60 protein-coding genes (1 of these 60 running past the window's edge) are annotated in these 57,671 nt (G+C 40.3%); 28 read left to right on the top strand and 32 right to left on the bottom strand.

The window, feature by feature from the left end:
* Nucleotides 1-964 carry the 3' portion of a sucrose synthase gene (locus tag V7K31_RS09110; protein WP_335093911.1) on the top strand. It extends 1,457 nt beyond the left edge of the window, so only the last 964 of its 2,421 coding nucleotides appear in the window; its start codon lies beyond the left edge, outside the window; the stop codon is at nt 962-964.
* A gap of 319 nt (nt 965-1,283) precedes the next feature.
* On the opposite strand, the gene V7K31_RS09105 is transcribed toward V7K31_RS09110, so the two are convergent.
* From V7K31_RS09105 to V7K31_RS09095, 3 genes are all read right to left on the bottom strand, one after another.
* Nucleotides 1,284-1,838: a peptidoglycan-binding domain-containing protein gene (locus V7K31_RS09105; RefSeq protein WP_335093910.1), complete on the bottom strand. Its 555-nt coding sequence runs from the start codon at nt 1,836-1,838 to the stop codon at nt 1,284-1,286.
* Between the two features lie 82 nt (nt 1,839-1,920).
* Nucleotides 1,921-2,637 carry an ROK family protein gene (locus V7K31_RS09100; RefSeq protein ID WP_335093909.1) on the bottom strand — a complete coding sequence of 239 codons (717 nt, stop codon included), beginning with the start codon at nt 2,635-2,637 and terminating at the stop codon, nt 1,921-1,923.
* 119 nt (nt 2,638-2,756) lie between these two features.
* Nucleotides 2,757-4,007, bottom strand: coding sequence for an RNA-guided endonuclease InsQ/TnpB family protein (locus V7K31_RS09095; RefSeq protein WP_335093908.1), 1,251 nt, complete (start codon nt 4,005-4,007; stop codon nt 2,757-2,759).
* A gap of 340 nt (nt 4,008-4,347) precedes the next feature.
* Between V7K31_RS09095 and V7K31_RS09090 the strand changes: the two genes are divergently transcribed.
* The gene (locus tag V7K31_RS09090; protein ID WP_335093907.1) at nt 4,348-4,851 is read left to right on the top strand and encodes a 2TM domain-containing protein; all 504 of its coding nucleotides are present in this window, start codon (nt 4,348-4,350) and stop codon (nt 4,849-4,851) included.
* Nucleotides 4,852-5,009: 158 nt separating this feature from the next.
* On the opposite strand, the gene V7K31_RS09085 is transcribed toward V7K31_RS09090, so the two are convergent.
* The 10 genes from V7K31_RS09085 to V7K31_RS09040 form a co-directional block, all read right to left on the bottom strand.
* Entirely contained in the window at nt 5,010-5,480 is a 471-nt protein-coding gene (locus V7K31_RS09085; RefSeq protein ID WP_335093906.1) for a cupin domain-containing protein, read from the bottom strand.
* Nucleotides 5,481-5,648: 168 nt separating this feature from the next.
* Complete coding sequence (locus tag V7K31_RS09080) at nt 5,649-6,707, bottom strand: 3-deoxy-7-phosphoheptulonate synthase (protein ID WP_335093905.1); 1,059 nt, start codon at nt 6,705-6,707, stop codon at nt 5,649-5,651.
* A gap of 199 nt (nt 6,708-6,906) precedes the next feature.
* On the bottom strand, nt 6,907-8,565 hold the full coding sequence (locus V7K31_RS09075; protein ID WP_335093904.1) for an alpha-amylase family glycosyl hydrolase: 1,659 nt from the start codon (nt 8,563-8,565) through the stop codon (nt 6,907-6,909).
* 488 nt (nt 8,566-9,053) lie between these two features.
* Nucleotides 9,054-9,431, bottom strand: a complete 378-nt coding sequence (locus tag V7K31_RS09070) for a DUF1823 family protein (protein ID WP_335093903.1) — start codon at nt 9,429-9,431, stop codon at nt 9,054-9,056.
* 379 nt (nt 9,432-9,810) lie between these two features.
* The gene (locus tag V7K31_RS09065) at nt 9,811-10,032 is read right to left on the bottom strand and encodes a type II toxin-antitoxin system HicA family toxin (protein ID WP_335093902.1); all 222 of its coding nucleotides are present in this window, start codon (nt 10,030-10,032) and stop codon (nt 9,811-9,813) included.
* Nucleotides 10,029-10,235: a type II toxin-antitoxin system HicB family antitoxin gene (locus V7K31_RS09060; RefSeq protein ID WP_335093901.1), complete on the bottom strand. Its 207-nt coding sequence runs from the start codon at nt 10,233-10,235 to the stop codon at nt 10,029-10,031. Before V7K31_RS09060 ends, V7K31_RS09065 begins: the two co-directional genes overlap by 4 nt.
* A gap of 139 nt (nt 10,236-10,374) precedes the next feature.
* Nucleotides 10,375-10,956: a Uma2 family endonuclease gene (locus V7K31_RS09055; protein ID WP_335093900.1), complete on the bottom strand. Its 582-nt coding sequence runs from the start codon at nt 10,954-10,956 to the stop codon at nt 10,375-10,377.
* Between the two features lie 57 nt (nt 10,957-11,013).
* A complete protein-coding gene (locus V7K31_RS09050) occupies nt 11,014-11,115 on the bottom strand; it encodes a hypothetical protein (protein WP_335093899.1) in 102 nt (33 codons plus the stop codon).
* Nucleotides 11,109-11,264, bottom strand: a complete 156-nt coding sequence (locus tag V7K31_RS09045) for a DUF2281 domain-containing protein (protein WP_335093898.1) — start codon at nt 11,262-11,264, stop codon at nt 11,109-11,111. Before V7K31_RS09045 ends, V7K31_RS09050 begins: the two co-directional genes overlap by 7 nt.
* A 282-nt stretch (nt 11,265-11,546) precedes the next feature.
* A complete protein-coding gene (locus V7K31_RS09040; RefSeq protein ID WP_335093896.1) occupies nt 11,547-12,020 on the bottom strand; it encodes a hypothetical protein in 474 nt (157 codons plus the stop codon).
* Nucleotides 12,021-12,175: 155 nt separating this feature from the next.
* Between V7K31_RS09040 and V7K31_RS09035 the strand changes: the two genes are divergently transcribed.
* On the top strand, nt 12,176-12,424 hold the full coding sequence (locus V7K31_RS09035) for a DUF2281 domain-containing protein (RefSeq protein ID WP_335093895.1): 249 nt from the start codon (nt 12,176-12,178) through the stop codon (nt 12,422-12,424).
* Complete coding sequence (locus tag V7K31_RS09030) at nt 12,425-12,817, top strand: type II toxin-antitoxin system VapC family toxin (RefSeq protein ID WP_335093894.1); 393 nt, start codon at nt 12,425-12,427, stop codon at nt 12,815-12,817. It begins immediately after the preceding gene.
* 120 nt (nt 12,818-12,937) lie between these two features.
* On the opposite strand, the gene V7K31_RS09025 is transcribed toward V7K31_RS09030, so the two are convergent.
* From V7K31_RS09025 to uvrB, 3 genes are all read right to left on the bottom strand, one after another.
* The gene (locus V7K31_RS09025; protein WP_335093893.1) at nt 12,938-13,126 is read right to left on the bottom strand and encodes a hypothetical protein; all 189 of its coding nucleotides are present in this window, start codon (nt 13,124-13,126) and stop codon (nt 12,938-12,940) included.
* Between the two features lie 55 nt (nt 13,127-13,181).
* Nucleotides 13,182-13,742 (bottom strand): Uma2 family endonuclease, encoded by a 561-nt coding sequence (locus tag V7K31_RS09020; RefSeq protein WP_335093892.1) that lies wholly within the window; start codon nt 13,740-13,742, stop codon nt 13,182-13,184.
* Between the two features lie 114 nt (nt 13,743-13,856).
* Nucleotides 13,857-15,854, bottom strand: coding sequence for an excinuclease ABC subunit UvrB (uvrB, locus tag V7K31_RS09015; protein WP_335093891.1), 1,998 nt, complete (start codon nt 15,852-15,854; stop codon nt 13,857-13,859).
* 252 nt (nt 15,855-16,106) lie between these two features.
* Here uvrB and V7K31_RS09010 point away from each other — a divergent pair, with 252 nt between their 5' ends.
* The 3 genes from V7K31_RS09010 (at nt 16,107) to V7K31_RS09000 (ending at nt 18,262) form a co-directional block, all read left to right on the top strand.
* On the top strand, nt 16,107-16,571 hold the full coding sequence (locus V7K31_RS09010; protein WP_335093890.1) for a hypothetical protein: 465 nt from the start codon (nt 16,107-16,109) through the stop codon (nt 16,569-16,571).
* Nucleotides 16,572-16,917: 346 nt separating this feature from the next.
* The gene (locus tag V7K31_RS09005; protein WP_334826028.1) at nt 16,918-17,100 is read left to right on the top strand and encodes a CsbD family protein; all 183 of its coding nucleotides are present in this window, start codon (nt 16,918-16,920) and stop codon (nt 17,098-17,100) included.
* Between the two features lie 523 nt (nt 17,101-17,623).
* Nucleotides 17,624-18,262, top strand: a complete 639-nt coding sequence (locus V7K31_RS09000) for a histidine phosphatase family protein (RefSeq protein ID WP_335093889.1) — start codon at nt 17,624-17,626, stop codon at nt 18,260-18,262.
* Between the two features lie 84 nt (nt 18,263-18,346).
* On the opposite strand, the gene trxA is transcribed toward V7K31_RS09000, so the two are convergent.
* Complete coding sequence (gene trxA, locus V7K31_RS08995) at nt 18,347-18,685, bottom strand: thioredoxin (RefSeq protein WP_335093888.1); 339 nt, start codon at nt 18,683-18,685, stop codon at nt 18,347-18,349.
* A gap of 480 nt (nt 18,686-19,165) precedes the next feature.
* Between trxA and V7K31_RS08990 the strand changes: the two genes are divergently transcribed.
* The gene (locus tag V7K31_RS08990) at nt 19,166-20,296 is read left to right on the top strand and encodes a hypothetical protein (protein WP_335093887.1); all 1,131 of its coding nucleotides are present in this window, start codon (nt 19,166-19,168) and stop codon (nt 20,294-20,296) included.
* Nucleotides 20,297-20,375: 79 nt separating this feature from the next.
* Here the strand turns inward: V7K31_RS08990 and V7K31_RS08985 are convergent, their stop codons facing one another.
* Complete coding sequence (locus V7K31_RS08985; RefSeq protein ID WP_335093886.1) at nt 20,376-20,687, bottom strand: hypothetical protein; 312 nt, start codon at nt 20,685-20,687, stop codon at nt 20,376-20,378.
* Nucleotides 20,688-21,154: 467 nt separating this feature from the next.
* Between V7K31_RS08985 and V7K31_RS08980 the strand changes: the two genes are divergently transcribed.
* Nucleotides 21,155-21,364 (top strand): hypothetical protein, encoded by a 210-nt coding sequence (locus V7K31_RS08980; protein ID WP_335093884.1) that lies wholly within the window; start codon nt 21,155-21,157, stop codon nt 21,362-21,364.
* 184 nt (nt 21,365-21,548) lie between these two features.
* Here the strand turns inward: V7K31_RS08980 and V7K31_RS08975 are convergent, their stop codons facing one another.
* Nucleotides 21,549-21,857: a hypothetical protein gene (locus tag V7K31_RS08975; RefSeq protein ID WP_335093883.1), complete on the bottom strand. Its 309-nt coding sequence runs from the start codon at nt 21,855-21,857 to the stop codon at nt 21,549-21,551.
* A 436-nt stretch (nt 21,858-22,293) separates the two neighbouring features.
* Nucleotides 22,294-24,534 carry a recombinase family protein gene (locus tag V7K31_RS08970; RefSeq protein ID WP_335093882.1) on the bottom strand — a complete coding sequence of 747 codons (2,241 nt, stop codon included), beginning with the start codon at nt 24,532-24,534 and terminating at the stop codon, nt 22,294-22,296.
* A 78-nt stretch (nt 24,535-24,612) separates the two neighbouring features.
* Here V7K31_RS08970 and V7K31_RS08965 point away from each other — a divergent pair, with 78 nt between their 5' ends.
* Both V7K31_RS08965 and mltA read left to right on the top strand, forming a co-directional pair.
* Nucleotides 24,613-25,968 carry a proton extrusion protein PcxA gene (locus tag V7K31_RS08965; protein ID WP_335093880.1) on the top strand — a complete coding sequence of 452 codons (1,356 nt, stop codon included), beginning with the start codon at nt 24,613-24,615 and terminating at the stop codon, nt 25,966-25,968.
* Between the two features lie 130 nt (nt 25,969-26,098).
* Complete coding sequence (gene mltA / locus V7K31_RS08960; RefSeq protein WP_335093878.1) at nt 26,099-27,391, top strand: murein transglycosylase A; 1,293 nt, start codon at nt 26,099-26,101, stop codon at nt 27,389-27,391.
* Between the two features lie 178 nt (nt 27,392-27,569).
* Here the strand turns inward: mltA and V7K31_RS08955 are convergent, their stop codons facing one another.
* The 3 genes from V7K31_RS08955 to V7K31_RS08945 form a co-directional block, all read right to left on the bottom strand.
* The gene (locus tag V7K31_RS08955; RefSeq protein WP_334826017.1) at nt 27,570-27,803 is read right to left on the bottom strand and encodes a DUF3134 domain-containing protein; all 234 of its coding nucleotides are present in this window, start codon (nt 27,801-27,803) and stop codon (nt 27,570-27,572) included.
* Nucleotides 27,804-28,210: 407 nt separating this feature from the next.
* Nucleotides 28,211-28,639, bottom strand: a complete 429-nt coding sequence (locus tag V7K31_RS08950; protein WP_335093876.1) for a hypothetical protein — start codon at nt 28,637-28,639, stop codon at nt 28,211-28,213.
* A gap of 1,399 nt (nt 28,640-30,038) precedes the next feature.
* Complete coding sequence (locus V7K31_RS08945; RefSeq protein WP_335093875.1) at nt 30,039-31,079, bottom strand: substrate-binding domain-containing protein; 1,041 nt, start codon at nt 31,077-31,079, stop codon at nt 30,039-30,041.
* Between the two features lie 1,579 nt (nt 31,080-32,658).
* Between V7K31_RS08945 and V7K31_RS08940 the strand changes: the two genes are divergently transcribed.
* The 4 genes from V7K31_RS08940 to V7K31_RS08925 all read left to right on the top strand — a co-directional run bounded on the left by V7K31_RS08940 (nt 32,659) and on the right by V7K31_RS08925 (nt 37,319).
* Nucleotides 32,659-33,279, top strand: a complete 621-nt coding sequence (locus V7K31_RS08940; protein WP_335093874.1) for a hypothetical protein — start codon at nt 32,659-32,661, stop codon at nt 33,277-33,279.
* Nucleotides 33,280-33,293: 14 nt separating this feature from the next.
* The gene (locus V7K31_RS08935) at nt 33,294-33,665 is read left to right on the top strand and encodes a hypothetical protein (RefSeq protein ID WP_335093872.1); all 372 of its coding nucleotides are present in this window, start codon (nt 33,294-33,296) and stop codon (nt 33,663-33,665) included.
* Nucleotides 33,619-36,366, top strand: coding sequence for a hypothetical protein (locus V7K31_RS08930; RefSeq protein ID WP_335093871.1), 2,748 nt, complete (start codon nt 33,619-33,621; stop codon nt 36,364-36,366). The genes V7K31_RS08935 and V7K31_RS08930 overlap by 47 nt, the downstream gene beginning before the upstream one ends.
* Before the next feature lie 110 nt (nt 36,367-36,476).
* A complete protein-coding gene (locus V7K31_RS08925; RefSeq protein ID WP_335093870.1) occupies nt 36,477-37,319 on the top strand; it encodes a hypothetical protein in 843 nt (280 codons plus the stop codon).
* A 165-nt stretch (nt 37,320-37,484) separates the two neighbouring features.
* On the opposite strand, the gene V7K31_RS08920 is transcribed toward V7K31_RS08925, so the two are convergent.
* A complete protein-coding gene (locus tag V7K31_RS08920; protein WP_335093868.1) occupies nt 37,485-37,652 on the bottom strand; it encodes a hypothetical protein in 168 nt (55 codons plus the stop codon).
* A gap of 189 nt (nt 37,653-37,841) precedes the next feature.
* Here V7K31_RS08920 and V7K31_RS08915 point away from each other — a divergent pair, with 189 nt between their 5' ends.
* The 7 genes from V7K31_RS08915 (at nt 37,842) to V7K31_RS08885 (ending at nt 44,053) form a co-directional block, all read left to right on the top strand.
* Nucleotides 37,842-38,891, top strand: coding sequence for a hypothetical protein (locus V7K31_RS08915; protein ID WP_335093867.1), 1,050 nt, complete (start codon nt 37,842-37,844; stop codon nt 38,889-38,891).
* 114 nt (nt 38,892-39,005) lie between these two features.
* Nucleotides 39,006-39,830, top strand: a complete 825-nt coding sequence (locus tag V7K31_RS08910) for a hypothetical protein (protein WP_335093866.1) — start codon at nt 39,006-39,008, stop codon at nt 39,828-39,830.
* Nucleotides 39,831-39,880: 50 nt separating this feature from the next.
* On the top strand, nt 39,881-40,585 hold the full coding sequence (locus V7K31_RS08905; protein ID WP_335093865.1) for a hypothetical protein: 705 nt from the start codon (nt 39,881-39,883) through the stop codon (nt 40,583-40,585).
* Nucleotides 40,582-42,210, top strand: a complete 1,629-nt coding sequence (locus tag V7K31_RS08900; RefSeq protein ID WP_335093864.1) for a hypothetical protein — start codon at nt 40,582-40,584, stop codon at nt 42,208-42,210. Before V7K31_RS08905 ends, V7K31_RS08900 begins: the two co-directional genes overlap by 4 nt.
* Before the next feature lie 119 nt (nt 42,211-42,329).
* Nucleotides 42,330-42,902, top strand: coding sequence for a hypothetical protein (locus V7K31_RS08895; protein ID WP_335093862.1), 573 nt, complete (start codon nt 42,330-42,332; stop codon nt 42,900-42,902).
* A gap of 590 nt (nt 42,903-43,492) precedes the next feature.
* Nucleotides 43,493-43,732: a hypothetical protein gene (locus tag V7K31_RS08890; protein WP_335093861.1), complete on the top strand. Its 240-nt coding sequence runs from the start codon at nt 43,493-43,495 to the stop codon at nt 43,730-43,732.
* A gap of 60 nt (nt 43,733-43,792) precedes the next feature.
* Nucleotides 43,793-44,053 (top strand): hypothetical protein, encoded by a 261-nt coding sequence (locus tag V7K31_RS08885; RefSeq protein ID WP_335093936.1) that lies wholly within the window; start codon nt 43,793-43,795, stop codon nt 44,051-44,053.
* A gap of 119 nt (nt 44,054-44,172) precedes the next feature.
* Here V7K31_RS08885 and plsY read toward each other — a convergent pair whose 3' ends face one another.
* From plsY to V7K31_RS08865, 4 genes are all read right to left on the bottom strand, one after another.
* Nucleotides 44,173-44,853 carry a glycerol-3-phosphate 1-O-acyltransferase PlsY gene (gene plsY / locus V7K31_RS08880; RefSeq protein ID WP_335093859.1) on the bottom strand — a complete coding sequence of 227 codons (681 nt, stop codon included), beginning with the start codon at nt 44,851-44,853 and terminating at the stop codon, nt 44,173-44,175.
* A 63-nt stretch (nt 44,854-44,916) separates the two neighbouring features.
* Nucleotides 44,917-46,182: a DUF3086 domain-containing protein gene (locus tag V7K31_RS08875; protein WP_335093858.1), complete on the bottom strand. Its 1,266-nt coding sequence runs from the start codon at nt 46,180-46,182 to the stop codon at nt 44,917-44,919.
* A gap of 137 nt (nt 46,183-46,319) precedes the next feature.
* Nucleotides 46,320-46,706 (bottom strand): DUF3119 family protein, encoded by a 387-nt coding sequence (locus tag V7K31_RS08870; protein WP_335093855.1) that lies wholly within the window; start codon nt 46,704-46,706, stop codon nt 46,320-46,322.
* 117 nt (nt 46,707-46,823) lie between these two features.
* Nucleotides 46,824-47,618, bottom strand: a complete 795-nt coding sequence (locus tag V7K31_RS08865; RefSeq protein ID WP_335093853.1) for an MlaE family lipid ABC transporter permease subunit — start codon at nt 47,616-47,618, stop codon at nt 46,824-46,826.
* Between the two features lie 475 nt (nt 47,619-48,093).
* Between V7K31_RS08865 and V7K31_RS08860 the strand changes: the two genes are divergently transcribed.
* The 3 genes from V7K31_RS08860 to aroH all read left to right on the top strand — a co-directional run bounded on the left by V7K31_RS08860 (nt 48,094) and on the right by aroH (nt 50,531).
* Nucleotides 48,094-48,390: a hypothetical protein gene (locus V7K31_RS08860; protein ID WP_335093851.1), complete on the top strand. Its 297-nt coding sequence runs from the start codon at nt 48,094-48,096 to the stop codon at nt 48,388-48,390.
* A gap of 760 nt (nt 48,391-49,150) precedes the next feature.
* Nucleotides 49,151-49,972 carry a signal peptide peptidase SppA gene (gene sppA / locus V7K31_RS08855; RefSeq protein WP_335093849.1) on the top strand — a complete coding sequence of 274 codons (822 nt, stop codon included), beginning with the start codon at nt 49,151-49,153 and terminating at the stop codon, nt 49,970-49,972.
* A gap of 130 nt (nt 49,973-50,102) precedes the next feature.
* Nucleotides 50,103-50,531: a chorismate mutase gene (gene aroH / locus V7K31_RS08850; protein WP_335093848.1), complete on the top strand. Its 429-nt coding sequence runs from the start codon at nt 50,103-50,105 to the stop codon at nt 50,529-50,531.
* A gap of 706 nt (nt 50,532-51,237) precedes the next feature.
* Here the strand turns inward: aroH and V7K31_RS08845 are convergent.
* Complete coding sequence (locus tag V7K31_RS08845; protein ID WP_335093847.1) at nt 51,238-52,056, bottom strand: DUF1194 domain-containing protein; 819 nt, start codon at nt 52,054-52,056, stop codon at nt 51,238-51,240.
* A gap of 30 nt (nt 52,057-52,086) precedes the next feature.
* On the opposite strand from V7K31_RS08845, the gene V7K31_RS08840 reads away from it, so the two are divergent.
* A complete protein-coding gene (locus V7K31_RS08840) occupies nt 52,087-52,209 on the top strand; it encodes a hypothetical protein (RefSeq protein WP_335093846.1) in 123 nt (40 codons plus the stop codon).
* Nucleotides 52,210-52,844: 635 nt separating this feature from the next.
* The gene (locus V7K31_RS08835; RefSeq protein ID WP_335093844.1) at nt 52,845-53,669 is read left to right on the top strand and encodes a SirB1 family protein; all 825 of its coding nucleotides are present in this window, start codon (nt 52,845-52,847) and stop codon (nt 53,667-53,669) included.
* 77 nt (nt 53,670-53,746) lie between these two features.
* On the opposite strand, the gene V7K31_RS08830 is transcribed toward V7K31_RS08835, so the two are convergent.
* The gene (locus V7K31_RS08830) at nt 53,747-54,361 is read right to left on the bottom strand and encodes a DVUA0089 family protein (protein WP_335093843.1); all 615 of its coding nucleotides are present in this window, start codon (nt 54,359-54,361) and stop codon (nt 53,747-53,749) included.
* Between the two features lie 420 nt (nt 54,362-54,781).
* Nucleotides 54,782-55,225 carry an SRPBCC family protein gene (locus V7K31_RS08825; protein ID WP_335093842.1) on the bottom strand — a complete coding sequence of 148 codons (444 nt, stop codon included), beginning with the start codon at nt 55,223-55,225 and terminating at the stop codon, nt 54,782-54,784.
* Between the two features lie 199 nt (nt 55,226-55,424).
* Between V7K31_RS08825 and V7K31_RS08820 the strand changes: the two genes are divergently transcribed.
* Nucleotides 55,425-57,077, top strand: coding sequence for a mechanosensitive ion channel (locus V7K31_RS08820; protein WP_335093841.1), 1,653 nt, complete (start codon nt 55,425-55,427; stop codon nt 57,075-57,077).
* A 157-nt stretch (nt 57,078-57,234) separates the two neighbouring features.
* Here the strand turns inward: V7K31_RS08820 and V7K31_RS08815 are convergent, their stop codons facing one another.
* Nucleotides 57,235-57,399, bottom strand: a complete 165-nt coding sequence (locus V7K31_RS08815; protein ID WP_335093839.1) for a hypothetical protein — start codon at nt 57,397-57,399, stop codon at nt 57,235-57,237.
* Nucleotides 57,400-57,671 lie beyond the last annotated feature (272 nt).

Below are 57,671 nucleotides of genomic sequence, written 5' to 3'. Positions count from 1 at the left end.
GGATAGTGTGGGACAGTATGAGTCTTATAAATGCTTCACCATGCCGGAGTTGTATCACGTAACGAATGGGATTGAATTATTTAGTCCCAAATTTAATGTCGTACCGCCGGGAGTAAACGAAAATTACTATTTCCCCTACTCCCAGACTCAAGACCGAGTGGAGAGCGATCGCCAACGCCTTGCAGAAACACTCTTTACTCTGGAAGATCCCGCGCAAATCTTTGGCAAACTCGACGAGCCTAACAAACGTCCTCTCTTCTCAATGGCGCGTCTCGACCACATTAAAAACCTCACAGGTTTAGCTGAATGCTTTGGTAAAAGTAAAGAATTGCAGGAGCATTGCAACCTAATTTTGGTGGCGGGTAAGTTACGTGTAGAAGAATCAGGCGACAACGAAGAACGTGACGAAATTATCAAACTCTACCAAATAATCGACAAGTACAATCTCCACGGGAAGATTCGTTGGTTAGGTGTGCGCCTGTCTAAAACTGATTCTGGTGAAATTTACCGAGTGATTGCCGATCATCAGGGAATTTTTGTGCAACCAGCTTTATTTGAAGCTTTTGGTTTGACAATTTTAGAGGCAATGGTTTCAGGATTACCGACTTTTGCCACACAGTTTGGTGGTCCACTGGAGATTATTCAAGATAAGGTTAATGGCTTTTATATTAACCCAACAAATTTAGACGAGACAGCCACAAAAATTGTGGACTTTATCACTAAATGCGAACATAACCCTAACTCTTGGAATGAGATCTCGCAGCGAGGAATTGAGCGAGTTTACACCTCCTATACTTGGAAAATTCACACTACTAAGCTGTTATCATTAGCACGGATTTATGGCTTCTGGAACTTTACCTCCAAGGAAAATCGGGAAGATTTGTTGCGCTATATTGAAGCTTTGTTCTATTTAATTTACAAGCCAAGAGCGCAACAGCTATTAGAGCAGCATAAGTACCGATAATAAGTTAGAAGGGATAAGCCGTTCCATATTTAACTGAATCAACTTGGTTTAAGGATTTTTGGTATGTAGAGACGTTGCATAGCAAGGTCTCTACAAAGGATTTCGAGCTTAACCTAAGTGTATAGTAAGGGGATGTAAATTAATCTGGACAAAAAACTTTATTTATGTATTAACACAATAATAAGGATTTACCTTTTGATTAGTGTTCCCAATCTGAAAGCCATATCTACGATGGGCTACGCCCTACATATAAGATATTTTTAACAAGCAAGATATAATGCGAATAAATCAGAAATTATTGATAACTCCCAACTCCTAACTAAATTGTCAACGCCTGCCAGGTTCGTTCACCAACTATTGCATCCACACCTAAATTCTGCTGATTTTGAAAGGCTTTGACAGCAGTCTCTGTCAGTGCGCCAAAAATCCCATCCACTCTAATGGCATAACCGTTAGACACTAGCAGCCGTTGTAAGACTCTGACAGCAACACCAGAGCTACCGAAATAAACAGTCGGCAAAGGTTGGCTACTAAACTTCTGGAACCGCCCCGTAACCTTTACACGGACTTTACCTCCAGACTGAGAGTAGTTCTTAGACTTAACTAAGTTAGACAAAGCTGGGAACTGGTTATTTTTGCTGATTTTCCTAAGTATATGTTCTTTCTCGACTGCGATCGCACAGGGAGAAGTCTGGGAAATCCCATCTGTCTGCATGAATTCAGGTGGTGTGACTTGAGCAGTTATCTCTAACTGACTCTGTTTTGACTGGTTTACGTCATTTTCCAACTGAAATAATTGCTGCTGTGGCAAATTGTCCCCGGATGCTTGTCTTATTGTTAACACGCCCGTGATCATCAGTCCAATTTCAGTCATTGTGGTTCATTTTACTTCAACCAATATTTCTTTTAACGAACAACATTGCTGCTGTCCAGGATATAGCATACTGAAAAAATTTTTACTTTTTCTCATCTCGCCACAAAGCAATACCGCCTAATAACCCAGTGATATTGGGGATGAGTTTGACATTTAACGGTAGCTGGAAATTCACTCTCACCGCTTCACCACCGCCAATGTAAAGGTAATCATAATTGAATAGATGTTCCAAGGATGCGATCGCTTTTTCTAAACGCCTATTCCATCTTTTATCACCAATTTTTTCTAACTCTGCACGCCCCAACTGCTGCTCGAAAGTCTGTCCTTTGCGAAATAGATGATGCCCCATTTCCATATTCGGCACCAGCTTACCATCCAGAAATAAAGCTGAACCAAACCCTGTACCCAGAGTAATCACCAATTCTACACCTTTAAGAGCGATCGCACCAAATCCCTGCATATCTGCATCATTAATCACCCGTACAGGCTTGTTTAAGTGTTTTAATAATGCTGTTTCCAAATCAAATCCGATCCAATCTGGATGTAAGTTTACTGCTGTTTCCGTGACTCCAGACCGCACCACACCAGGAAAACCGACCGAAACGCGATGAAATTCACCAAGAGATGCTGCTAACACAACAATTGCATTAATTACAACCTCTGGTGTAGCAGGTTGGGGTGTATCTAAACGCGCCCTTTCGGTTACAGGATTCCCCGTAATATCCAAAACCATAGCTTTAACGCCACTACCGCCAATATCAACCGATAAGGTACGAATCGATCCATTTTCTTCAATCATTGAGTTAGATCCTTAGATTAGAAGATTAGAGTTCTCGTTTGACAACTAAGATTATGAATGAGTCCATAGTATTAATTTGTGACATTACCCCGACCACTAGGATACGGGGCTTCCAAGAATTACTTCAAAGATTTCCTAGTTGCTCCCTTACGGGTTTTCGACTTTGACCTAGACTGAGATATCTCAACCCCTGGTAAACCGTCTGCATAGGCGTTTTGGATTCCGACGTGTCCCGCCGTACTAATTAGTTCTATTCCTCTATTTCTAATTACTTGTCCACTAGCAACATCGCGGTCTGTTAGGTATCCACAGTTTTGACAATGATGCACTCTAATACTCAAGTCTTTTTTAACTTCTGCACCACACTCAGGACACTCTTGAGAAGTCCCCCTAGCGCTAACTTCCCCAAAGAACTTACCACGCTGACAACACACATACTTGGTGATAGTTCGGAATTGCCCAAAACCAGCATCAAGCATCTGTTTACCAAGCATCGCCTTGGCAAGAGTCCGGTAATCCAAGTCTTCCATGAAGACCATATCACCAGCATCACAAAGGATGTGAGCTTGCTTGAAGTGAAAGTCTTTGCGAGTATTGTCAATTTTGTGATGAAGCCGTGCAACTTTGATGCGTTGTTTCTCGTAATTTTTGGAACGCTTCTTTTTCCTAGAAAGTCTGCGTTGCAGCAATTTCAGCTTGCTTTGCATCACTTTCAGGAACTGAGGCGATTTTACAACAACTCCGTCACTAGTCGCCAAGAACTTAGTAAGCCCCACATCTACCCCAATGGGATGCCCATGCGGCATTGGGTTGGGAACTTTTACATCACATTGAATATTGATGTCAGCATACCAAATATCTGCTTTGTTAATTATCCGCACTTGCTTAACCATAAATCCACTTGGGATTGGGCGATGCAAGTTAATTGGAATCAAACCAAGTTTGGGCAATGCAATGTGCAGCCCTTGCACAGGATTTTGCTTGAACTGGGGAAACAACAAAGATTTGAATTGCCCAAACTTTTTGAATCTTGGGAAACCATGCCCAACTTTTTGAAATCCATCCCATGCTCGGTGCAATTGTTTGATAGCTTGCTGCAAAACTTGGCTCGGTACTTCACCCAATCGGGGAAATACTTTTTTGGCGAAGGGCAGTGCATTAAGCTGTTTTACTTCACTGGGAAAAGGTCCCTCAGCAGCCATGATATATTCATGGACAATCGAGCATCTGTCAACCATGCACTTCCGACTATTACACCAATCCTTGATTTCTCGCAGCCCGTAATTATAGGCAACGCGACAAACATCCATCCACTCAAAAAGCGACTGTTCTTGAGTGATGTTGGGATAGATTCGATAGCGGTAGTTCATGGTTAGCATTCCACTATTTTAGCATATTTAGTAGCAGGTGCGACGCTAGTAAATATAACCCCGTGCTACAAGCACGGGGTTTTAAACCCAATTCTCTGATAAATTATTTTTGAGTTATTTTAATTTTAGGAGTAACTAAGAGCTACAATCCTTGTCTATCAAGCATTCTGAGCATTTTAGTATCTTTAAATGGAGGTTTTCAGTCTAGAAATCTCTACCTCCTGCGCTGTCTAGATTTGCTAGTGTAGATTTAGTGCGAATTGTGTTGATGGTGGCGTAGCTGTGTTACAGCGATCGGTCGAGGAATCATTATTAAAAATAACACTAAGAGATATTACTTATGACGGAATTTGAACCCAAGAGTCTCCGCTCTTATAGCCAAGAAGATGTCCAACAAATACTACACTTAGCGATCGCTCGTCAAGCTGATGACAAAGATACAGAATTTTCTTATCAGCAGATATTAGAAATTGCTGCTGAATTAGAAATTTCACCTGAGTCTTTAAAATTAGCAGAACGTGATTGGTTAGTACAACAAGGTCAAGTGCAACAGCGAAAAGCTTTTGATGCCTACCGCATTAGAAGATTTCAGAAGCGACTAGGCAATTATGCAATTTTCAATGGCTTTTTAGTACTGGTTGATTTAATCACTGGCGGCGGAATTTCTTGGTCGCTGTACATTTTGCTCTTCTGCGGATTGCCTGTAGGGCTTGATGTCTGGAATACCTTTCAAATCAAAGGCGAAGAGTATGAAATGGCATTCCAGAAGTGGAGCCGTAATCATCAGATTAAGAAAACCATTAGCACAGTTTTGAATAAGTGGTTTAAGGCATTACAGGCTTAGTAGATTTGCTTGTTTGCGTAAGTGTACCCCTACAATACTGAAGCAATTCGCTTGCAGTTTGCAGATTGCCACGCTTTGCTCGCAATGACAACTAAATCAGCCGGATATGATATGACCTGTACTTAGGCATCCTCCTAGTACTCAGGATTAGTAACATGTCATTGTAAATTTTCTACTGGCTCCTGGTCAAATCGACGCATCAACTCTAGCAAGGCTTCCCGGTCTGGTTTCTGTCCATCCTGAAGTAGGGAAGCCAAGCCCTCAAAATACTTTTCGCGTTCCCCACCTGGAGAGAACATAATCAGTAACTTTGCAGGTTTTTTTCCACGGTTAGCAAATGTGTGTGGCGTATTGCGAGGAACAAGTACAAATGCTCCTGGTTGACCTTGGACAATCCGGTCTCCAGCTTGGATTTCGACTTCTCCCTCCACAACATAAAACATTTCCTCCATCTGACGGTGAAGGTGTAGTTCTGGTGCGGTTCCTCCTGGTTGTATTAAGTATTCAAATAAACCTAAATGACCATGAGTATCAGCACCAACTGCTTTAAATATTACCTGTGTATTACTTATGGTTAAGTGATTACCTTCTCCTGGTGCTAATATAATCTCTTTAACAGGTAAAGTCATGATAATTAACGTTTCTCCTTAGATGCCGCAGGTAAGCGAAGAGATTGATGGTATTTTTTATTCATAACACTATCAGTCTCAAAAATCATAGTACAAGATATTGACCAACTAAGGCATAGTGGCTGAGATATGCGATCGTAGCTTAATTTGGGCACTACTTCTTGGTCTTTATTTCAGTTTTTCGTGAGCAGCCAAAATAACTTTTTCGGTTTCTTCCCAGCTAATACATTTATCAGTTACAGAAATACCATATTTTAATTCTTCTTGTTTACCAGTAATTGGTTGACTACCTTCATACAAATGCGATTCCAGCATCATCCCAACTATTGATGTATTACCATCCAGTATTTGCTGAACAATATTTTCTAAGACAGCACCTTGTAATTTGTAATCTTTATTGGTATTGCCGTGGCTACAGTCAATCACAATTCTTGGTGGTAAATTTGCCTGTTTTAATTTCTCTTCTACCAATTTGACATTTGCTGGATCAAAGTTGGGTTGACTACCACCCCTTAAAATTACGTGACCGTAGCTATTACCTTTAGTTTTAAATACGCTAACCTGTCCGTTTTGATTAATTCCGAGAAAATTATGCGGGTTTCCAGCTGATTGTAGGGCATTCAAAGCTACTTGAATATTGCCATCAGTACCGTTTTTAAAACCTACAGGCATTGAAAGCCCACTTGCCATTTCGCGGTGAGTTTGTGATTCGGTCGTGCGTGCTCCAATGGCAGACCATGTAATCAGTTCACTAATGTATTGAGGTATGATTGGATCTAGTGCTTCTGTACCAGCAGGTAATCCCAACTCTGTAATTTTTAATAATAGATCCCGTGCAATTAATAACCCATTCTCTACATGGAAAGAATCATCCATATCTGGATCGTTAATTAACCCTTTCCAACCTACGGTTGTTCTTGGCTTTTCAAAGTACACTCGCATAATTAGTAGCAGGTTATCCTGGACTCGCTCGGCCAATATTTTCAACCTTTCAGAATATTCGAGCGCTGCTTTTGGGTCGTGGATTGAGCATGGGCCAACTACTATAAATTTTCGGCGATCCTGAAAATCTAATATATCTTCTATTTCCTGCCTATATGCTAAAACTCGTTGTTCGGCTAATTGTGTTAAAGGTAATTTTGATTTGACTTCATTGGGAGTTAACAAAACGCGATCGTTCTCAATGTTAGCGTTGTCGATATTACTATTAAATAATTTGTTGTGCATGGGGATGCTCTGGCAATTTTATATCCGCACTTCAACTCAAAAGTGTAACACAAACCCATGAGTTTTTAAAATAGCTTCTTTTTTACTTGACAAATTTATAATTAGATTGTATATGAGTAAGATGATAATTGAAAAAGGGGGAATATTTTCCCCCTTTTTCTTTACTGTGGGAATACTGACTCACGGCTAGTATATATCATTACTGCCATACAAAAACTTTAGCTTCGTATGGCCCCAAGTCAGTTATGATGCCATCATCACCAGCTTCGACATCATAATTGGCTGTCCACTCGTGCCATGTACCAGGGCTAGGAAAGTTAGGAACATGATAGCCAGCTAGAAAGTTTTCTGAGAAATTTGCTATTACGACTACACGAGAACCTTCATCATTCCAACGAGTATAAGCTAATACTTTTGCCTCTGCATTTTCGTGGATAAAATCAATATTTTCGGTGTAGAGAGCATGATTATTCTTACGCAGGTTAGTTAAACCTTTGTATGAATCAAATAAACTACGATTTAGATCATTACCTAACAGCGTCCAATCAATTTTCGATGATTCAGGTTGTTTCGGTTTATACTCGCCAAATTCCTCTCCCATCCAAATCAAAGGTACGCCAACAGCAGTCATTAGGATGGCTACTCCTAACTTAGCCCGCCTGAAGGCTTCTTCGTCAAAAATCTCACGGTTTCCCAATTCAACCATGACATGGTTATGGTCGTGGTTGGTGAGGTAATTTACTACATTGGTGGCACCCAAGAAGCCTTGGCGCTTGCAGTCAATGACATCTTTGAGACGCTCTAAATCAAATGTATCACCGCAGATATGTTCTAAAATGCAGTGATAGAAACTGTCATGCCAGCAAGCATCCATTGGGCCATCTATATTGGTAATGCTGGTAGTTTCAGGAATGTGTTCGGCAATGTTGTAAAAAGGCTTCATGCTAGCAGTTTTTTTGGCTTCCTGAACAATCCAGTGCATGAAGTCGTAGTTAGCAATTTGCCGTGCTGCATCATAGCGAATACCATCAAGATGATATTCCTGAATCCAAAAACGGATTGTATCACCAGTAAATTTCCATGCTGGATGAATATCTAATTTCTCGTCATAATGTTCATAATTAAACTCAGGTCCCCAGTTATTATCAGGGTCACGAGGTTCGTGATGATACCAGTAATCGTGGTCAATTTGTGTTAAAGGAGCAGATGCTTCTGAGTGGTTATAAATACCGTCAAGAATTACACGAATACCTTTGGCATGACACTCATCAATCAATTTTTTCAATTCAGCAGTTGAACCATAACTAGATTCTGTTGCAAAGAAGTGGCGGGGATTATAACCCCAACTATAATCACCAGGATATTCTTTAAGTGGCATCAACTCAATAGCGTTGATTCCTAGTTCACACAAATAATCTAACTTTTCAACAACGTGTTTGTACTTGCCTCGTGCATAAGGATCATCCTCGCCACCAGAAAAGTCACCGACGTGCAATTCATAAATTACTAATTCGCGGTCAGCAGGTAAAGGTTTATCATCATGTTGCCAAACATAAGTATCGGTAATCCTTTTGCCATCTTTGACACGGATAACACCATCATCTTTTCCACTCTGTTCATCTATATCAGTTGCATAGGGGTCTGTAACATCAACCCATTGTTCTGGTTCCAAAAACCATGAATTTGACTGGACGCGAAATTTATATTTATAAACGCCGTCTTCTAGTTCAACACTTGTGCGGAAATAACCATCATCACCTTTTTCCATTGGAATTTCTTGCCAATCAGAAAAAGAAGCAATTAATGCCGCTCCTTTGTTGTAAGGTGCAAATAAATTAAATTCAATTGGCTTTGACATAGAAGTATTTGTAATATCAAGGGTTGATAGAAGTATTTTCTGATGTTCAATTGAATTTGCAAATCGCTCTAGAGAAAGAATTAGATAAGGAGTGCTTCTATCTTCAGGAATAATTTATGAATTTTTTATAAAATTTAACTGTATGTTTTTGATTTTTGGCTGTTTATAACATTTGTTGATTGACTAAAATACATATTTACTGTGTTGCAGATTTTGCCTATAAAACTACTAATTTTAAAATACTATTACATCCAACTACAAAAATTCAGTAAATAAATAGTTTTTTATTAAATTCTAATACAGCAGATATTCGGTAAAAATCGGATATTATTTGCCAAATATAGTAATCCTAAATGAAATACAAAATAGTAGTAAATTTATACCAACATGAAGTTCTTTAGCAATCAACAAAAATTTTATTTTCCGAAACTGCATTAGTATAAACCCTGTTCGGATCTCAAATAGGATTGCTATATGTGCTGATAAGATTACTCAATTTTGTCGTTAGTTTGTTGCAGATAACTTAACAACCAATTCGCCGCCGTCGCCCTGCGAGTTTGCCGAGGTCCAAATTCACCAATTTTGTAACCTTTGAAACCCAGTTTTTCTTTTAGCATTTGTTTATTTTCAGCAGGAATGGAACGAGTCAACTTGACTGTTGCGGGGCGAGATTCAATGAAATCTGGTGGTTGTGGGTACTCATTCTGCCATTCTGGTGCAACTTGGCTAGTGTCCCATTGTCCAATTGAGGAATCAAAGCTATAGCCTAAATAATGCCATAGCAATTCGTTAACTGTGGCATCATCAAGTTTCTCGTCAAGAATTGCCCAAATTGTTTCTATATTGAGTGGTGGCAGGTTAGACATAAACAATTCAAAATTCCAAGTGGAAAAACTGACTACTGATTAAATTAGAGCAGTTTTCAGGTATTTAAACTACGACTGATATCGAGAATGGGGAGAAACGACGCGATAAAGAGTGGGATAATAGCGATCCTATCTATCATGAGTGGGCGATGTCTAACGACAAGCAGCTGCGCGTCTACCCATTTTCATCGAGCATCTATTCAATTTTTGGTTGCTGTGGTTTCAAACTACACTTGTCGGTATAAATGAGCGACGCCGAATAGCCCGTCGTAGACATCGCTATTTCTACATCCACCGAATTGCTACCTTGACCAAGCACTAATGCTCTAGCATTTTATCTTGCAGGTGCTTTCTGGCGATCGCCGAAGCAATTCCAACCCTATAGCAATGTAATAAATTCCTCTAAGCTTAAATCAGCATCCCGAATTATTGCCCGCAACGTACCCTTGGCTAATTCCTGATGATCTGGGACAACAACTTGAGCAAACGGTTCATCTCGTCGTAGAATAATATGGCTACTTTCCCTACGCTTTTCGTAAAAACCCACCTTTTCTAGGGCTTTGACGCAATCTCTTCCTGAAATACTCGGTAGTTTGCTCACACGAGTACCAGAAACGTTTCAAAGTTATCTTCTGGAACCGGCAAGCCATCCTCCTCCAACGCGGCGACGTAACCTGAGATCGCCTCTTTGATATTAGAAAGGGCTTCCTGTTTAGTCTTACCCTGGCTAAGACAACCTTTTAGGCTGGGGCACTCTACAATCCAGTAGCCATCTTCATCTCGATACACGATTACCTGTCTCATATTCCACTTGATAACAAAAAATGTGTATAACTGTTCTTGATCTTAGCAAGTAAGCCTCCTAAATCTGCCTTCCACTGTGCATTTCAACCTCAAACTGTATATTACTCGGCGCGTCTATGAATCCTCATCGAGCATCTATTCAATTTTCGGTGGCTTCAGCTTCAAACTGCACTTGGCGGTACAAATGAGCGATCGCTATTTCTACATCCACCGATTCCAGTCTTAATCTCTCGTCCAAATTATACTCCGACAGCACCCATTTTCCCTGTTCGTTGCGCCGAAATACTTCCACACCCGGTTGAGCTACTTGTACTAAGACATATTCTTGCAAGGTTGGAGATTGGCGATATTTGGCAAACTTTTTCCCCCTATCGGCTGCTTCCGTTGAAGGTGATAGCACTTCGATAATTAAACAGGGATATTGTATCAATTGTGGATCGATATCGCGATCGTCGCAAGTCACCACCACATCTGGATAAAAATACTTTTGCCCCGGTTCTACCTGAACCTTCACATCTACAATGTATACTTCACAGGAGCGATCGGCTAGGGCATCATCTAAGAGCTTAAAGAAATTTGCAGAAATCCGATTATGGTTGCGTGTAGCACCACTCATCATCACAACTTCGCCATCCCAATACTCGTAGCGTTCCTCTTGCGTAGGTTCCCAAACCAGATATTCTTCTGCACTCATCAAAATGTTGTCGGGTAAAGCAACCATCAGCGCGATCTCTTAATGATTTCCTGTTCTAGGATAGCAAAAAAAGGGTATTCTCTTTTAGTATGAATATTTCCACATCCTCTGAACAGAATAAGCATCGAATTTTTTATCCCTGCTAATAATAATTAAGGAGTGATTGATAGCCTGTGCAATCAACATTCGGTCAAATGGATCGCCATGATGTAGCTTTCCTGAGAAATAGCCTTTGAATAATTCTCAACTAAATATTTAGCATAATGCAAGAGTTCTTGTTTAAGTGACTCTGGCATTTGATCTAGTGTTTGTAAAATTTCTGCATCAATAGCCATGATTTCTCCTGAGAGGTTCTCCTACTTGTAATTTTAGGGTAATTTCTGCAAGGGATTTTATTTTTCGGTGTCTTCGGTTTCAAACTGCACTTGTCGGTACAAATGGGCGATGTCTACGACGGGCTATTCGGCGTCGCACACTGTGTAAAAATCGCTATTGTAGGCGATTATGCTGGTTACAAGTAGTATATGCAATCAGATGTGTAGCAAATTAGGCGATCGCCTCGAAAGTAAAACTTTCCGATCGTATCTCAATGGTCTATGAAACACTGAAGCACATATTTAATTTTGCAAATTCAGAACTGCTTTCAGAACTTCTTCATTCGTAAAATAGTTATCATGAGATTCACCAGTAAGCTGCTTCAAAAGAGAGAAGGACGTTTGAGTTTTTGTCTGCTGTATTCTCTCATGACTAGACTTTTTGGGAATAGGTGTTTTTGTACACAGCCAATCTTGATCTGAATAAAAATCAATCCAAGCTTCTATTTTTTTGTTATCAAGACATTTGCTAATTTCATTCTCGATATGTCTAGATTTACATGATATAAATTTTAGACAACCTCCCATCGATATATATCTAACTCTATGATCCCCTTGATAATCAGCAAGTAAATCAGTTGCGATAACAACACCGAAACTATGGGCTAGAATAGTCACCCTATCGTAAAGCCCTGTCTCTAGAACAGCATTCAATTTATCGGCAACCTGCTTTCGGATCTTTGCCTTCAATATTTTACCTTCAGAGTTTTCTTCCAAATATCGTGTTGATAGGCCGACTTTTGTAGTTTAGTACACTACCGATCATATTTTATCAATCACCACTGACTTAAAGATGACTGAATCTTACCGAAGCTTTATTTACATATAATGATATTGCTAAGATTCTTATAACCTTTATCTGGAATCCTATTATGAACATCGCTGAACAGATTTACGCACTCGTTAAATCCCTTCCCCAAGAGCAAGCCAGTGAGGTTTTAACTTTTGCTGAATTTATTCGTACTAAGCACCTAAATGCTAACCAACCCATCGACACAGTAGACTCAGTTTCTTGGGCAGAACTTGTTTATTCCCTTGCCGGAACTTGGAAAGAAGACTTTCCGAGCCTGGAAGATATTCGGGCTGAAATGGGGCAAGACATCCTACGGGAAAGTCTGTAGATGTACGTTTTGGATACCAATACCCTGATTTACTACTTCAAGGGTCAAGGACAAGTTGCTCACAACCTTGCCAGTATCCCTGCTGAGGAAATTAGTATTCCGACAATCGTTGTATTTGAATTGCAAGTCGGTATTGAAAAATCAACCTCCCCAGCAAAACGTACCGAGCAGCTTCAGCGACTTTTAAGCCGAGTAAACTTGGTTTCGTTCGATTACAATGCTGCTCTTTCTGCTGCTAAAATTCGCACCCAGTTAGACAAGCAAGGAACTCCAATTGGCCCGATGGATATTTTGATTGCAGGAATAGCGATCGCACTTCAAGCAACTCTTGTTACTCACAATGTCAACGAATTTTCTAGAGTTGCGGGACTTGCGATTGCTGACTGGTATTGACTCTTCAGAGCGATCACTATTTCCACATCCACCGAATTGCTGCCCTGACCAATTTTATCTCGCAGATACTTTCTGGCGATCGCACACTATGTAAAAATAGCTATTTATTCAGCAGCTTGTTCATCGTCTTTGAGTGACAACAATGAGTAGCGTTCTTGCATTGACTTGTTCATACTGCGATCGCCACAATCGACTGACTAGAAGCGAATATGGCGTACCTGCACAATCATCCGTTTCAGAGGACGTAAGATTGGATGCCAATTTACCAACCCCAAAGGCTCCATTCAACCAAATGATCGTGCGTGACACAGGCTTTCTCACATCGACTACAACCTAGCATTGATTTAATATTGGCGATCGCCTTCTAGATTTTTCGCAATAATTCCCGAATAGCGATCGCACAATCAGGGAAGGCTAAAGGTGAAATTGTCACATCCTCTGCAAGTATGCTCTCACTATGATACCCGTCTGGACTGGGGAGACGATACATATATAACTTGCGTCCAATGACATCTAAAATCCAGTACTCAATAATACCTGACTTAGCATAAGCGTTCGCTTTTACTTCACGATCATATTTAAGACTGGAATCAGCTATTTCAATCAGTAAAAACACTTCGGAAGCATTGGGATGGTGATCTTCATAATCTAATGGATTCACCTTCACTACCGAAATATCTGGTTCTGGTTCCGAGTAATCGTCAAGTTGCACTGGTGACTGGATTCTTAATAAAACTTTGTCACCCAAACGTTGACGTAATAACCTTTCTGTGCGGGTAATTGCTGATTCGTGAGCAGTTCCTTTTGCTGACATTCTGATGATTTGCCCCGCGATTAATTCTAAGTGTTCTTCAGGATGAAAAATTCCCGTTTCCGCCATTTGGTGATATTCTTGAACACTAATTAGGCGAATATTGGTAAGCATATAGCGTTTCCTAATCACATGAGTTAAATCATAGCCCCCTCCTCGCTTGCGGGGAGGGGGTTGGGGGTGGGGTTCTTGTACCTAGCTCAACTGAGAACTGCGATAAGGTTCACGTTAACGTCCTAGCATTTTATCTCGCAGATGTTTAATGCGATCGCGCAATTTTGCCGCCTCTTCAAATTCCAGTTTCTTCGCTGCTTCTTTCATCTGCGCTTCTAACAGAGTAATCAATTGGGGAATCTGTTCTAACGGCAGTTCATCTATATGTTCATCTACAACTTTCAAGTCAGTTGCATTTAACCGCCGAGATACATCTAAAAAAGCCAAAATCGCATTACTTGATTTTTTCACAATTGGTTGCGGTGTAATGCCATGCAGTAGATTATGTGCCGTTTGAATACCACGCCGCCTGTCTGTTTCATCAATGGCTCTAATCATGCTACCTGTCAGGTTGTCGGCATACAAAATTGCTTGTCCTTGGACGTGACGCGCCGCTCTACCAATAGTTTGAATTAAGGAACGCTCGGTTCTTAAGAAACCTTCTTTATCTGCATCCATTATTGCTACTAGGGAAACTTCCGGTAAATCCAAACCTTCCCGCAGCAAATTCACACCAACCAAAACATCAAATTTCCCTTCGCGCAAATTCTGCAAAATCTCAATGCGCTCAATAGAATTAATCTCGGAATGTAAATACCGTACCCGTATACTGTGGTCTTGCAAATATTCGGTTAAATCTTCTGCCATCCGCTTAGTTAATGTGGTAATTAACACTCGTTCTTGGCGATCGGCTCTATCTTTAATTTCTCCCAACAAATCATCAATTTGTCCTTCTGTGGGACGTACAGAAATTTCTGGATCAACCACCCCAGTTGGTCGAATCACTTGCTCAATTACATGGTCTTCAGAAACTTCTATTTCCCAATTTCCGGGAGTTGCGGAAACAAAAATACACTGATTCATCTTTTGCCAGAATTCCTCTGCTTTCAAAGGACGGTTATCAGCAGCGCTAGGAAGACGAAATCCATGTTCAATTAAAACTTTTTTTCTAGCTTGATCGCCGTTATACATCCCACGAATTTGTGGCACTGTAACGTGAGATTCATCGATAACTAGTAGCCAATCTTTGGGAAAATAATCAATTAAACATTCTGGTGATTCTCCAGCTTGTCTTCCTGCTAAGTGACGGGAATAGTTTTCAACGCCGTTGCAGTAACCTACCTCGCGCAGCATTTCTAGGTCATAGCGTGTACGTTGATCTATGCGTTGCGCTTCTAATAGTTTCCCAGCTTGTTCTAAGTCTAGTTTTTGCTGTTTTAACTCGGCTGCAATGTCATGACAAGCTACTTCTAATCGTTCTTCTGGGGTGACAAAGTGACGTGCGGGGTAGATATTCACCGCTTCCAAACTTTTGAGAATTTCACCTGTCACCGGATCAATGTAGCGAATCGCGTCAATTTCATCACCAAAAAACTCGACACGAATAATCCGGTCTTCATAAGCTGGGCCAATTTCTAAGACATCACCCCGGACGCGAAATTTTCCCCGACCCATTTCTATGTCGTTGCGGCTATATTGAACATTTGCCAAATCCCGTAAAATTTGGCGTTGATTTACTTCCATACCTATCTGAAGGGGGATGGCAGCTTTCAGATATTCTGCTGGCATTCCTAAACCGTAGATGCAGCTGATGGATGCAACGACAATGACATCACGGCGTTCAAAAAGCGATCGCGTCGCTGAATGCCGCAACATATCAATTTCATCATTAATCGCTGCCGTTTTTTCAATATAAGTGTCGGTAACGGGAATATACGCTTCTGGCTGATAGTAATCGTAGTAGCTGACAAAATACTCAACTGCGTTGTTGGGAAAGAAATCCCGCAACTCGTTACAAAGTTGTGCAGCAAGGGTTTTGTTATGCGCCAGAACTAAAGTAGGCTTGCCAATTTTCTCAATAACTGCTGCTACCGAAAATGTCTTGCCAGTTCCAGTGGCTCCTAGTAAAGTTTGGTAACGATTGCCTGATTGAATACTAGCAGTCAGTTGGGCGATCGCTTGTGGTTGATCGCCTGTGGGACTAAAGGGAGCTTGAAGACAAAATTCTGTCATACAGTTTTGCTGGAAATACCCGATCTCATGGTGACAATTTCACCCTATACTTATTGTAGCTGGGTGATTAGACGAAATAAATAGTAATAATTTTTTATAAAAGTTATTAATTTAATTTTACTTATGTATCACTTTGAAAGATACTTATATCTATATGAGGTTTTTTAAGGTTAAACTCTAAGGTATATGGGAAAAAATTTCATCTTTCCTTAATTATTGTAAAATTCAATTAACAAACAGAGGTGTTCGTTTATGACTATTAGCAGCGCTGGCAAAGCAACCAGTTCTCGGCAAAACAATGCAAAGTCTCCAAGAGAAACTACAGAGGAAGTTGAAAATCAACTAGACCAGAGCTTGAATGCAGATAAAGTCGAGGAAGTTACGGAACTGCCAGTGGGAGCTTCTGGTACACTCGCCATTTCTGGAGTTCGTCCCATAGGCGCTAGCGACTTAGAAGTTGCTGAAACACTTTCAATTGCTGGGGTGCGTCCCATTAGCACCAGTACGTTAGAAGTAGTTGAAACTTTTAACTCAATGGGTATTCGCCCAATTGGCGCTAATACATTTGAAGTCGTTGAAAGTATCAATCTCTCTGGGATTCGTCCAATTGCCTCAAGTTCATTGGTAATTTCTGAAAGCTATTCTACATTTGGGAACCGTCCGATAGCATCAAATGAGGTTGACAATTCTGAAAGCCTGATGGGTTTTCTAGATTAGGCAAAAAAATCTCCCCATAACTTTATTAACCCAGTTTCTGTACGGAGCTGGTTTTTTACTACAAAATTAAAAGAAAAGATTACAATATTTGCACTTTCTCTATGTCTTTTAGCATAGGTAAGTAAACTCTAGTTGTTTTATTTTGTATTCAACCAACAGCCAGGATGCTTACTATAACTACCTTTCTAAATTTTGAATTTTGAATTTTGAATTTTGAATTGTTTAATATGCCTTGTGGTGGAAGGCTTTAGCAAAAACCTTAAGCTACTGTGTAAAGGTAATAAGAAAAGATTTCAAAGTTAGTTTACAGCTTTGAAATAAACTTACGATAAAAAAGGAGTACAAAATGAGCTTAGAAGAACGCGCTAAGGCAACTGCCAAAAATATTGAAGGTAAAGCCCAAGAAGCCGCAGCAGAAATTACTGGAGATCCAAAAGATAAAGCTGAAGGTAAAGCAAAGCAAGCTGAAAGCGAAGTACGTCACGGTATTGAAGACGTAAAAGATAATGTGAAGAAAAATCTGGACTAATAATTCATACTTTTTTTTGCAGAAACTCTAGTGAGATAAATTGGGTTTATCCCGTTTTTGCCAAAAAAATATGAGTTGTTCGAGAGCCAAGCTCAAGTCTTTTGAGATTATCTGAGCAAGGATTAGAGAATAGAAGATCGCTTGATTGTAGAATTTTTGTAGAGACGTAATTAATCACGTCTCTACAGTTTCCAAAATTAAAAAAAATGGAGCCAAAATTGCAAAAGGCGATCGCACAAATTAAACCCTGGCGATCGCCTTTAAAATTGTAAAATTGAATTAATATCTAGCGCTGCGCCAATGGCTACTCAAAGAGTAGCGATATCTATGACGGGCTGTGATGCTCGAACGCGAACAGCGTGTGGCAGACAAGACTCTCTAACGCTGTCGGTGACGCAATTTTGCCCAATCTGAAAATTATTTCAAATATCATAAAATTGTAGTATTATAGCACGGGCATTAACTATCTTCAACTATATCTGATTGTTAGCGCTCTGAAATTTAAAATCCATGAGAATATACCGTGAACCTAACTATTTATTTCCTCCGTCATGGACAGACAGAATGCAGTCGCAATAATTCCTTTTGCGGTTCCATAGACTCAGAACTTACCCCAGAAGGATTGGAGATGGCAAAGGCTTTTGCAGACGCATATAGTTCTACGCCTTGGACAGCAATATTTTCTAGTCCAATGCGGCGAACTATATTGACAGCAAAACCCTTATGTGAAGCAATAGAGATGGAACCACAATTCAGAGATGGTTTAAAGGAAATCAACTATGGCAAGTGGGAAGGAAAAACGCCAGAAGTAATTAGCCGTGAATATCACGATGATTATATTCGCTGGTTAGCCGATCCAGCTTGGAATGGCCCAACTGATGGAGAAATAGCAATTACAATTGCTTCTCGCGCTATGCAGGTAATTGAAGAAATCAAGCGTTTATACAGCAGTGGCAATGTGTTAGTGGTTTCCCACAAGGCAACTATCAGAATTATTCTGTGTAGTTTGTTGGGGATTGATGTGGGACGCTTCCGTTTTCGCTTGGGATGCCCTGTTGCTTCCATCGGTATTGTAGAATTTAGCTCACATGGGCCGCTCTTAAAGGTTTTGGCAGACCGTAGTCATTTGGATGAGCGTTTGCGAAATTTACCAGGAACGTGACTTTTTGCCGTGCCACGCGTACCTCATACCACCAATATCGCCTATAATACTGCTCAACTTGACGTAATGAAACTGGTTTTTTAGCTAAAGAAGCTTCTGAACAGCGACGCTAAACTCCTCGTAAGGAGAAACTCCCACGATGGTTTCTGCTAAAACACCATCTTTGAAAATTAAAACCGCCGGAATACTGCGAAGACCGAATTTTTTGAAAATCGGCTTGTTGCTGTCAACGTCTACCTTAATGACTTTGGCACGACCTTTGTATTCCTGGGCGAGTTGATCCATTAACGGACTGATGAGGCGACAGGGACCACACCAAGTAGCAGTAAAGTCAACAACAACGACTTTCTCTTCACTTCCAGTTAAAACACTATCAAATTCACTTTCTTGAACGTAAGCAACTATGTCAGTATCAGTGGACATTTTTTAATTCCTTAGTCTCAAACTAAAATTTCAGTAAAAAGCTAACTATACAAACTATACTCCCTTCTGCCTGTCAGATTTACCTGTAACCGACATCGGGAAACCACCGCAGATGACTTCTGCTTAGTAGCGTAGATTTAATAACCTCCAACTTTTATACGTAGGGTGCGATCGCGTTGATCACCTTTTGTTAATAAGACTATTTTTAGTTTTCTCATTTTCTGCATCTATTTATCTTTACATAGTTTGGTGTTTTCGTACCTATCTACTTAATATTTATTTCCTGTTTTATTAGTAATAATACTTAGTTACAAAAACTTTATTTATTTAATACGCCAGATATATACGTTAATACTAAAACACTTTATAACCGTCATACATAGAATTCTAAACCTAATTTTTGTATAAAAAGTATCGCCATTAAATTAAATTAGTGTTAATATTTGTAATATAAGTATCTTTATGAGGACATATTAAGTGATGGCTATTGTGAAAGAGTTTCCAGGAAATCATTTACAATCAGTTTCTAGTCAAGGAAATAAGACGGTTGTTGAATCTTTAGCACAACAATGGGCTAAAAAATATATCGGGAATCTCAAGGTTGATACTGATAGTACAGAAAAAATAGAAATACCTAATTTATCAGAGATAGTATCACCAGAGGGACGAAAGAGAACTGCTCAAAAAGTATTGGATTCTTTGCGAAGTGTTAGTGCTAGAGCCTGGAATAAAACTGAGGAATTATTATCAAGAGAAATTAAACAACATGGCATCGACTTAAACCTAATTAATCCGTGGGAAATCGCCGGAGATTCTTTTAACATTTACCAAAAAGCTTTGGATGTATATACTCAACAAACAACATCACAACCTCTTTCTTTGGTAAGGAACCTGCTTGATTCAGAGAATCCACTTTATGAACAGGCATTAGATGTTTATACAGAACAAGTGGCTCCTAGCAAGCTGGCTACAGTTGTTGGTGCGGATATAGGAAAGCTGAGAAAGAAATACACAAGTCATGATCCTAGAGTTATTGGCTTTGTAAGTATGCAGTTTCATTACACAAGTCAAATGCTCATACAATCACTTGAGCCAATAGAACAATCACTTATTAGTACATACTTTAAAGTGATTGACGACCATTTGTATATGCCACTGCAACGTGCTTATGAAGCAGCAGCTAACCATGATTCTGATTCTGTAGCATTATCCGCAGTGCAAAAGTTGCTACCAATTAGTACACAAATTGCTAAGAGGATTTCCCAAAGAGTAATTGAACTTTATCCAAATTACAACTCAATGTCTGGTGCATTAAGTAATCCAATAGTTAAGACTTCTAGTATTCGGGATGTAGAAATGTTTCAAATATACCTGTGGGTATGTACTTTAGAAACAAGCTGTGGAGCTATCCAACAAGAGTTATTTCCCTTATGTGTAATGCTCTATCCCAGATTAAAAGTGCAGTGGGAAGTAGTTCGTCAAATGCTAAATTTGCTGAGAAAAGAAATAGACATTAGCTTGACTCCCCAAGAAGCAGAAACTTTAATGCCATATTTCCAGGTATTGTGGGATATGTTCTCTCCAGAGGTGTTTGCTGAACTTGGATTGTAATCGGGGACTTTCAAGGAATAAATTACTCACAAAAGAATTCTTCTTTGCGAGATTCTGCGCGTACTCTTGCAAATAAGCCTTAATAGTCATTCTCTTGAGAAAACAGTTCTAACAAGCCAATTGTGCCTACAAAAAAAGTATAAGTAGCATATTTTATTGGCATCTTTTTTCTGGAAGTTGCATAAAAAGCTGCTATAATACTTTCGATAAAATGGCTTGTCATGGCAAAACGCTCAATCCAAAAAATTGGATTAAGGCTGCTTGGGAGATTACTACTAGTTATTACTGCATAAATATTCCACGATTCTAATCCAATTGCGCTTGTTATAAGCATCGTAGATATAACTTTCACAAATGTAAAAATGTTTCTCTTTCTAAACTTGGAGTTCATACTGTTCACAAAAAATATTTAACATATCTAAAAGACTCGGTGAAATAACAAAGAAGTTAATGTGTGCTATCTAAAAATTCACACTAAGTCAACCAATCTTATATCATGATTTCCATTTTTTTAAAAGCTGATAAAAATATGTACATGGTGTATTAAGCCAATATTCTCAAACTATTGAGAATGGAACTGTGGAAAAACCTATGTCGTTTTGTTATTTGAGAATTTATCCTTAAAGTCTCCTCCTTGTTAAAATAGAGCAAAATGGCATTGAGCGTCCGATTTCATCCCTCAAAAACCCTGAAAAAGAGAAACTAAACTACTTAGGCAAGAAAAAAAATGCCATACCCGTAAACACTACGAGTAATGAAGATTAAATCACCAGATATTTAAAAAATGAGAAAAGTGTGGAATAATACATAGGTGGTAAATTTAATTGCACTCGATAGATTAATAAGAAATGTAAAGCTATGATTGCTCAACATTACAATTCAATTCATGTTGAAAACAACTTGCTTAAACAAATCAAAATTAAAGAAAATCAGCTAAAAATTGCCCAAGAAGCTAATATGCTCTATGTAGCAGAAGGATTACAGAATCAATTATTAAAGTTACAGTGTGAATTGTCAGAGCCGCAAGACGTTGAAATTCAGGCGTTAATGAGTTTGCTAGACAATTAAGATTGTAAAATTGTGTTGCAAAGTTTATTGAAAACACAAAAAGTCTGTTAATAGAGAGCAGAGCATAGTGATTGCGATCGCTGGGGATGTGGTTTAGGTGCTATAGCTGAAGAATTAACAGTACAAGAAGTAGCGATCTAAGGTGTCATAGAAGGATAATAATTCTTACTTAGATAATAAGATATTAGAATTTTTGCTGGGTATGTGGTCTTTTGATCTGCGGTACTGAATCAATCTTAAGAACAGGTTTTATTGAGCGCAGTTGGCTTTGCCTAAGAATTTTAATTTCTCTCTCAATCGAATCTTTTCCTTGCCTAAAAAAGTCTTGAGAATTATATGGAACTAAGTCACGGGATAAATGTTGAGCTTGTGTTGGAGTCATATTAGGGAAGGCTTGTTGAGCATTGGCAGAAATCTGTACAGCCAGTAAAAAAGCTGTTGAAACCACCAAGGGTTTTATTTTTATACATCCGGTGAATATCAGGTTTAACATGGTTGATACATCTGTTGCGTGAATGCTGCTTCAAATCATCTTGTGTTGGTCTGATTATAAGAGACTGACAATATAAAACCTCACCCTGCCTCCGGCTTCCCTCTGGGATACTTTGGAGAGGGATTGAGCGTGAGGTATGATCTTATATTTAATTACGCCTACCTACTTACAACTAATCTTTTATAGAAAAGTTTAGTTTAGAGAACTTTGGATAAGTTTTATATATAGCAGTCCTAAATCATTTGTGAAAATTTTTGTAGATTCCTCTCTCTGCGCTCTCTGCGCCTCTGCGGTTCGTTAAAACAGTAATTTTCACAACTCAGATAGGATTGCTATAGCGTTTCTCAGTTGGGTGAGATACAAGAACCCCACCCCCAACCCCCTCTAAGAGCAAGCGATGAGGGGGCTATGATGTACCTCATTTGATTAGGAAAAGTTACATAACCGAATGCGTTACACAGGCATTCACTAAGGGTAAGAGTGGACCTAGTTGTTCTTGCCCATTCACGGCTAAATCGCTGTGACACAAGTAAACTCTCTCGGATACACGAGAGAGTAAATCTGCCAAAATCCTTCGTAGTCGTTGTTCTTCTGCTAATTTCTCATCTTCTGCTGTCCAAGGTTCCCCTAACCTGTCTCGCAGGAAAAACGGCGCACCAAATAAAGTCGCCGCGCCACCTTTCGCCCATAGCGGTGAACCAGCATCCAGCCAAAAATGCCAACGGTGCGATCGCCTACTAGATCGATATTGAAATATAGTTGCTAAGGTGACGGACTTTCTCGCTCCACCGATGGGACGCACAGGGTAAGGGTTGGCGGTGATTGTACCACGTCGCAGTAATTGAATGAATTCGATAATAGTTGTGTAAGGCGTTGTCTCAACTGGGGAAATTTGTTGTAATCTGGTGTCAATTTCCCAGTAGTGTTGGGCGGTTTCTAATAATTCCCGCAGTGCTGCTAGTTGTTCGTAGGGAAGATTGCTACCATTCCACAAAAAACGCTGAATTGCTCTATCTAAAAGGGAAATGGGACTAGGAATTAAACGCAATTCTTGTTGCGATCGCTGCTGTTCTAACCACTGTAATATCTCATTATAAGCTGTGGTCGCTGCATAGCCGATTCTATCCCAGCGCTCGAAGGCTGAGACTGGTAGCAAGTTGGGGCGTGAGGGATGGGGTAAAAAGCAGTAATCTGCAATTAAACCAGCACGTACCGGGTCAATATTGGTAGAGACGCGATTAATCGCGTCATTGGTAGAGACGCGATTAATCGCGTCTGTAGAGTTTTCTGGTGCTTGTTGTTTCCTGCTCAATACAACTAGCATTTCTGCCACGGCATCCCGATCTACTAAGCGTCCCAAGCCGGGATAAACTAGTGCCAGCATGGTCAGCAATGCGCGAATGATCGGTGAACTAATTAGGGGACGTTGGTCATTAAGGGATTGTACTTGGATGTTTTGCTTGACGAGGATTTCTACTAGAGTATAACGAGCGATCGCATCTAAACCGGGTGCAATAATCGCCACTTGTTCTGGTTGCACTTGCTGTGATTGGATGGCATTAGCAATTACTTCTGCTGTTTGTCGCAATAGTTGAGCGCGGGAGGTGGTTTCAATTGAATGCACAATCTCAGGTAAGCTCAACAGTACCATCGGTTCTGTGACTAATTCCACCATCTGTTTTGTGAGTTGCTCACCAAGGGACTCAGGAGGCGGCCCGCTCAAGATTTCTACCCGACAACGCTCTGCTAGCCCTTCTAGATAGTTGGGATCTGCTCCCAATCCCAATCGCACTGCACCATCAACATTGTAGCTAAACGCCCCGACTGCGCCTTGATCTAATAGCAACTCAAACAAAAGACGCGCTACGCTAGGATAATCGTCAACATCATCCGCCAACACCGCCTGATAGCGTTTAGCTAGGTGCTGTTGATAATTGCGATCGCTTAACAAATGCTGACTATAAAGTTCAGTAATAATCCCATAAGTCAGTAATCCCCTCTCTAAACACCAGTTACGCCAATCTAGGAGCAAAGATCCCAAAAATTCCGGCTCTAAAGTTGTAGTATTTTCTCCCAGACCCCTGGCCAAAATCTGGGCAATATCTTCGCAAGGTATACCACTATAAGCTGCTAATTGCAATAAGTCTAGGATGCGACGCACCAAGCGAGATTCATTCACTCCCGCAATACGTAAAATTTCTTCGTCTAATTGGGGACGCCAGAGTTTGGTTGCTAACTCTTGTTCCGTTTCTGGCCGCAATCGTACCGGAAACTGTGCCTTCAGATTCAACGAGTTAATTAGCAACGGCCAAAATAAAATAACTTCATCCTGAAAAAAACCTAGCGGCGTCTTGGCACGAACCGGATATTTTCCTAATGTAGATGTAACAATTATATCTCCCAATTCTCGACGATTATCATCGTTGGCAGCTAAGACTAAAACTCCTGGCTCTGTTTGTTTAAGATATAAAAATTCGGGTATGCGATCGCCCTTGGCGTTGGCGTTGGCGAAGCCTCTGGTAGAGAAGCCATCGCCTTTTTTACGTCCCTGTCTTTTAGTATAAAATAATTCTGTGTATTGATTTTCAGATTTTACCCAATTACAAAATTGCTCTACCAAGCGAGCCGTCTTACCACTGCGGCTAGTGCCAACAATCCAAACCGAATGAGAAACCACAAACTTTCTCCTTGTAGATTTGCTAGTATACCTCGTGCGTTAACTTAAGGTTAAGAATCACCAAATAATGCTGGATGATTGTCTGCAATGAAAAACTCTGTTTTTAGTCAAAAAATCTATTCTTTCTTACTTGCTGCTTATCGATGGTACTTACAGACTCCTGAACGTTCTTTAGATGAAGCTTACAATGCAGCATTAAAGATTCAGGAAATAGAAAATAAACATTTTAATGGTAATAAAATAGACATTGACTTAGCCATGTACAGTAACAGCGTGATGGATTATTTTGAGTCAGACCTAAAAAAGCTATTAAAAACTGTGAGGATGCGGCTGACGGAGTTTAGAGCAAGCCATTGGTTTCTAAATGAAGAAAATCAAAAAGCTGCTCAGAAAGTAGGTATAGAGTATTTAAGTCCTTCTTTGGTTTTGGAAAAGCTAAACTTAGTCGACCAAATTATATCCAAATACACAACAATTTCTGATCAAATAACTTCTAAAGCTTTAGTAGTCCAACCTCAAAATCTACCAGTTAACTCTGTGATCTCTGAGGACAAGTCGCTACTCGTCAATACTCCAACGTTACCACCCAAAATAGCAACTCAAAACTTGGAGAGGAAACCAGAAATAAAGCGTAAAAGCGATACAATGGGCGTTTTACCCCGCTCTCTTTTAAGTACTATCACTCGTCTGCAAGTTGAATTAGACCCTAATTCTGAACAAGAGGTAATTCAGAATTTTCGTCAGACTCAAAGAAGAACAATAATATCTATCAGGTTTATTTTACTATTAATTATAGTCCCACTTTTAACGCATCAGATAGCAAAAGCTTTCGTAGTCGGTCCCATTATTGAGCGGGTTAGAAGCTCTGAGCAAATGCAGATATTCCTCAATTCAGAAATGGAAGAGGAAGCCCTGTTAGAATTACAAACGTTTGAAGAAAAGCTCAAGTTTGAAAATCTCATTATCAAAGCCCCTCCACTGTCGTCTGAGCAGATTGAAAATGAAATGGGTAATAAGGCTATAGAGCTTGCTAAAGAATTTCGTCACGAAAGCTCTAATGCGATCAAAAATATTTTTGCAGATATGTTCTCGGTGGGTGCTTTTATCTGCCTTTTGTTAGTCAGCAAGTCTTCTATTGCTGTGCTAAAGGATTTCATTGATAATATTGTCTATGGACTTAGTGATAGTGCTAAGGCATTCATCATCATTTTGTTTACTGATATATTTGTAGGATTCCACTCTCCTCATGGCTGGGAAGTACTACTAGAAGGTGTATCGCGCCATTGGGGATTACCAGCAAATCGAGATTTTATCTTCTTATTTATTGCTACATTTCCAGTGATTTTAGATACTATTTTCAAATACTGGATATTCCGATTTTTGAACCGGATATCACCATCAGCAGTTGCCACTTACCGTAATATGAATGAATAAGGTATTGGGAATTGGGCATGGGGCATGGGGCATTGGGCATGGGGCATGGGGCATGGGGCAGTAAATTATTTTTGATGTTTGATTTTTGAATTGGAGCGAAGTGGGATAATCTCAAAAATTTTTAATTTTGATGAAAAAGGCACTTGCTGGGTTAAGAACGTTTAACAAAATTATCGCTATCAGCTTACCTGTAATTTTGTTGATTTTGCTGGTGCGGATGCAATCTTTGGCGCATCAAGAACTCAGCTCGCCAGAATGTCGTGTGCAAAAGTGGGATATACCAGTTTCCTTGACTGCTAAAAATCAAGATGCACTTACACAAAAGCAAAAAGCACCATTAATCCAGAGACTACCAGTTACTTGTTGTCAAGGTGATACCTCTTGTTTGGATGAAGTACTCTATGGACAAACAGCAGATAAAAAGGCACTATTGAGTGCGATCGCTCACAGTGTTCAATATTTGCAAACAGCTAAAGCTGTGGCTGCTTATCAAAACTATCAGATGGCTGGGATTACGCGCGATCGCGTGTTCAAAAGCTTGAAAAGATTCCGCGAACTTCTATTAAAAACTAATTCTGCAACAGAATTACATCAAGCGATCGAGCGGGAATTTGTACTTTACCAGTCAGTCGGTCAAGATAACAAAGGTTCCGTTTTATTCACCGCCTATTATGAACCACTTTACGCAGCCCGTCGCGTCCCTACAGCAGAATATCGTTATCCTGTTTATGGATTACCTCCTGATTTAAATTCCTGGTCTAAGCCTCATCCTACACGCTTGGAATTAGAAGGAGTTGATGGTTTGCAAGGTGCAAAGGGTAAATTACGAGGATTAGAGTTGTTTTGGTTTCGCCTTCGCCTCGAACCATATCTAGCTCAAATTGAAGGTTCAGCGAGACTTCAGCTTCCCGATGGGACTCAAACAGCAATCGGCTATGCTGGTAATAACGCTTATAACTACAAAAGTCTTGGTCGAGAATTAGCGAATGATGGCAAATTACCGCTACAAGGTATGACTATGCCAATTATTCTCGACTATTTCCAAAAGCATCCCCAAGAGTTAAATATTTATATTCCGCGCGATCGCAGCTTTGTTTTTTTTCAAGAAAATCACGGTCAGCCAGCCCAAGGTTCTATCAATGTACCATTAACAGCAGAGCGTTCTATTGCCACAGATAAATCCCTCATGCCTCCTGGTGCTTTAGCGTTGATTCATACTTCTATTCCCTTTGTTAATCCTACCGGAAAAATCGAGGAGCGCATCGTTAGTCGCTATGTTCTTGACCAAGATACCGGAGGTGCAATTAAAGGTGCAGGTAGGGTAGATTATTTTTTAGGTACTGGGAAATTAGCAGGCGATCGCGCTGGTGTCACAGTCAGCAATGGACAATTATTTTATCTATTACTCAAGCCCCAGAATTAAACAAAATGCAAAACTTCATCCTGTATCTAGCTTCCCTCTCCTTTACAAGGAGAGGGATTGAGGGTGAGGTAAGCCAGGGACTTGAAGAAGAATGCAGAATTCAGAATTCTGAATTCTGAATCAAGTACACATTCCAAATCAATGAAACGCTTGGGGTAAGTAATTACGAATTACGCTACTAGGCTTCTGTATCCATCTCAGCATCGTCATCGTCATGATCGTAAGGGATATCGTCAAGGTCGATCATTTCTGAAATTTCTTCTACTTCATTTAGATACTCAGATTCTTGATGTTCACGCTCGATTAGACGACCAGTTGACTTTAGCCATTCTAAGAGAATAAACTCATTACTTGTACGAATTACAGGCGCTCGCTGGTTACGAGGTTCTTCACGCAGAGGACTTATAGGCATAAAAAAAACTCACTTTTAATTACAGGTTAGCGTACAAAAACATCAAAATTGGACATTAAGGTTAAAAGCCTTGTATAACAAGCCTTTTCTCAACAGATGAAATATGAACTATTGAGTGTTTCATCAAATTCCTTGATAAAACTGCTACTCGCAGCATGAAGATAATCCTCAGAGTAAATATCTTAGTACAGAATTTCATAAGTTCATAGCAAATTAAAATTGGCAAAACTCAGCGCCCTTCTGCGCTTCCTTCCCTTTGCGTTTAAAAAAGCTACAAATTTCGGAAATGCTGTACTAGTCAAGCACCTAAGATTTGTTTCTTACAAGCCCCTACCTCAAGTCCGTCTACTTACCATTAAAATACCTTCGCGTCAGTCCTAATAATAAATCTTCAAGGGGACGCGATCTCACAAGGCATTTGGTAGCTTGGCGATAGTTTCATACATATTAGAGGGCAATGCAGACAGTCTGTTCGCTACAGCGACAGCATCAGCTAAGTTGCTAAATTGACATCGGACAATCTCTTGTCCATTTCCTGAAGGGAAACGCTTCCTAGCTTTATTAGATACAGCACAAATTATCGCTAACGCTTTGGCGAACCCATCTTTTGTCAATATTGTTTCTTGAGCGAACCCTTCAACAGGAATAAGGCAAACCTCAAACCGATAGCCCGGCCGGGGAGAAACAGCTATGTCAATATATGGTTTATCTTCTTTTCTGATTCGGCGTAAATATTTGGCTGTCGAATTAGTATCATGCAAATCAGTCCCAAGGGCGTAAGTAAAGAAACAATCTTCTGTGAGGGATTCAGGACGGTTAATTATATCCGTTGGCATAAGTTCAACTACTATCCGTATGTTGTCTGGTTTTGCGAGACACTTTACTGTCCATTCTTATTGGCACGTTTTTTGACAGTGAGATGTATTCAGTTTTATGCGAGGTATTCCAATACAGTTCTGCTCACTAAAAATTTCAAGTTTTTGAGTGCTGAAGAGTCTCATCTCTAAAGGTCTTAGCTCTATTAACTTTGAGACTTAATCCATACTTTCAGAACACCTGTTCTAGGTCATTATCTTCAACTTTATTGGGCCTGATTGGGTAGATTAGCAATATAAACTGACATAAAACACCTTCAAAATCAAAGAGTGTAGAGATTTAGATTCGGAGAGGCGTCTATCATAGTCAGTTACATGACCGAAAATATTTCTCAACTACGTAACTATAACATAGCTGACGGTTGAACTTTTTTTAACTATTCCGACCGATAGATATTCTATCACCAAGAACAGTAAGTTGTATTCAATTATGAAATTTAGATAAGTAAATCTTATAAGTGTTAAGTAGTTCTAATTTTTACCGAGCGTAATTATCCAGAGAGGATATAGCGTTTCTTAATCATGTGAGGTACATTATAGTCCCCTGCTCGCTTGCTCTTAGGGGGTTGGGGGTGGGGTTTTTGTACCTCACTCAACTGAGAACTGCTATGAATACTGATTGCGATCGCATCATCTCATAAAGTAGGGTGGGCACCATTTACTCAAACGCTTCTTTTTAGCTTATAGGCACTGCCTATCCTAAGGTTATTTAAAATCGGACAAAATCTCAATTATTAGCTTAATTAAAAACCCCATATTTCAACAAAATAAATTTATTATAAGCACAAAAAACTGGTTGCTATTATTAAAATAAGTTACTATTTATGTAGTTTTAAGACAACTTATTTTCACGAAGCAAATAGTAGTTTCAAGAAGTAGCCCGGTGCCGGGTGGAATTAAACGTCAAATAAAGTGTGATTGCAAGCGAAGCAATCCCCAAACCTGACGAACGCTTCATCTCGTACAATCTGGGAATGCCTAAAAGCGATCGCAATCATAAACTCTCTGATATTTATTTATACCCATTTATTGCCTTATATTTTCTAAAAATTAAGAGGCAATTGCTATTAGCCTGTAGAAATCAACCGAACCATAAATCTTTATTCTATGGTTGACACATTAAATGTTTTGTCGATGCCATTTGAGATGCGCTTACCCTGCATATCAAATCTAAATCAAGTGTCAAACTGGCGATTATAAATAACCTTAGCAGTATGCCACAAGCTACTGCTAAGGCGCAAAGTAAAGAAAGTCAGGATTTCACGAATCTTTTAGGACTGCTATAGCTAATAGCTGTTAAAGTTTGCCAACAAAATTAACAGATGAATTCTCTAATAGGCTGCTAGGTCAATTTCTAAACCTACGGAACAGAACCATATCCGAGAGATGGAGCTAAAGCTTTTGCAGCTGTAATGAACCCTTTAAAGTCTAAGTCTGAGTAATACAAGAAATAAGTTGCTCCGGAAATGGGATAAGCACTTGCACTCTTGGGATCGGTCAGATTATCAATTCTAGTCAGCTTAGTACCGTATGTTACAACAGTCCCATCTTTAATAGCCGCTGTAATTGAAGCTGGTGAGACAGCAATATACTTACCTGCCTTGTTAAGTAAGAGTGCAGCAGGTAGCTTTTTAGTTAAACGGGTAGCATTATCCACATAACCAATTGCACCTTTATTACTTGCGATCGCAGTGGCTACACCTCCGCCACCAGTAGCACCAATGAAAGTACTTGGCCAACTAACAGTTGTACCCGCTCCTCTATTCCATACATTAGCTGCTGGAACACCTGGAGCCTTACATACAGTATTGAGATGACTGCTTAAAATAAAAGTGCTACCACTTGAGTCAGCACGACGTACAACTTTGATGGGTACATTGAGTGCTATTTGGCCACCGTTATCTGCACTAATGCTTTTATCATTCCAATTTGTGATGCTACCGTTCAAAATACCACAGTAACTAGCTCGTGAAAGCTTAAGTCCTGCTGGTACAGTAAGACCACTAGTGTTAAAAGCTAATGTGATTCCGACACCTACCAGAGGCACTTGGACGTAACCACGACCGCCAGTAACTTTTTCTGTTCCTGCTACGGGGTCGTCACTATCTGCAAAAGTGATTGGGCTAGGAGTACCAGCTGGTGGGGTTTGAGCGAAAAAAGCTTTTAACCCTGCGCCACTACCACTTGCAGTATATGTGAATGCGAACTTCGATTTTAGACCTGCAAATAAAGCATTTACAGTAGTTGCACCTGCACCATTACCTACAGAGGTCGCAGCTAGAGATATAAGAGTAGCAGATTGACCTGCTACTAAACCAATTGTCATGGCAAATAGAGAAACTGAACTTGCCAAATGGGTCAATTTACGATCGCGATTAAAAGCCATGTAAAGCTCCTTCAAATTAATTTCCGGTTCAACACCATATCAAATCCAAATCAAGTGTCAAACTAGCGATTATAAATAACCTTCTATATGCACAAATAATTGGCATTAATAAAAAAGGTTATTAATATATCCAAAGTTTTCACAAAGCTCTAAAAAATGTAGATAAATTAAAGGCAAATTTTTCAAGATGTAGAGGGCGTTAAACTATTGCTCATCCACCCTATGACATGATTATTTGCTAGTTAAAAACTCTACATTCGCAAAGTAAGTTTGTATAAATCTCAGTGGCTTTAGGATAAAAGAGTAGTTACTAGGTACTATGGATCATGGTTCAATTACCATTCTCAGTCTCTTATACTCTTTTAAAAAGCCATGTTTAATTTTACCCACTTACTTATTTGGGATGGTAATTTTATCGGAATTATGAAAATCACTTTCTTGAATGTAAACGCACAGCAGTATGCCACAGGCTACCGCTAAGACGCAAAGTAAAGAAAGTCAGGATTCTCACGAATCTTAGGACTGCTATAGCTAATAGCTGTTAAAATTTGCCAACGAAATCAACAGTATAATCTTAAGGTAAAGCTGAAGTCATGATTACGTTATGAAATGGTTAAAAAACTGAAATATATTTCTGGAGTTGAAAGATGTTTTAAAAGTAGTTTTTGTAGCGCTTTTTTATTAATTCGCCAGAGTAAAATCTAAAAATTTCGCTTACATACAGTTTCACTTATTAAGCTTTTTTTTAGAGGTTTTAATAAGTATTTAATAGAGTTTAGGCAGTTTACAAATTAACCAGTGTGTGTATCAAAGAAAATGCGTTGTTTCAGGATTTTATCAATCATCCTTTTATTAGTTGCGTAGGCGTAACACAACCAAGTATCGCAAAAAAAATAGCTGAAAATCTAACTATAATACCATAAACATAAATCACATATTTTGTGTTTTATGTCAACGGGTAATTTATAGTATTTTTTTTGACAATTAACCAATTTATAAACATTCAGAATATTTAGGCAAAAGGATAAAGCGTGGTGTATTTAGTGCTATCGACGGTAGACTGATTAACGCGTATGTAAATAGTAGTGCTAACATAATCTGCAAAAGTATTCCCAAAGTCCTTTGCAGATGGGATACTGTAGCCACTGCGTTACAACTTCACCAAAGTTGTAACAATCCATGTAATACGTTATAGTACGCAAGGTAAGGATAAAACCTTACAAAAGGGTTAGTTGGAGGAATAAAATGTTTTCTATAGAACTTGTAACTATGCTCCCAAGTATTGTCTCGCGTTTCTACCGGATTCTCCAACCTCTAATTGAAGCAAAAGCGCCGGGATAGAAAAAGTTTAGGAGGACTGTAGCAGTTCTGCTTTCAAGCTCGAAACCTAGTTTCTCAAACCACGCATACTTACCTTGTTAAACCAAACTTAATATTTTATTAACTTAGCTTAATAAAAATTTATATACAATGTAAGACCTTACTGCAAACTTCATAATTTGATTAAAAATGAATGTTCAATCATGTTAAGTTATAAATAACTGTAAAATTTTAGACAACCAACACTCATAGTACGCCATAGGAAAATTAGCAAATGTCTAGACAAAGTTCTCACCAGAGAAACTTTTTCAAAGCTTTAACTGGTAGTGCAGTCAAAGGATTTCATAACTTAAGACTGGGACTGAAATCTGGCCTGATTATTCTGGTTGAATCTGTACCTTTTTTGATTGCTTGTGCTGTACTTGTAAGCGTTATCAGCCTAAAAAGTCCTATCCTGCTCTTTTGTTTACTAGTTGGTAGTTTAATTACAGTCATCACCCAGCAAATTGGGGAGCAGGTGAATTTACCAAGGCGATCGCTAATACTATTACAAATTTTAGCAGCAGCGATCGTTCTGAGTTTATATTGGTTAGACTGTTTTGCAGCCCCCGCACAAGCACAGTTTTTTGGGGAAGCTGAAAAGTTTTTCAAAAGAACCTTACAAAGTGGTTCAGGAACAAATGCTGGTGGTAGCGACACACCAGTAAGCTTGATTTTTAACGTGTTGCGGGCAATTTACTTACTCTATATTGCAATTTCTCTGGTTGGTGTGATTAACGCAGTGCGTAAAGATGAAGATTGGCAAAGCATTGCCAGAACTCCCCTATTAGTGGTTGTTGCTGTTACCATTGCTGATGTACTCACACGCTTTGTAATTGGCGATAGCAGTAAATAATTCAGATATTTCAAATGTCTCAAGAGCGGGAACAAGAATTTCGTCCAGTTAATCAGGTTCTGGGAAGCCAACCTTCATTAGGACCAATCCCTGCCGATCAAATTCTTCCTTGGACGGTAATCGCCTTAGCCTCATACTTTATTATCAATGGGATTTTTGGTGGTATTTTCCAAGAAGAGTTTCAAAAATGGTTGTGGACAGTACTAATGACTGGTTGGGGAATCGGAACTTGGTGGATTTTAACTGGTGGTAGGAGTTGGAGTTTTTTAAGTAAATTTATTGGCGTTCCCGCTTGGACAAGAGGCTTTGCTCGTTATCAAAGCTTACTCGTAGTTAACCATGAAGCAAAAAATCGGAAAACAAAGCGTCAGCGTCGCCGGAAATGAAAGTAGATTAACACCATTTGAAGATGCCTTGCATTTGGCGACAATGTTACGTGTCGCCATGAATGGACGTGATATTGGCGCTTACCTTTTGACAAAAGGTACTCAAAAAGATCGATTCTGCTTTGTTTTTGGTTTTGACTGTAAGGGAATTCATACCACTTTAAGACCCGAACAAATCGATACACTTTTTAATAACATTGAAGCCGGATTGAAAGATATCCCTAGCGGTGAAAGAATCACACTGCATTTGGGATCTTTTAGTTCAGACAAAGAGCGCCAACAAGAATTAGCATCACTAATCAGAAATACGCCATCACGAGATATCAAATATTTGCTGATGGCGGAAAGAGCTAGAGTCAAAGAACTGACTATTTCTGGTGTTCGGAAGCCAAAATTTTTGCGGATTTATGTCACTTACACCATTGAATCCAACTCCAAAAGTGGGGATGATTGGATAGAGAAGCTTTTAGTCAGAGCTGAATCATGGTGGTTGAAATTCAAAGGTGAACTATCAGAAGTAGAAAACCAACGCATTGAAACCCTGATTACAAATGCTTACAAACAAGGTTTTCTCCGTTGGGAACAAATTTTATCTAACCAAATGGGATTAGACGTCAAGCCTTTGAAAGCTGACGAACTCTGGGAGGAAATCTGGAGAAGGTTTAATGATACAGATCCAATAGATATTCCCCAGTTAATGACTTTAGATGAACAAGGACTGCACGAGCAAGTTAATTCCGATTTAGCTAGTACTAAATTGCTTATAGACAATATCCACGGCACAACTTTACTGATGGAATCTAGCATACCTTGTGCCGATCGCCGTTGGGTTAATGTTAACAACCGTTATATTGGCGCACTGTCATTTCTCGAAAAACCCGGAGGTTGGTCAAATAAATCTACCCAACTGCGCTATTTATGGGAACTGTTGGCCAGAGAAAGAGTAGTAGATACAGAGATTTTTTGTGAGTTGACTGCCGCAAATCCAGCAATGGTGAAAACTACTCTGCAACGAGTGCTGAAGCAGTCAAACATGACCACAATTATGGCTCAAGAAAAAAGTAAAACTATTGATGTCAATGCTCAATTAAAGTTGAAGAAATCGGTAGCAGCCCAAGAACAATTATTTGAAGGTGCAGTTCCGATTTATACGAGTGTCGTAATTTTGGTGCATCGTCCAACTGTAGAGAAATTAGATGAGGCGACAAGATATATTGAAAACTGTTTTCAACGTCCAGCAAGAGTAATTAGAGAAACTGAGTATGCCTGGAAAATTTGGCTGCAAACTCTGCCGATAGTTTGGGAAGGTTTATTAGCAACACCCTTCAACCGTCGCCAGCTATATTTAACAAGTGAAGTTCCCGGATTAATGCCTTTAGTTTTAACTAAAAGAGGTGATAAACAAGGCTTTGAGTTGATTGCTGAAGAAGGCGGAACACCCGTACATTTAGATTTATTTACTCAACACAAAAATTTAGCTTTGTTTGCCACAACTCGTGCTGGTAAATCGGTGTTGGTATCAGGGATTTTAACTCAGGCTTTGGCGCATGGCATTCCTGTAGTGGCGTTAGATTTCCCCAAACCTGATGGGACATCTACTTTTACTGACTATACAGAGTTTATGGAGGGGAATGGAGCGTATTTTGATATCTCCAAACAATCGAATAACTTATTTGAACAGCCAGATTTACGATCGCTAGATCCAGAACAACAGCGCGATCGCTTTCTCGATTATACCGCCTTCCTAGAATCAGCTTTAATGACAATGGTTTTAGGATCATCCACTGAAAGTCAAATTTTATCGCAAACCGTGCGATCGCTGCTCAACTTAGCATTAGAAGCTTTCTTTGTTGATGAGGGTATAAAACAACGATATATACAGGCGATGGCAGGAGGATTTGGCACTCAGGCTTGGCAGAAAACCCCTACCTTAAAAGATTTTCTCTATTTCTGTTCCCCAGAACACTTGCAGCTAGATTCTTTAAGTGGCAGAGTCGAAGATGCCCTCAGTCAAATTCAGCTGCGCTTGCGGTTTTGGCTTTCTAGTCGTGTGGGACAAGCTATTTCTGCACCATCCAGCTTTCCCACCGATGCACAACTTTTAGTTTTTGCGCTTAGAAACCTATCAGATAATGAAGATGCAGCCGTACTATCCTTGAGTGCCTATTCAGCCGCACTACGACGCGCACTCAGCAGTCCAGCTTCTATATTCTTTATCGACGAAGCACCAATTCTATTTGAATTCGAGCAAATTTCCGACTTAGTTGGCAGAATTTGTGCTAACGGCGCTAAAGCTGGTATCAGAGTCATTTTATCAGGACAAGATCCTGATACCATTGCTAAGTCTAAAGCTGCATCTAAAATTTTACAAAACTTGACAACACGATTGATTGGACGGATTCAGCCAGTTGCAGTGGATAGTTTTGCAGACATCTTGAAATATCCCCGCCAAGTTATTTCTCGTAATGCCTCAGAAAGCTTTTTTCCCCGCAAAGAAGGCGTTTATAGCCAATGGCTGCTAGATGATAACGGTATTTATACATTCTGCCGTTACTATCCAGGTTACGAACAATTGGCGGCAGTTGCAAATAATCCCTCTGAACAAACTGCACGTAGCAAAATGATGCAAATTCATAGCAATAAATATGAAGCCATTTCTGCATTTGCACGTCAGTTAGTGGCTACTTTACGTAGTAGTTAATTGGGTTATGTCAGTAGTTAACAGTGATTCAAAAAGTTATAAATCATAGTTAAAAAGTTAAATTTCTGACTCACTACTTAATTTCGTCTACCTTTTCCACCCACAAATGTATGCAAAAAACTACCATTTTGACTCTGACGTTACTATCCCTAGCAATCCTACCAGCGATGGCACAAGTTCAGACGGGATTAGGCCAAGTTTGGACTGATTTTCAATCATATTCCACAGATTTGCAAAACTACCTTCAATATAATCTCAGCGATAACTTAAAGCCTCTAGAAGTACAGAGTCAAAATGCTCTGAGTGGTGCCAAGGGAGAATTGAATATACCTAACCCTGTTGTTGCGGGACAAAAGGTTCGTGATAATTTGATTCTCTACTCTTCTAGTTCAGACTCTAAATCAAGCCGCTTTGAAAATAATTCAGCAGTACGGGGAAATTTAGTTAGTAATGAACTCAATCGTGTAATTACCCGTGGATCGGCGGCAAGTATTCTTGGTGAAAATGGACAAATTCGGACAAAAGCAAAGTTAGAAAATACTGAAAACACACTAAAAAGTATTGCCGATATTAGCGACGAGGCGGAGGTAGGGAGCAAAGGATTTATTGATAAAGTTGGCAGTTTAATTCCTAAAGCTGCTGCTAATGCAGTTGCTACTGCTGGAGATGTTGCAACTACCGGTGCTATTTCGGCTTTATCACAATTAATTGGTGCTACTCAATTGCAAAGTATTAAGATTCAACAGGCACAATCAGAAATTGTCGGTGAAACATTTGCTCAGACAATACAGATGAATCAGTCTTTACAATATTCTAATTTAAATTTAGCAAATATTTCTCAACAGGCAGAAGAGGCGAATCGCGCTCGGAGAGTAGAAACATCTACAGAAGCGGCGCGACTTTTACGAGCTACTTCTCAACTAGATTTATTTGGCAGAAAAGTTGAGAAATAAGATTTAGACAATTTTTAAAATCCTTAAACTTTTTAGGGACTTACAATTGAAGAAGAATTCAGAAGTCAGAATTTAGGAGTCAGAATCAATCAGTTGGGGATTCAGACCCGCGACTGATTGAAGACCACCAAATTTTGAATTTGGTGGGGTCTTAAACCCATTTATTCATCCGCCAGTCGTACAGAATTCATTCTGAATTCTGACTCCTGAATTCTGTTTCGATAAAAAATACTCAACTACTTCTTCTGGGGTGGGCGACACGAGCGCCCATAGCCAAAGGCGGACAAGACTTCGGCGTGAGCGCTCAGTCGGCAACGCCGGCTCAGGAACCATCGAATCCTCCCCACCCCACAACATTGGATAATTTATCTGTTGTAAATCTCTTACAAACCAACAGGAAGTCTAAAAAACAGTTTTATAGGGTGCCTTAGCGACAGCGTAACGCACCGAAAGCATCTGGGATGGTGCGTTAGGAATGTAACGCACACTACGAAATCTAAAAAAACAGCCCATAAACTCAAAATGCAACTTGCTATTCAACTAATTTTTGCCCAAGTAGGCATTGATCAGATTGTCGATAATGGTGCCGCAACTTCCCGAAGTATTGCCGCCGGTTGGGACAAACAATGGCTGGATTTATTGCAAAATAATACCAGTAATAACTTGTATGGAGCGCTAACCAATCTGGGTATTTTTTTTGCGGTAGGAACCCTGTTATTTTTTATGATACAATTCCTCAAAGACTTAATATCATACGAATATACCCGTCCCATATCAGCTTTGATTTGGCCTTTTATTGTGGTGATCCTCTTAAATAATTCAGGCAATGGAAGTATACTTTCTAATCTGACACTAGGAGTGCGGAATTTTCTAAACACTGTGAATCAGCAAGTATTGGTAACAGCAGATGCAAATAAAATATACCAACAAGCACTGAATATGAGTGTTGCCGAAGAAGTAGCTGGTTCTTTCCTGCGTCCTTGCCAGTCGCTTACTGGCGAACAACAAAGTCAATGCTTTGTCAAAGCTGCGGAAAAAGTCAACACTCTATGGCAGAAATATAGAGATACATACGGAAACAAAAGCTGGATAATTAGACTACAAACTAAGGTAGACAATATCAGATATGGCACTGGGATTGTATCCGAAAGCTCATTTAATTCTTTGTTAGGTTCTACAGTCCAAACAAGCATCAAAAACTTTTTAGTTTCCTTACAATATGCCTTCCAGAATTTGATAGAAGCGACTATGTTGCTGATAGCGGCTTTAGGTCCTCTGGCTGTAGGTGGGTCTTTACTGCCTGTAGCTGGTAAACCAATTTTTGCATGGCTGACCGGATTTTTATCTATTGGAATCGCCAAGATTTCATTCAATATTATTGCTGTGCTGACTGCCGCAGTTATTGTGAATGGGCCAGGTCAAGATGTTAATGTTGATCCAGACTTAATGTGGTTCATAATTTTTCTGGGAATTTTAGCACCAATTTTATCGTTAGTTGTGGCTGCTGCTGGCGGTTTTGCAGTCTTCAGTGCTATCAGCAATACGGCTTCTTTAGTCAAGGAAAGGATATAGCAAATTCCAAATTAAAAATGAATAAACCCAATTTTGGCAAGTGTTGTAATTAGTGACTATATGCAAAACATCATATATAGTAGCTGAGGTTTTTTTTGAGAAGGAGATCAGGAAATGGTGCGTTTACTGGAAAAAAGACAAAGAACGGGAAGTGTCTTAACAATTTTTGCGATCGCTAGCTTCAGTTTACATATATTAGTTTTACTTTTATTCTTATTCCAAGGGATAAATATTCGCCAACTCAGTCTGAGAAAACCTCCCAACTTTGTGCAATTAATCGATGGTAAACCAGTAGGTAACATTGATGATTTAGCAAGACAACCAGAAGCAATTCGCCAATTCATCAGCAAAACGATGATATCAATGTTTAGCTGGTCTGGAACCTTACCACCACAAACTATCGAAGAAGTTGCAAACCCAAAATCAGATTTAGGAATTCTTATTCAAACATCTCAAGGGAGTAGCCAAAAGATTAGTACCACCAGCTGGGTAGCTAGTTTTGCGTTATCAGAAGACTTTCGCAAAGGTTTCTTAAGCACAGTTGCAGAAATGACACCACCAGAAGTTTTCTCTGAAAATCCCAACCAAATTATGACATCACAATTAGTTATTAAGCGGGTTTATCCGCCAAAACAAATTGCACCAGGTAAGTGGCGAGTGGGTATGGTAGCCGACTTAATTCAAAAAAACCGAGTTGGTGGTGCAAAACTCATAACTCCTTTTAACAAAGATTTCCTTGTACGTGCAGCAGATTATTTCGGGAATCCACAAACCGACAATGGCACAGACCTGCAAAAAGCAATTTATAGTGTCCGCGCTGATAGATTAGAAATTTATGAAATTCGTAACTTATGTTTGCTAGATGGCTACAACAACCTGAATGAAGATAAATTAAAGCAGTGCGGCTCTGGACAAACATCTGATAGTTTTATCAGATAATCGATTTCTATTTCACTTACTCATAGTTCAATTTATATAATCAATTATTAATGCAACTACTCAAACCAGAAAATAGGAAAAATAGCCCATTACCACTGTTGGTAGTAGGAACATTTGGTTTACATCTATTTACCCTGCTTTTACTAATATTTAACGGGTCTATGTTACAACAGTTAAGTAGGCAACTAACACCTCAAAGTTTAGTGCAACTTGTTGATGGTCGGACTATAACCGTAGACCCCCAACCAAATTTAGAGCGACAGCCAGAGGCTATTCGCCGCTTTGTGGGTGAAACTATGAGCTTAATGCTTACCTGGTCACAACAACAGCCGCCAACACAAGTCTGGGAAATTACTTCCCAACTGGTAGCTGATGATTTTAAACAAAAACTTAAGTCAAAAATTACTAACTTAAGTCCAGATAGCCAATTTGAAAATGTTAATAGAGGAGCAGAGAATGTATTAGTAATCGAAAAAATTTCTCAACCTACAGAAATAGACAATGGAAAGTGGAAAGTGGAGATGTTTGCCAATCAATTAGTTTTTAGTAGTTATGATAAGTTGGGAAAATCAGTTTCCTTTAATAAACAAATTTTAGTTAAAGCAATAGAACAGCCAGCAACTTCACTACCAAATGCAGCACTACCGTTGCATTTCGCAGCTTACCGCCTTGGTGAAGCCAGACTAGAAATTTATAATATATGTGAAATCGAAGATCAAAATTGTTCTGTAAATCCAAACAAAACTTTACCATGACTCGATACTCAATTCCTACCGAAACGCCTGCCCAAAATGGATTTACTCTAACCACTGACGATCACCAACCAGAAGTAGAATCTTTAAATTGGGAATCACAGATGTCAAGGTTAGTCGGCTTTGAACAAGAATCTTCTACCGATACCCAAGGATCAGAAGAGTCTGTAACGGCGCAAGAGTTTCTTTCTCAACCACAAGAAGTTCAGACTAAGCAACCCTTCTCATCTAATCCCTTTGCAAAGTTAGCCTTGGTAGGAGCCGCTACCTTAGTGATAGTTTTGGTAGGTGGTGTGTTTTTGTCCAAGTTGATGACTACCAGCAGTCAAAAGCCAAAAAATATTGTTTCTCCAGAAGCGCTCGCGCAGCCTATTTCACCTACTAGCTCTCAACAGCTAGTAGGTGAAGTAGATACTCTGAAAACGAAATTAGCTCTGACTGAACAAGCACAGTTGGTAAAAGCTGCCCAACAACAGCTCAGAATTGCCAAATCAACGCCGACAGTACTCTTACAAAAACCGCCAGTTTCTTCCAGAGATCGAGAGAAAGTGATCCCAACACCTGCACCAACAGTTTACGTACCTCGGACAGTGACAGTTGAGCGCGTTGCTCCCGTAGCTGCTGCTCAACCTTTGCTATCACCCCCGGTACTAAACACTCAACCGGTAGCCAATATAACTCCCCCATCTCCACCAAGCCCACTTGACGAGTGGAAAAGATTAGCAAAGTTAGGTAGCTATGGTCAAGTAAATGCTACCAATCAACCGATCGCATCTGCTCCTGAACTTCCAAACAATCCGCAGCCGCAGCAACAGACACCAAACCCCAATCCTAACCAAACCACTCCTCCTCCTGCCGTGAGCCAAGCGCAACCGCAGGGACAGAAAACCGTACCAGTTGGGAATAGTGCTAAAGCTGTGTTAGCGACAGCGATATTTGGGGAAAGTACTACTAAATCAAGCGGTGGTAATGAAGAAGGGGAAGCGAAAAACGTATTTGTGATCCGATTGACAGAACCGCTAAAATCTACGGATGGTGCGATCGCTGTACCTGCAAACACCGAATTTCTAGCTGAAATTCGTTCCCTTTCCGAACAAGGTCTTTTGCAGATGAACGTAGTTAAAGTTATCTCGCACTCTAATGATGGCAACCTCACAGAACAAAGCTTATCAAACAATGCAATTATTCTTCGCGCTACCCAAGGTAAACCTTTAATCGCAAATAAATTTCCCAGTTCAAGTTCGTCCATAGCATCGATGGATGCAGGACTATTCATTTTGGGAGGTCTTGGTAAAGCAGCAGAGTTAGTAAATCGTCCTGATACCAAACTCGTGCCATATACTATATCATCTTCCAATGGCACCATCGATGGCGAGTCAACCAACAACAACACCAACAACAACAACAACAACACCAACACCAGCACCAGCACTGGCCTTACTACTATCACTGAGAACAGACGCAACCTGGCAGCTGGGGTTCTGGAAGGTGGTTTGAACTCTGTAGTACCCCAAATTGCCCAACGTAATCAACAGGCCATCGCCCAAATGTCACAACAAACTAATGTTTGGTTTTTGCCAGCAGGCACAAATGTTGAAATATACGCTAATCAACCAACTCAGTTTTAGGAGGTAGGATTTATACTAATTTTAGATTTTGGATTGGGTAATGGTAATTGGTTAATTAGTTTTCTTTCCCTCTTTTCCATCTCCCTTTGTTCAATCTACCAATCTACCCATTCGCTATCATGAAAAATAATCCTAAATTGTTAGGAAATATCTCAAAGAATTCTTATTTCCTACCTATAGCTTCCTTAACTTTCTCGGTTGCTATGTTCTTGTTAGTAGGCCGTGCTGTAGCTAATAACGCCGTTCTGCGTTCCATATTTTCCTGCCAAGCACAGGGTTTAGGGGGACTAATACCTACTGTCAAAATTTGGTATCAAGAAGGAACAAACTTAAGCTTTATTCCGGCTGGGGAAGTAATTAAAAAAGTTTGGTTAAACGATCCATCACAGGTAACTATAGATTTTGATGGGCCGGTATGTATGCAATTTGGTCAAGAAGCTAATAGTAGTTCAGGAGATTGTAAAAACTCCGCAGCGAATGTAATTCAACTCAGACGAATTAAAAAACTGGACATTCCTGGACTTCCTCCTACTAGCAATACACTTTTAACTGTTGTTACCGAAGGAGAAGGTAAAAATAAGTTGTATACTTTTCGAGTGCTATATGGAACAGATAACCCTGAATATCATACTTTAGCAATTTTCCCCGATCCTTCGGGTCAGGAAGGAGCTTGCGCGAGAGTTTCACAATAAACCAGGACTTACGCAAACAATAGCCGAAATCCTGATTTTCTTCTTAGGAAATGTTCATTCGTGAGAGATTAAGACAAAATGATTTTTGTCAATTATTAATAATGCTCAAAGTTAGCTGAAATAGTGAGTATTCAATTTATATCGCAATCCGATTCGATTGCGTGAAAAAATCTAACTATATGTAGGGGAGCCAGTGCGTTGCGGTGAGGGGGTCGCAGTCTTGGCGCTTGGCGTCGATTGCGAACCCCCGAACCCGAAGGGAGGTTCCCTCGGTTGTAGCAACTGGCGTTGTGTTATCGCCGAGAGTACGGCACCTAAAATCTGATGTGGTGCGTTACGCCAAAGGCTAACGCACCCTACTAGCGTGTCAAGGCTAAATTGATGCAATAGAAAAATTTAGTTATGTTTCTAAAATCTCAATATTTCCAAGATTTGTAATGCACTATTTTAGCCTTGCCACGCCACTACGTGTATTTCAAAAATCAAATATGAGTCCTATATACGACATCTTTATAAATCTTCAGATAAAAAGTAACCACAAATTTTAAATTCGTGTAAATATAAAGAAAAGCTTAAGAGGTTACAGACTCATGGTCAGTGCCAAAATGATGCAACAGCTCTGGGCTGTAATCGAGTCTACCCAGGTCAGCACCCTGCTTCAGTTTGACGATGCTGCTTTAGTACAATTGCTTTTTCAGCAGTTAAAAGTTAAACAGGGGCTTGATGCCCAGGCAGATAGCACCCTCAATACTTATATAAAATCTAAACTGCCCCTGATTCGCGATACAGCTGAAGGTCGATTATCCTTCGGGCAAGGCGGCAATCATTAGTACGATAAATCAAATAATTGCTCACTGCCAAGCATACGCTCAGAGTTCAAACAGTTGAATATTAGGAATCACTGGCTAGTAATTGCCCTAATAGCTTATCTAATTGGAGCAGCGATTGAAGGGGTGAGTACAGCTAGTCAACTATCTCATTCAGTGCCAGAATTAGCTAAAAGTACACAAGCTCATCCTTCAGAGTCTGCCAGTGGGCTTAGTTCGAGTTGGCGAGTTCTAGCCGCCATCGCCTCAGTAAGTATCTGTGGAGCTTTTTTGTGGCCTTGCCGCCTTTTCCACCGTTTAATTAAAGGTAAGGTTCGTTCTTGACACTCTCAGCGCTGAAGCGACTGAGATTCTTAGTTCATTGACGTGCCTTAAAATCGTTCGTAAGCCTAGCTCCGACTGAAGCACAAGGGCAAAAAATATATCTATTTGCGGTTGGTCAATTATGCGGTTTGTTTTGGTTCTGTCGCTAAATTTTGCCCAATTTTTGGCTCCGTTCCCGCAAGCAGTCGTTCAATATTAGTGCGATGGCGCAAAATCACATATAATCCACCGGCAATCCCAAACAGAATATAGGGTAACGGTTGATGCAAAAGTACCATGAAAATGGAAACTGCGATCGCACCTGCAATTGAACTCAAAGAGATAATCCGCGATATCGCCACAACGACGGCAAACACACCTGCTGTTGCTAAGCCTACTTGCCAACTCATTGCTAACAAAATCCCCAAGCTGATAGCAACAGATTTACCACCAGTAAAGCCCAAAAAAATAGATTTACTATGTCCCAGGATGGCAGCTAACCCAACTAAAGTTACTATCCACGGTTGCCATAGATTTGCATTTACCACTGGGGGGATATAATTTTGAGTAGAGGCAAAGTTGAACAACCAGTAAACTAGAGCGATCGCTAATACTCCCTTTAAGGAATCTAGTACTAAAACTAATGCTCCTGGCCCTTTCCCCAAGGTTCTTAGTACATTAGTTGCGCCAGTGGAACCTGAACCAACTTCTCGAATATCAATACCTTTTAACTGCTTCACAGCAATATACCCAGTGGGAAAAGAACCCAGCAGGTAAGCTATGACCACAATTGTGACGCACAGAGTTAACCAAATAGCCATAATACAATTCAAAATTCAAAATTTAAAAAAGTCAAGAGGTATTACTCTTGACCAATAACTCATTTAAAAATCATCATCATAGTTTCTCACTATTTTGGGGTCAGGAGCAAAGGCTAACCACAGGGGAAATTGCAGCAGTGACAAACTAATTTGCTCTTCTGAATCATCAATGATAATTAAGGGCAGTTGATTGGCTTTTGTCAATCGGTCTGCTTTCTGAGCGACAGCATCAGATGCCTCAAATAATACCACACCTCGGTCTGGTCCGAAATCTGGGCGACCGATTCCCAGGCAGTCTTGCAAGCCGCGCCGCCATTCACCTAATCGCTCCGGTGTATTAGCTAAGACTAAAGTACGGACGCGATCGCCATACAGCTTGTGTAATATCGAAATTGCGGCTGAGGCAATCAGAATATTCTGTAAGCGGCTACCCATTGTCCGCAAGCCACCCCGTCCCCCTTGGGTAAAAAACCAGTTGGAGACTCGTTCAGCGTGGACTGGTTCAAAAGTACGACGCAGTTGCCACGCCGCTCCGTAGTAATCTGGTTTATTGCGGTATTGGTCAATTAGGCGGCGAATTTGCTTTGTAGTATCTTGAAACTGCTGTTGGGCAAATTGCGGTATTCCAGGTTGGGGTTCAACTGGTTTAGCCTCTTTTAAAGATGGTTTTTCTCGTTCCACCACACTTGGTGTCAGTTGCAACTGTTCAGCAGTAGACGCCAAATCCTGTAAGCTACCCGTAAGATAGTCTTTAAAACCCTGCACCCGAATTGCCAAGTCTTGGGATGCACCAGCAAAAGTGGTTCGCATCTCGTTGCGAATACGTTCTTGGCGGCGTTCTAGCTGTTCTACAGAAATTTGCAAGGTTTGTTTGCGTTGTTCTAACTGCACCAGCGACTCTTGCACGAGTCGCAAGAGTGAACTTTGAGTTTCACTCACTTGTCCCTGAAGGTTTTTGTAAGAAGCTTGCAGCTTGGCTATTTCTTCCTTGAGAGCTACTTGGGCGCTCTGCAACTCTGCCACTCGCTGCTCTGCTTCTGCATATAATGATAATCCTATTTCTGACCCCAGTGCGGCATTTTCCGGTTCCGACTGCGCTACAAACTCGCCATTTGAATTTTCTGTTAGCTCTACTGTAGTATCTACCACTTCTGCATTAGAGATGAGTGGCTCAAAAGTTGTGTAGTCTTCTGACGAGCTAATAGCTCCTGCTTCTACCACTGACTCAACAGATGGATTTACTGGATGAACAAATGCATTGTTCTGTTCTTGTTTTTCTGCCAACCGCTCATCAATTGGTTCTGGGGTTTGAGATGCCTCTGAGTTCATAAACAATAGTGTAATTCCGATGACGCGAATAAATAGCTTTCAGAAATATTACAATTGACCTGCCATAAAAGTCCTGAGTCATGAGTACTGAGTTATGAGTCTAAAACAAAACGACTCAGCAAAGATGGCACTCAGTACTAAAGATGCGGACAACGTTGTTCTAAGCAAGTTTTCAAGGTGTTGGGGTCAAATAAAATCGGCAAAAAGTGAATACTTTTAATTTCTTTAAAGTAAAACAGGATGGGGACTACATTCCAAAATATCCGCCAGTTTTGCCATTCCTGATAGGGAAAGCGCCGATTCAATTTTTCGCCTCTGTAAATATCTAAGTCGGTGGCGGTAAATTGCAACCGTAGCGTTAACGCCTGAAACATGAGAAACAAACCAAACAGTGTGAAAATCAAGCCTACCCACGGTTGTACTAACAGTAGTGGAATAGCGGTAATCACCAACACTATAGGTATATTGTAACTAGGCTTGAGTTCCACGGTTGATGTGGAGTTAGAAGTAAATGAACTGCTCACAATCTTAAATCCTGCTTTATTTAGTAGGCATCTCTCCTATTTTAGGAGTCAGTCAGAAGTTAGGAGTTAGGAGTGAGGAGTTTTAACTCTTAACTCCTAACTACTCACTCCTCACTTTTATAGGCTTAGGAATGCACTGCCAGTCCCCTGAAACATTAACCAAGAAAGAAAGAAATTGCTCACAAATATAATCAGCAAGGCAGTCACAACCGCAGTTGTAGTTGACTGCCCTACACCTTTAGCTCCTCCTGTTGTCGTTAACCCCCAACTGCAACCAATTACAGCGATTAAAATGCCAAAGCAACACGCCTTAATCATGGCGCTAAAAATATCCCAGATACCAAGAAAGTTACGGGCTGAGTCTATAAATACCGTATCAGACAGGTTGTAGATATTTGTCGCAATGATGAATCCCCCGAACATCCCTGTTATCAAAGACAAGAGGGTTAAAATTGGTAGCATTAAACAGCAAGCAAGGACGCGGGGGATAACTAGGTAATCGATTGGATCTGTTCTTAACATCAACATGGCATCGATTTGTTCTGAAACCCGCATGGTACCGATTTCTGCTGCAAAGGCAGAACCGACTCGCCCGGCCAAAACCACTGCTGTCAACACGGGAGCGAGTTCTCGTGTCAACGCTATAGAAAGAACTCCGCCGATAACGTTTCCTGCGCCAAAGTTGATAAATTCCCGCGCCACCTGAATGGTAAACACCGCGCCAACGAAAATAGCAGTCACCAGGGCAATAAATAGGGAATCTGGCCCAACTGCTGCCATTTGTTCTAAGGTGTTGCGCTGATTGATTTTGCCCCTCAATAGGTGAACTAATACTTGCCCACCCAGAAAAATCGCCGCCAGCAATCGCTGACTCCATTCTCCTAAACTGGATTTGGATTTAGTCTGGTTCAATGTTCTGTAGCTAACTCGGTAACTGCCTTAAGAATAGCGGAAGTCGTTGGCAATGGGAATTGGGAATTGGGAATTGGCCAAACAGGGCAATTCAATTTTGGATTTTGGATTTTGGATTAAATTTCAATCTAAAATCCAAAATCTAAAATCTAAAATTCTTGCTCCCCCACTCCCTTAAGAAGACTAAACATTAACTTAGATTAAAGATATTCTCAGAAGATGAAGCTGTTATTAAACGTGCTGCAAATCAATAAATAGGTGCTAACCTTGGCTGTAACCTAGATTTTGCAAGGGTTTTGTAGATTTAATTCATTTTTTATATCCCCAGCAAATGCTGTAAGTGGTAGCCGTTTATTTTAATTAAAACTTAAGATTTTTGACAGATTCTCTGCTCAGGAGCGATCGCACGTATTGTAGGAAATGACGAACCGCTATCGGGGCTGTTGTCATCTCTACTCACGGAGTTTGTCTTAAAATGACTATTTTCACCAACTTTCTCCGCTCCCTACTACTTACGATCATTTTTAGTTTTGTCGCTCCCATGTTCCTAGTTGGCGCCGGATTGCTGCTTCTATCCCTCGTCGGTCACTTCCCTGCCTTACAAGAGTTAACTGAAGCGATCGCTACTCAGATTATCCTTTTTCTCGTCACCTTTGGCAGTGGAACTCCCCTACGCGGATTATTTGTGATTAGCTTGACCTGTAGTTTTGTCGGGGCATTGTTTGATATGTACGCTTATTATCGGTGTCAAATTTTACGGATTGATTCATAGGTAGTGGAAATAGCTTCCTCAGGTGATCATGGGCTGTAGAAGAGAGAAAAAAGTGATATTTCCAAAAGTGAAAGTACTACTGGTCTTAACCTAGATAGAGATTACTGTTGCTGAATGAATTTTTATTGATTAAATTGAGTAGCGAAATTATTGATTAAATACTTATTATTTATTAGTTATTAATTACTGACTGACTACTAGTTCAGGTGTGTAGCCGTAGCAAACTAATTCTCAAAAAGTTAAAAAGATAGAATCTCAAGGGTTTTGTAATTTTTAATTCCGCAAAACAGCTAAAATAGTCTGTGCTAAATCATCCCATTGGACGTTAGACTAGAGTTTGGCATTTCCTGTTAGCTGCAATCTTTAAGGACTTGATTAGCATTCATTGAGAATATCAATTGAAGAAGAATTCAGCTATTCTGAATTCAGGAGCGGAGCCGGAGACGTTTCCTGTCAACTCCTGTCAGAATGCAATTCATTTGGGATTCAGACCCGCCACTGAATTGTTGCACCACCAAATTTTCAATTTGGTGGGGGTCTTAAACCCATTTATTCATCCGCTTTTTCGGAAAGAATTCATTGCTGAATTCTGACTCCTGACTCCTGAATTCTGTTTTGATAAAACTCACTGCAAAATATAAAAATTTCCTTAAAATCGTGATCAGCACAATGCCTGCTCATGTTTCTTAACAGAGCAAAGCAGGGCGTCTGACCGTTGGGGATCTTATATTGAATTTATTACGAGGTATGTTGACAACTCATGGTTTGGCCGTTTAAGCCCAAGTTTAAAAAACAAATTGCGCGGATTGAAATTACTGGTGCGATCGCCGGTGCTACTCGCAAACGCGTCCTAGAAGCCCTAAAAACTGTAGAAGAAAAAAAGTTTCCGGCATTATTGCTACGTATCGATAGTCCTGGCGGTACAGTCGGAGATTCCCAAGAAATCTACAGCGCCCTGAAGCGTTTGCGCGAAAAAATCAAAATCGTCGCCAGCTTTGGCAATATTTCGGCTTCTGGAGGAGTCTACATCGGCATGGGAGCCGAACACATTGTCGCTAACCCAGGTACAATTACGGGTAGTATTGGTGTGATTCTGCGTGGGAATAACTTGCAACGCTTGCTAGAAAAAATCGGTGTTTCCTTCATGGTAATTAAGTCTGGCCCTTACAAAGACATTTTGGCTTTCGACCGGGAACTGACTCAACCAGAAGCAAACATCCTGCAAGAGTTGATTGACACAAGTTATCAGCAGTTTGTCCAAACGGTAGCTGATGGCCGTTCTTTAGCAGTAGAAACGGTGAAAACTTTCGCCGATGGTCGGATTTTTACTGGACAGCAAGCCCTAGAGTTGGGTGTTGTAGATCGCCTGGGCACAGAAGAAGATGCCCGTCGTTGGACAGCAGAACTGGTGGGTCTTGATCCGGAAAAAACTCTCTGCTATACCCTAGAAGAACGTAAACCCTTATTGAGTCGCGTTCTACCAGGGAGTCGTCAGTTTTCATCAGGAATTGGGGCTGGTATTGATTGGCTCGAATTTGAAATGTCTACTAGTGGTTTACCGTTGTGGTTATATCGACCCTAATATGAGTTAGGAGCGGAGCTTGGGATTGCTCCGCCTCCAGTTATGAGTGAGAAGTTATGAGTTAAAAATCTTAACTTCTCGTTCTTAACTCCTAACTCCTCACTTTTGTGTTTTAAGGAGGATTATTGGCGTGGAGTGGCAAATGCGGGCTATTCGCGGAGCAACAACCGTTTCAGAAAATACTGTTGAGGCAATGCAAGAAGTAGTGACAGAACTACTAGATGAATTGGAAAACCGGAATCAATTCCAGCCGAGGGACATGATTAGTGTGACTTTCTCAGTGACACGGGATTTAGATGCTATTTTTCCAGCTGCGATCGCCAGAGCGCGTCCTGGCTGGGATAGTGTGGCCATGTTGGATGTGCAGCAAATGCACGTCGAAGGTAGCTTACAGCGCTGCATTCGGTTCTTAATCCACGCCTATCTACCAGCCTCCGCCTCAATTCATCATATCTATTTACGCAACGCCGCTAGTTTGCGTCCCGACTGGAGTTTGCCCCAATCATTACAAGCATCACAGCCAGCAGTTAAGTCAAAAGTGCAAAATAATTACATATAATTACGCAAAATCCACGTAAAAAAGTAGAAAATAAGCTATTAGGTCGGTGAGGCTGCCGCTCAACCTACTGCTATTAGCGAGTTTATGGTTTTTCGGCTTCTGGTAATTAATATTTCCCATACATATCCTTGGAAATAGTTGAAGAAGAATTCAGCTATTCTGAATTCAGGAGCGGAGCCGGAGACGTTTCCGAAAGCTCCGATCAGAATCAATTTATTTGGGATTCAGACCTGCCACTGAATTGTTGCACCACCAAAAATTCTAGTTTTGTGGGCGTTTTAAACCCAATTATTCAGACGATCGATGACTCGCTACCGCTACGCTATCCGCCACTCGGAAAGAATTCATTGCTGAATTCTGACTCCTGACTCCTGAATTCTGTTTGATAAATTTAGCTTGGAGAAATGACTTTGAAAAATTAGTAAATGACTGATTAATTCTAGTGGGATAAACTCTTCCATTCCCATGTTTTTAACTCTCTGCCTGCCTTTTGTGATTACTGTATTTAGGATCACACCAGCAGGTTTACTCTTATTAGATAAGTCTTATTACTCAAGTGCATACTCCGTCGAGACATGCGTCAAAACTGCAAAAGTATAGATAGCTTATTTTTTCAAAAAAGCTAGACGTTGACAGCTGCAATTTCTGCCAGCATCTAGTCTTTTTTCTTGAGAGTTCGTTGATATCTAATTGAGGCTTAGAACTGTTAACAATCAGCTTGGAATTTTTTATTGCGTTTGAGCATTGAACTACCACCAATAGCACCAAAAGCTAGCAAGCCCACTATCGAAGCTGGTTCAGGAACAGAGGTTGGCTTGATTTCTGCCTTAATTTTTTGATCAATTGCAACACCAAAGTCTTGGAAGTTCTGGGCTGTCAGAACAAAGGCAGGGGCACCAGTGGCATTGATACCGCCAATTACGTTATTTTGATAGAAGGTTTTAAGTCCAAACTCGTCCCCAATAACTACACCGTTAATCGTATCGACACCTAGTGCTAGAGCAGCATTGCGGGCAGTTGCTGTATCAGCTCCATTGTTTGTAGAACCATCACCAGACACATCGATAACTTGGCGTACACCATCGTAGTCATTATTGAAGAATTTAGGTGCGGCATAATTGAGTGCAGAACCAATAGCAGTTGAGCCACTGAAGCTACGCGTCGTTGCTGCTATACTAGTAGCAAAATTCTGTGCAGTAGCTACACTATCGATCAAACTCCACCCTACAACTTCTTGCTGCTGGGTTGCACCAGACCAGTAAATCAGGTTTACTGCAATCTTGCCCAGATTTCCTTTAGAGATGAAATCGTTAAAAAGGTTGGCATTTGAGAAAGCATCAACATAGCCTTGTTTTTGCAGAGCGAACTCGTTACTATCTATGCTTCCAGAAACATCAACGAGTAAAGACAATTCCAAATCAACGGGAACTAAACTAGCGGCATGGGCGCTTGTTGAAATAGCTAAAACAGACAGACAGCAAGATGCTGCCGTGAGCGTTGCACGAACAAAGTTGGAAATTTTCATGATTGACCTTATTACTTTAAAAAAGCAGACGTGAATAATAAAAATGCTGGACTAGGAAAATATCTAGGCTATGCCAAGGATTTGGACACAATTGATATAACGCATCCTGTACAAGAATCTATGAGTAAGCCTCTCCTGCGATCGCAGATATAAGCACTAGTGAAAATGACTAAAGTTTTCAACTTAGCTTTTGTTTTCTAGTTATTTAAGAAGGTTATTAAAAGTGCTTTCCTCACTTGCTTATTCACTTAGATTATGAGCAAATTTATTTAGTGTCGAGGGTATTTGCGTGTATTCACATAAGAAATACATTCCAAATTAGATTAAATAGCAGCCAAAACCTAGATGCAAGGCGATTTATATACGCAATATCAAGTAAATAATTGACTAAACCTTTGTAAAATTAAGTTGTTGCTTTAAGATAGCTTGATCAAGGTGATTATGTGTAAGTATGGCTATGTAAGCAGAATCTACACTTAAGAACATCCTAGTAATACACTGTTATGATACCTACTGATGAAAACCATAGTGGTTAAAAACTTAGGGTAGATCGCAGAGGCATGCAGGAAAATTGCTAGGAATTAATGAAATATTGTACTTAGTGAGTATAAAAAAGCTACATTACCCTATTTTCATCCCCTAAATAGATTCATGCCATGAAAGCTATGTACAAGCTATATTTCCAAATCTTCTGAATATCCCTAATATAAAAATAGGTACAAAAAACTGTTTTCAGTTCAGCCAAGCCGCTCTCGCTTCATCCTCACACTTCCACCGAGCAACAGCCTATGAATTTCTCTTCAGCACGACAATATTTTTATCAGGAGATTCAGCAGTCTGATCAACACATTGACCTAGCAAAGGCAGCTTTGTATATTGCACAAGAAGAATATCCCAACCTAGACCCAGAGGAATACCTCAATGCTCTTGATACAATGGCATCGGAACTTCAAGAACGCCTGCCTTCTTCACGATATCCTTTGCGGATAGTTCAAAGTATTAATCAGTATCTCTACGAAGATTTAAAGTTTTCTGGTAACAAAACTGACTATTACGACCCGCGTAACAGCTTTTTCAATGATGTAATTGACCGCCGATTAGGGATTCCCATTACCTTAGCACTGATTTACCTGGAGGTCGCCCGACGGATTGATTTTCCGATGGTGGGTGTGGGAATGCCAGGACATTTCCTAATCCGCCCGGATGTTCCAGATATAGAGATTTTCGTCGATGCTTTCAATGGTGGTGAAATAATATTTGCTCAAGATTGCGAAGAACGGCTGTCTCAACTTTATCAGCAACCTGTGACGCTACAAGCAGAATTTTTAGCCGTAGTCAGTCATCGGCAATTTTTGGCACGGATGCTGACAAATTTAAAATTTATTTATATCAAACAACAAGATTTAGAAAAAACGCTAGGAGCGGTTGAACGAATTTTGTTGCTGTTTCCTAATTTAACTTTAGAATTGCGCGATCGCGGTTTGATTTATTATCAACTCGGTTACTACCCCCAAGCTATAGACGACTTACAAAATTATTTAGCAAAAGTTCCTGATGCCGAGGATGCATCTGTGATTCGGCAGTTACTTGCTAAGTTGGGTAACAATGATTGAATCAAAAATGCTGTGTCAGCATCATATTGACACAGCAGTGGTTTGTTAAATTAAACGGCTGAAATAAAAATTGATGCTTATGCCTTAACTGCGGCTTGTTGTTTACGCTTGCAAACAGAGTTAATGCCGAAAGCACCTAAGCCTAAGATACCAATAAGAGAACCGGGTTCAGGAACAGAAGCGGGTTTGGGAACAGAAGCAGTCTTCTTGTTTAGGGTGATAGAGTAATCGCCAGAAGAAAAACCAGGAGCAATATCACCATAACCATAAGTAGAAGCAGATAGGGCAAAGTTGGCGAAGGATGATATTCCCAATAAGTACTCTCCAGTATCCAAAAACTCATTGATAGTGGATTGCTCGGTACGCTTAGAATCGTCGTTCACAGCGATTAACGTACCTGACGAATCAAACAGTTCTAGTATGGTATCGAAGGATGCACTATCGACTGTGGTAGCTTTGAATCGCCCACTATCCCAAAAGAAAGAAAAGAGGTCAGCACCGTTTTTAGAAGAGATAGTTCCTTTGATGACATTAATGCCACCAGGAAGATTTTGGGCGGTTTTTAAAGTCTTACCTGCATCACCCACTTCAGTATAAGTCGCAGCTTGTGCGGTTCCTGCTGCTCCCAGTGCAATAACTGCTGCTCCCACTGTAGTCAATGATAAATTTGTCAAAACATTTACAGTAGCCATTCGGTTATTTACCCTAGAAACGAATCTTTTTGTCTACTTTCAACGCTTTGATACTAATATGTATCTCTCATTGCTGAAAAAATTTTTACCTACTTTATAGAAATTTCACTGAGAAATAAAGCTACTAATTTGGGGAATCGAACGTAATAACACGCACTTTAAAAGGCTTGTAACCTCTGTAGATGAGGTTACAACCTGTGTTTATACTTAAGGGAATGATGAAGCCCTATTCTCAAAAATTCCTTCAGAATGAATTTTGAGAGTCATCGCAAAAGTCTTCTGAAGAACGCAGGAGGCAGAGGGCAGTATTCCTCCTGCCTCATACATCTCTTGTTAAAAAGGATTTCAGTCCCTTTTGAACGAATTGGATTATTGGCCATGAACCAAAGTTCATAGCTAGTTAAAAGACCAATGATCGAATTATTCTTGTTCTTCTGCGACTCGTTTGAGGCGGCGCAGTTGGGCTTGCATATCTTCTTTTGTCCAAGATGCAGCAAAGGTGTTGAAACCCCAACTCACTAAGGGGTTAGGGATATCGTACTCAAAGCGGTTGAGTAGGCGGGTTCCTTTTTCTGTTGGCTGACATTCCCAGCGATCGCGCCCTTGAAAAAATCCCTTAAATTCCCAGACTACCAAACCCGGTTCTCGTTGCACAACTACGCTATTCAATGTGGGTTTTAGTAGAGGAATTTGAATGATAAAACGACTTTGACTGCCGACATCGGTGCTCCAAGCTTCGCCCACAGGTTCGCAACGGAGGACGGGATTGAGCCAACGGTGCATTAGAGCTAAATCGCTAATACAGCGCTCCACCACCGTAGCTGTAGCATTAATTTGAATCGATTGTGACAAAACTTGGGACATTCCACATCTTTGGTGCTGTTGCTGCAATTAGAGTAACGCAAAATTCAGCACTGACAGTAGATTAAAGCAAATATAAGTAACAAACTCAAAAATTATTCTTGATATCAATCCCATATATGTATGTTTTTACTGGTAAATTGGTAGGCAAAACACTGACTCAGTGTTTGCGGCGAATACTTAAGCATAATTCCCGAAAACCATGAACACAACTTGGCAAGGAATAACTCAGGTGATAGGAGTTGCTTTCTCCACAAGGGTGCAGCAATTTTTGGCACAATCGCCCAGCCTGCAACTGACACAACCAGCAGTAAATCAAGGAATCGCTGATGTCCAAGGTATTGTTCAACAGTTGATTCTATTTACGCCTCGTCTACTAGGGGCAGTGGCAATTTTATTAGTAGGTTGGCTAATTGCAGCGATCGCAGCAGCAGTGACGCAAGCAATTCTCAAGCGCACAAATATAGATAATCGCATTGCCGCAGGGATAACGGGTCGTCAAAATGTTCCCCAAGTAGAGAAATTAATTTCCAGCTTAGTCTTTTGGAGCATTATCCTGTTGACGGCGGTAGCTGTTTTACAGACATTGGATCTAGAGGTAGCCTCTCGACCCTTGAATAATTTTCTCGATCAACTTATTGGCTTTTTGCCAAAGTTGGTTGGTGCGGGAATCCTTTTGGGAACTGCCTGGTTTTTGGCGACGATTGTGAAGATTATTACTGTGCGCTCATTACAGGCATTTAACCTGGATGAGCGTTTGAATCCAGAACCAGAAGACAGCACACCCAGCCTGAATCAGATGTCTCTGAGTGAGACGATTGGCAATGCTCTGTATTGGTTTATATTTTTACTATTTCTCGCCCCAGTCTTAGATACTCTCGGACTCAGGCAGGCTCTACAACCAGTACAAGCTTTAATTACTGAGGTTCTGCTAATTCTGCCGAACATTTTAGCGGCGGCGTTAATTGCTGTAGTTGGCTGGTTCATAGCTAATGTGGTACGGCGGATTGTGACTAACTTGCTGGCGACAACTGGGATCGACCATTTAGGTAGTCGGTTGGGATTATCAGCGACTGCGGGGGTGCAACCTCTATCGAGTATTATCGGCACAATTGTCTATGTTTTGATTTTGATTCCTGTGGCGATCGCAACGCTGAATGCCTTGCGAATTGATGCGATATCAATACCTGCGATCGCCATGCTGCAACAGATTCTCAATGCCCTCCCTGCCATCTTCACAGCCGTGGCAATTTGGATTGTTGCTTATTTCGTCGGGCGGTTTGTGGCGGATTTGGTTACAAGTATCCTCACCAATTTAGGCTTTAATAACATTTTCACCGTACTAGGTCTGACAACACCCAGCAGACGAATCATAATTTCAACACAACCAACAGTTGAACCGATTCCAACCCGCACGCCATCGGAAATTGCAGGTATTGTTGCCTTAGTGGGTATCATGCTGTTTGCAACCGTGGCGGCGGTGAATATTTTGAATATTCCAGCCCTGACAGCATTAGTATCTGGGATTGTGATCATATTCGGGCGGATTTTGGCGGGATTGGTGATCTTTGCCATTGGCTTATTCCTAGCAAATCTGGCTTTTAACATCATTACCAGTTCCGGCGAACGCCAAGCGCAGATTTTGGGTCAAATAGCGCGGATTGCCATCATTGCCTTAGTCTCTGCAATGGCACTGCAACAGATTGGAGTTGCCAGTGATATTGTGAATTTAGCTTTTGGACTTCTACTAGGTGCGATCGCAGTTGCTATTGCCCTAGCTTTTGGTCTTGGGGGGCGCGAAATTGCCCGCGAGCAAGTTCAAGAATGGCTAAACTCTTTCAAAGGTAGAAACTAAAAGGTAAATCTTGGAAAGTCCAGCCGTAAGCATCAATAGTGGAGAAAATCTATCGGCAATTGTACTTAAAAGGTTGAAAGTTAGGGTTTAGAAGCTCGGAGTTTGAGTGTATAACTTGACATTTTGAGTTCAGAAGCTCAAGTTCCGAGTTTTGAGGTTAATGTAATTCTTCTATAGAAATAGGAGATTTGTAAATATTAGGTTCAGATTCATAAACACTTTGAAAAGACTCAATTGCTTTCTTTAGGGCAATTGTTTGTGTCCACAAGTAAAAGTCTTGTTCATAGAGATTTTTCTCATTGATAAAAGATGGACTGGTCATTAATATTCCTCTTGGAAACGCTAAATATTAGGTGGGCATAACACCCACCTAATTAAACTATACCAACAAAGACTGGTCTTCCTTATATTTAACAGTCTATAGCGATCGCATGGATTGACCTCTCCCCCAACCCCTCTCCGAAGCGGAGAGGGGAGCCAGATTTCTCCCCCTTCCCTCGTAGGGAAGGCAGGGTGGATTAATTGTCCAGAGAGAAAATATAACATGGAAGGATGATTCCTTGAGAAAAACACCAAAAACAGAGGAAAGTTGGG

Source organism: Nostoc sp. (assembly GCF_036917675.1).
Classification (GTDB): domain Bacteria; phylum Cyanobacteriota; class Cyanobacteriia; order Cyanobacteriales; family Nostocaceae; genus Nostoc.
The sequence above is the reverse complement of the archived record's forward strand: the minus strand, read 5'-3'. Positions and strand labels throughout refer to the sequence as shown.

Bases quoted from the DNA above. Each gene is read 5' to 3' on its own strand.
- V7K31_RS09105 (WP_335093910.1), bottom strand. From the start codon at position 1,838: ATGACTGAAATTGGACTGATGATCACGGGCGTGTTAACAATAAGACAA.
- V7K31_RS09100 (WP_335093909.1), bottom strand. From the start codon at position 2,637: ATGATTGAAGAAAATGGATCGATTCGTACCTTATCGGTTGATATTGGC.
- V7K31_RS09095 (WP_335093908.1), bottom strand. From the start codon at position 4,007: ATGAACTACCGCTATCGAATCTATCCCAACATCACTCAAGAACAGTCG.
- V7K31_RS09090 (WP_335093907.1), top strand. From the start codon at position 4,348: ATGACGGAATTTGAACCCAAGAGTCTCCGCTCTTATAGCCAAGAAGAT.
- V7K31_RS09085 (WP_335093906.1), bottom strand. From the start codon at position 5,480: ATGACTTTACCTGTTAAAGAGATTATATTAGCACCAGGAGAAGGTAAT.
- V7K31_RS09080 (WP_335093905.1), bottom strand. From the start codon at position 6,707: ATGCACAACAAATTATTTAATAGTAATATCGACAACGCTAACATTGAG.
- V7K31_RS09075 (WP_335093904.1), bottom strand. From the start codon at position 8,565: ATGTCAAAGCCAATTGAATTTAATTTATTTGCACCTTACAACAAAGGA.
- V7K31_RS09070 (WP_335093903.1), bottom strand. From the start codon at position 9,431: ATGTCTAACCTGCCACCACTCAATATAGAAACAATTTGGGCAATTCTT.
- V7K31_RS09060 (WP_335093901.1), bottom strand. From the start codon at position 10,235: ATGAGACAGGTAATCGTGTATCGAGATGAAGATGGCTACTGGATTGTA.
- V7K31_RS09055 (WP_335093900.1), bottom strand. From the start codon at position 10,956: ATGGTTGCTTTACCCGACAACATTTTGATGAGTGCAGAAGAATATCTG.
- V7K31_RS09050 (WP_335093899.1), bottom strand. From the start codon at position 11,115: ATGTTGATTGCACAGGCTATCAATCACTCCTTAATTATTATTAGCAGG.
- V7K31_RS09045 (WP_335093898.1), bottom strand. From the start codon at position 11,264: ATGGCTATTGATGCAGAAATTTTACAAACACTAGATCAAATGCCAGAG.
- V7K31_RS09035 (WP_335093895.1), top strand. From the start codon at position 12,176: ATGAACATCGCTGAACAGATTTACGCACTCGTTAAATCCCTTCCCCAA.
- V7K31_RS09030 (WP_335093894.1), top strand. From the start codon at position 12,425: ATGTACGTTTTGGATACCAATACCCTGATTTACTACTTCAAGGGTCAA.
- V7K31_RS09020 (WP_335093892.1), bottom strand. From the start codon at position 13,742: ATGCTTACCAATATTCGCCTAATTAGTGTTCAAGAATATCACCAAATG.
- uvrB (WP_335093891.1), bottom strand. From the start codon at position 15,854: ATGACAGAATTTTGTCTTCAAGCTCCCTTTAGTCCCACAGGCGATCAA.
- V7K31_RS09010 (WP_335093890.1), top strand. From the start codon at position 16,107: ATGACTATTAGCAGCGCTGGCAAAGCAACCAGTTCTCGGCAAAACAAT.
- V7K31_RS09005 (WP_334826028.1), top strand. From the start codon at position 16,918: ATGAGCTTAGAAGAACGCGCTAAGGCAACTGCCAAAAATATTGAAGGT.
- trxA (WP_335093888.1), bottom strand. From the start codon at position 18,685: ATGTCCACTGATACTGACATAGTTGCTTACGTTCAAGAAAGTGAATTT.
- V7K31_RS08990 (WP_335093887.1), top strand. From the start codon at position 19,166: ATGGCTATTGTGAAAGAGTTTCCAGGAAATCATTTACAATCAGTTTCT.
- V7K31_RS08985 (WP_335093886.1), bottom strand. From the start codon at position 20,687: ATGAACTCCAAGTTTAGAAAGAGAAACATTTTTACATTTGTGAAAGTT.
- V7K31_RS08980 (WP_335093884.1), top strand. From the start codon at position 21,155: ATGATTGCTCAACATTACAATTCAATTCATGTTGAAAACAACTTGCTT.
- V7K31_RS08975 (WP_335093883.1), bottom strand. From the start codon at position 21,857: ATGTTAAACCTGATATTCACCGGATGTATAAAAATAAAACCCTTGGTG.
- mltA (WP_335093878.1), top strand. From the start codon at position 26,099: ATGAAAAAGGCACTTGCTGGGTTAAGAACGTTTAACAAAATTATCGCT.
- V7K31_RS08955 (WP_334826017.1), bottom strand. From the start codon at position 27,803: ATGCCTATAAGTCCTCTGCGTGAAGAACCTCGTAACCAGCGAGCGCCT.
- V7K31_RS08950 (WP_335093876.1), bottom strand. From the start codon at position 28,639: ATGCCAACGGATATAATTAACCGTCCTGAATCCCTCACAGAAGATTGT.
- V7K31_RS08940 (WP_335093874.1), top strand. From the start codon at position 32,659: ATGTCTAGACAAAGTTCTCACCAGAGAAACTTTTTCAAAGCTTTAACT.
- V7K31_RS08935 (WP_335093872.1), top strand. From the start codon at position 33,294: ATGTCTCAAGAGCGGGAACAAGAATTTCGTCCAGTTAATCAGGTTCTG.
- V7K31_RS08930 (WP_335093871.1), top strand. From the start codon at position 33,619: ATGAAGCAAAAAATCGGAAAACAAAGCGTCAGCGTCGCCGGAAATGAA.
- V7K31_RS08925 (WP_335093870.1), top strand. From the start codon at position 36,477: ATGCAAAAAACTACCATTTTGACTCTGACGTTACTATCCCTAGCAATC.
- V7K31_RS08920 (WP_335093868.1), bottom strand. From the start codon at position 37,652: ATGGTTCCTGAGCCGGCGTTGCCGACTGAGCGCTCACGCCGAAGTCTT.
- V7K31_RS08915 (WP_335093867.1), top strand. From the start codon at position 37,842: ATGCAACTTGCTATTCAACTAATTTTTGCCCAAGTAGGCATTGATCAG.
- V7K31_RS08910 (WP_335093866.1), top strand. From the start codon at position 39,006: ATGGTGCGTTTACTGGAAAAAAGACAAAGAACGGGAAGTGTCTTAACA.
- V7K31_RS08905 (WP_335093865.1), top strand. From the start codon at position 39,881: ATGCAACTACTCAAACCAGAAAATAGGAAAAATAGCCCATTACCACTG.
- V7K31_RS08900 (WP_335093864.1), top strand. From the start codon at position 40,582: ATGACTCGATACTCAATTCCTACCGAAACGCCTGCCCAAAATGGATTT.
- V7K31_RS08895 (WP_335093862.1), top strand. From the start codon at position 42,330: ATGAAAAATAATCCTAAATTGTTAGGAAATATCTCAAAGAATTCTTAT.
- V7K31_RS08890 (WP_335093861.1), top strand. From the start codon at position 43,493: ATGGTCAGTGCCAAAATGATGCAACAGCTCTGGGCTGTAATCGAGTCT.
- plsY (WP_335093859.1), bottom strand. From the start codon at position 44,853: ATGGCTATTTGGTTAACTCTGTGCGTCACAATTGTGGTCATAGCTTAC.
- V7K31_RS08875 (WP_335093858.1), bottom strand. From the start codon at position 46,182: ATGAACTCAGAGGCATCTCAAACCCCAGAACCAATTGATGAGCGGTTG.
- V7K31_RS08860 (WP_335093851.1), top strand. From the start codon at position 48,094: ATGACTATTTTCACCAACTTTCTCCGCTCCCTACTACTTACGATCATT.
- sppA (WP_335093849.1), top strand. From the start codon at position 49,151: ATGGTTTGGCCGTTTAAGCCCAAGTTTAAAAAACAAATTGCGCGGATT.
- V7K31_RS08845 (WP_335093847.1), bottom strand. From the start codon at position 52,056: ATGAAAATTTCCAACTTTGTTCGTGCAACGCTCACGGCAGCATCTTGC.
- V7K31_RS08835 (WP_335093844.1), top strand. From the start codon at position 52,845: ATGAATTTCTCTTCAGCACGACAATATTTTTATCAGGAGATTCAGCAG.
- V7K31_RS08830 (WP_335093843.1), bottom strand. From the start codon at position 54,361: ATGGCTACTGTAAATGTTTTGACAAATTTATCATTGACTACAGTGGGA.
- V7K31_RS08825 (WP_335093842.1), bottom strand. From the start codon at position 55,225: ATGTCCCAAGTTTTGTCACAATCGATTCAAATTAATGCTACAGCTACG.
- V7K31_RS08820 (WP_335093841.1), top strand. From the start codon at position 55,425: ATGAACACAACTTGGCAAGGAATAACTCAGGTGATAGGAGTTGCTTTC.
- V7K31_RS08815 (WP_335093839.1), bottom strand. From the start codon at position 57,399: ATGACCAGTCCATCTTTTATCAATGAGAAAAATCTCTATGAACAAGAC.